Annotated in this window: 50 protein-coding genes and 2 pseudogenes (2 of these 52 cut by a window edge); 6 read left to right on the forward strand and 46 right to left on the reverse strand. The window is 36.4% G+C overall.

The features are described from left to right. The 3 genes from ACVRZD_RS03395 to ACVRZD_RS03405 form a co-directional block, all read left to right on the forward strand. Positions 1 to 1,681 carry the 3' portion of an ATP-dependent Clp protease ATP-binding subunit gene (locus ACVRZD_RS03395; protein ID WP_447450267.1) on the forward strand. Its footprint begins 599 nt before the window's first position, so only the last 1,681 of its 2,280 coding nucleotides appear in the window; the start codon falls outside the window, past its left edge; it ends in the stop codon at positions 1,679 to 1,681. Between the two features lie 139 nt (positions 1,682 to 1,820). After that, complete coding sequence (locus tag ACVRZD_RS03400) at positions 1,821 to 2,270, forward strand: NUDIX hydrolase (protein ID WP_037625937.1); 450 nt, start codon at positions 1,821 to 1,823, stop codon at positions 2,268 to 2,270. 49 nt (positions 2,271 to 2,319) lie between these two features. Further along, a complete protein-coding gene (locus ACVRZD_RS03405; RefSeq protein ID WP_037625939.1) occupies positions 2,320 to 2,625 on the forward strand; it encodes a DUF1827 family protein in 306 nt (101 codons plus the stop codon). 143 nt (positions 2,626 to 2,768) lie between these two features. Here ACVRZD_RS03405 and ileS read toward each other — a convergent pair whose 3' ends face one another. The 37 genes and pseudogenes from ileS to argF form a co-directional block, all read right to left on the reverse strand. Then, complete coding sequence (gene ileS / locus ACVRZD_RS03410; protein WP_447450268.1) at positions 2,769 to 5,564, reverse strand: isoleucine--tRNA ligase; 2,796 nt, start codon at positions 5,562 to 5,564, stop codon at positions 2,769 to 2,771. Between the two features lie 254 nt (positions 5,565 to 5,818). Further along, complete coding sequence (locus ACVRZD_RS03415; protein WP_037625941.1) at positions 5,819 to 6,583, reverse strand: DivIVA domain-containing protein; 765 nt, start codon at positions 6,581 to 6,583, stop codon at positions 5,819 to 5,821. A gap of 9 nt (positions 6,584 to 6,592) precedes the next feature. Next, the gene (locus tag ACVRZD_RS03420; protein WP_037626000.1) at positions 6,593 to 7,384 is read right to left on the reverse strand and encodes a YlmH family RNA-binding protein; all 792 of its coding nucleotides are present in this window, start codon (positions 7,382 to 7,384) and stop codon (positions 6,593 to 6,595) included. Beyond that, positions 7,384 to 7,638, reverse strand: coding sequence for a YggT family protein (locus tag ACVRZD_RS03425; protein ID WP_037625943.1), 255 nt, complete (start codon positions 7,636 to 7,638; stop codon positions 7,384 to 7,386). Before ACVRZD_RS03425 ends, ACVRZD_RS03420 begins: the two co-directional genes overlap by 1 nt. A 3-nt stretch (positions 7,639 to 7,641) precedes the next feature. Continuing rightward, a complete protein-coding gene (locus tag ACVRZD_RS03430) occupies positions 7,642 to 8,289 on the reverse strand; it encodes a cell division protein SepF (RefSeq protein WP_037625945.1) in 648 nt (215 codons plus the stop codon). Between the two features lie 12 nt (positions 8,290 to 8,301). Beyond that, positions 8,302 to 8,973, reverse strand: a complete 672-nt coding sequence (locus ACVRZD_RS03435; RefSeq protein WP_447450269.1) for a YggS family pyridoxal phosphate-dependent enzyme — start codon at positions 8,971 to 8,973, stop codon at positions 8,302 to 8,304. Between the two features lie 4 nt (positions 8,974 to 8,977). Beyond that, the gene (gene ftsZ / locus ACVRZD_RS03440; RefSeq protein ID WP_447450270.1) at positions 8,978 to 10,309 is read right to left on the reverse strand and encodes a cell division protein FtsZ; all 1,332 of its coding nucleotides are present in this window, start codon (positions 10,307 to 10,309) and stop codon (positions 8,978 to 8,980) included. A gap of 28 nt (positions 10,310 to 10,337) precedes the next feature. After that, positions 10,338 to 11,705, reverse strand: coding sequence for a cell division protein FtsA (gene ftsA, locus ACVRZD_RS03445; protein ID WP_037625948.1), 1,368 nt, complete (start codon positions 11,703 to 11,705; stop codon positions 10,338 to 10,340). Between the two features lie 190 nt (positions 11,706 to 11,895). Beyond that, a complete protein-coding gene (locus ACVRZD_RS03450) occupies positions 11,896 to 13,077 on the reverse strand; it encodes a cell division protein FtsQ/DivIB (RefSeq protein ID WP_447450271.1) in 1,182 nt (393 codons plus the stop codon). After that, the gene (locus ACVRZD_RS03455) at positions 13,078 to 14,154 is read right to left on the reverse strand and encodes a UDP-N-acetylglucosamine--N-acetylmuramyl-(pentapeptide) pyrophosphoryl-undecaprenol N-acetylglucosamine transferase (RefSeq protein WP_037625949.1); all 1,077 of its coding nucleotides are present in this window, start codon (positions 14,152 to 14,154) and stop codon (positions 13,078 to 13,080) included. Next, complete coding sequence (gene murD / locus ACVRZD_RS03460) at positions 14,154 to 15,512, reverse strand: UDP-N-acetylmuramoyl-L-alanine--D-glutamate ligase (RefSeq protein ID WP_037625950.1); 1,359 nt, start codon at positions 15,510 to 15,512, stop codon at positions 14,154 to 14,156. The genes ACVRZD_RS03455 and murD overlap by 1 nt, the downstream gene beginning before the upstream one ends. A 155-nt stretch (positions 15,513 to 15,667) precedes the next feature. After that, positions 15,668 to 15,907, reverse strand: coding sequence for a DUF3165 family protein (locus ACVRZD_RS03465; RefSeq protein ID WP_037625952.1), 240 nt, complete (start codon positions 15,905 to 15,907; stop codon positions 15,668 to 15,670). Between the two features lie 100 nt (positions 15,908 to 16,007). After that, entirely contained in the window at positions 16,008 to 17,849 is a 1,842-nt protein-coding gene (gene typA, locus ACVRZD_RS03470; protein WP_037625954.1) for a translational GTPase TypA, read from the reverse strand. 182 nt (positions 17,850 to 18,031) lie between these two features. Then, positions 18,032 to 18,421, reverse strand: a complete 390-nt coding sequence (locus ACVRZD_RS03475; protein ID WP_037625956.1) for a rhodanese-like domain-containing protein — start codon at positions 18,419 to 18,421, stop codon at positions 18,032 to 18,034. Positions 18,422 to 18,430: 9 nt separating this feature from the next. After that, positions 18,431 to 19,402, reverse strand: coding sequence for an ROK family glucokinase (locus ACVRZD_RS03480; RefSeq protein WP_447450272.1), 972 nt, complete (start codon positions 19,400 to 19,402; stop codon positions 18,431 to 18,433). After that, positions 19,377 to 19,610: a YqgQ family protein gene (locus ACVRZD_RS03485; RefSeq protein ID WP_037625958.1), complete on the reverse strand. Its 234-nt coding sequence runs from the start codon at positions 19,608 to 19,610 to the stop codon at positions 19,377 to 19,379. The genes ACVRZD_RS03480 and ACVRZD_RS03485 overlap by 26 nt, the downstream gene beginning before the upstream one ends. A 524-nt stretch (positions 19,611 to 20,134) precedes the next feature. Continuing rightward, on the reverse strand, positions 20,135 to 21,889 hold the full coding sequence (locus ACVRZD_RS03490) for an ABC transporter ATP-binding protein (RefSeq protein WP_037625960.1): 1,755 nt from the start codon (positions 21,887 to 21,889) through the stop codon (positions 20,135 to 20,137). Then, positions 21,882 to 23,624: an ABC transporter ATP-binding protein gene (locus ACVRZD_RS03495; RefSeq protein ID WP_037625962.1), complete on the reverse strand. Its 1,743-nt coding sequence runs from the start codon at positions 23,622 to 23,624 to the stop codon at positions 21,882 to 21,884. Before ACVRZD_RS03495 ends, ACVRZD_RS03490 begins: the two co-directional genes overlap by 8 nt. Positions 23,625 to 23,709: 85 nt before the next feature. After that, complete coding sequence (locus ACVRZD_RS03500; RefSeq protein WP_037625964.1) at positions 23,710 to 24,210, reverse strand: VanZ family protein; 501 nt, start codon at positions 24,208 to 24,210, stop codon at positions 23,710 to 23,712. A gap of 2 nt (positions 24,211 to 24,212) precedes the next feature. Then, positions 24,213 to 25,298, reverse strand: coding sequence for a dual-specificity RNA methyltransferase RlmN (gene rlmN / locus ACVRZD_RS03505; RefSeq protein WP_037625966.1), 1,086 nt, complete (start codon positions 25,296 to 25,298; stop codon positions 24,213 to 24,215). Continuing rightward, positions 25,295 to 26,074 (reverse strand): YutD family protein, encoded by a 780-nt coding sequence (locus tag ACVRZD_RS03510; protein ID WP_037625969.1) that lies wholly within the window; start codon positions 26,072 to 26,074, stop codon positions 25,295 to 25,297. Before ACVRZD_RS03510 ends, rlmN begins: the two co-directional genes overlap by 4 nt. Beyond that, positions 26,071 to 27,417 (reverse strand): bifunctional metallophosphatase/5'-nucleotidase, encoded by a 1,347-nt coding sequence (locus tag ACVRZD_RS03515; RefSeq protein ID WP_037625971.1) that lies wholly within the window; start codon positions 27,415 to 27,417, stop codon positions 26,071 to 26,073. The genes ACVRZD_RS03510 and ACVRZD_RS03515 overlap by 4 nt, the downstream gene beginning before the upstream one ends. A gap of 148 nt (positions 27,418 to 27,565) precedes the next feature. Then, positions 27,566 to 28,534, reverse strand: coding sequence for a substrate-binding domain-containing protein (locus tag ACVRZD_RS03520; RefSeq protein ID WP_037625973.1), 969 nt, complete (start codon positions 28,532 to 28,534; stop codon positions 27,566 to 27,568). 58 nt (positions 28,535 to 28,592) lie between these two features. After that, positions 28,593 to 29,540, reverse strand: coding sequence for an ABC transporter permease subunit (locus tag ACVRZD_RS03525; RefSeq protein WP_037625975.1), 948 nt, complete (start codon positions 29,538 to 29,540; stop codon positions 28,593 to 28,595). Position 29,541: 1 nt separating this feature from the next. After that, on the reverse strand, positions 29,542 to 31,020 hold the full coding sequence (locus ACVRZD_RS03530; RefSeq protein WP_037625977.1) for a sugar ABC transporter ATP-binding protein: 1,479 nt from the start codon (positions 31,018 to 31,020) through the stop codon (positions 29,542 to 29,544). An 11-nt stretch (positions 31,021 to 31,031) separates the two neighbouring features. Further along, entirely contained in the window at positions 31,032 to 31,430 is a 399-nt protein-coding gene (gene rbsD / locus ACVRZD_RS03535; RefSeq protein ID WP_037625979.1) for a D-ribose pyranase, read from the reverse strand. Further along, positions 31,405 to 32,316 carry a ribokinase gene (locus ACVRZD_RS03540; RefSeq protein WP_037625981.1) on the reverse strand — a complete coding sequence of 304 codons (912 nt, stop codon included), beginning with the start codon at positions 32,314 to 32,316 and terminating at the stop codon, positions 31,405 to 31,407. Before ACVRZD_RS03540 ends, rbsD begins: the two co-directional genes overlap by 26 nt. A 1-nt stretch (position 32,317) precedes the next feature. Continuing rightward, positions 32,318 to 33,292: a LacI family DNA-binding transcriptional regulator gene (locus tag ACVRZD_RS03545; protein WP_037625983.1), complete on the reverse strand. Its 975-nt coding sequence runs from the start codon at positions 33,290 to 33,292 to the stop codon at positions 32,318 to 32,320. A gap of 336 nt (positions 33,293 to 33,628) precedes the next feature. Next, a complete protein-coding gene (locus tag ACVRZD_RS03550; RefSeq protein WP_037625985.1) occupies positions 33,629 to 34,666 on the reverse strand; it encodes a SepM family pheromone-processing serine protease in 1,038 nt (345 codons plus the stop codon). Next, positions 34,653 to 35,144, reverse strand: a complete 492-nt coding sequence (coaD, locus tag ACVRZD_RS03555; RefSeq protein ID WP_037625987.1) for a pantetheine-phosphate adenylyltransferase — start codon at positions 35,142 to 35,144, stop codon at positions 34,653 to 34,655. The genes ACVRZD_RS03550 and coaD overlap by 14 nt, the downstream gene beginning before the upstream one ends. Continuing rightward, complete coding sequence (rsmD, locus tag ACVRZD_RS03560) at positions 35,134 to 35,673, reverse strand: 16S rRNA (guanine(966)-N(2))-methyltransferase RsmD (RefSeq protein WP_037625989.1); 540 nt, start codon at positions 35,671 to 35,673, stop codon at positions 35,134 to 35,136. Before rsmD ends, coaD begins: the two co-directional genes overlap by 11 nt. Positions 35,674 to 35,715: 42 nt before the next feature. Then, positions 35,716 to 37,185, reverse strand: a pseudogene (locus ACVRZD_RS03565) (IS1182 family transposase). 630 nt (positions 37,186 to 37,815) lie between these two features. Then, on the reverse strand, positions 37,816 to 38,808 hold the full coding sequence (gene asnA / locus ACVRZD_RS03570) for an aspartate--ammonia ligase (RefSeq protein WP_037626926.1): 993 nt from the start codon (positions 38,806 to 38,808) through the stop codon (positions 37,816 to 37,818). Positions 38,809 to 38,975: 167 nt separating this feature from the next. Beyond that, the gene (arcC, locus tag ACVRZD_RS03575) at positions 38,976 to 39,926 is read right to left on the reverse strand and encodes a carbamate kinase (protein ID WP_037626923.1); all 951 of its coding nucleotides are present in this window, start codon (positions 39,924 to 39,926) and stop codon (positions 38,976 to 38,978) included. A gap of 23 nt (positions 39,927 to 39,949) precedes the next feature. Next, complete coding sequence (locus tag ACVRZD_RS03580; protein ID WP_447450273.1) at positions 39,950 to 41,281, reverse strand: dipeptidase; 1,332 nt, start codon at positions 41,279 to 41,281, stop codon at positions 39,950 to 39,952. 28 nt (positions 41,282 to 41,309) lie between these two features. Beyond that, positions 41,310 to 42,812, reverse strand: coding sequence for a YfcC family protein (locus tag ACVRZD_RS03585; RefSeq protein ID WP_037626921.1), 1,503 nt, complete (start codon positions 42,810 to 42,812; stop codon positions 41,310 to 41,312). 101 nt (positions 42,813 to 42,913) lie between these two features. Continuing rightward, entirely contained in the window at positions 42,914 to 43,927 is a 1,014-nt protein-coding gene (gene argF, locus ACVRZD_RS03590) for an ornithine carbamoyltransferase (RefSeq protein WP_037626918.1), read from the reverse strand. A gap of 414 nt (positions 43,928 to 44,341) precedes the next feature. Here argF and ACVRZD_RS03595 point away from each other — a divergent pair, with 414 nt between their 5' ends. Continuing rightward, a complete protein-coding gene (locus ACVRZD_RS03595; RefSeq protein ID WP_447450274.1) occupies positions 44,342 to 44,473 on the forward strand; it encodes a hypothetical protein in 132 nt (43 codons plus the stop codon). A gap of 12 nt (positions 44,474 to 44,485) precedes the next feature. On the opposite strand, the gene arcA is transcribed toward ACVRZD_RS03595, so the two are convergent. Both arcA and ACVRZD_RS03605 read right to left on the reverse strand, forming a co-directional pair. Continuing rightward, a complete protein-coding gene (gene arcA / locus ACVRZD_RS03600) occupies positions 44,486 to 45,721 on the reverse strand; it encodes an arginine deiminase (protein ID WP_037626914.1) in 1,236 nt (411 codons plus the stop codon). A 276-nt stretch (positions 45,722 to 45,997) separates the two neighbouring features. Further along, the gene (locus ACVRZD_RS03605; RefSeq protein WP_037626911.1) at positions 45,998 to 46,678 is read right to left on the reverse strand and encodes a Crp/Fnr family transcriptional regulator; all 681 of its coding nucleotides are present in this window, start codon (positions 46,676 to 46,678) and stop codon (positions 45,998 to 46,000) included. Positions 46,679 to 46,820: 142 nt separating this feature from the next. Here ACVRZD_RS03605 and ACVRZD_RS03610 point away from each other — a divergent pair, with 142 nt between their 5' ends. After that, positions 46,821 to 47,294 (forward strand): arginine repressor, encoded by a 474-nt coding sequence (locus tag ACVRZD_RS03610; RefSeq protein ID WP_037626909.1) that lies wholly within the window; start codon positions 46,821 to 46,823, stop codon positions 47,292 to 47,294. A gap of 158 nt (positions 47,295 to 47,452) precedes the next feature. On the opposite strand, the gene ACVRZD_RS03615 is transcribed toward ACVRZD_RS03610, so the two are convergent. The 6 genes and pseudogenes from ACVRZD_RS03615 to hupY all read right to left on the reverse strand — a co-directional run bounded on the left by ACVRZD_RS03615 (position 47,453) and on the right by hupY (position 55,448). Continuing rightward, positions 47,453 to 48,157, reverse strand: coding sequence for a B3/B4 domain-containing protein (locus ACVRZD_RS03615; protein ID WP_447450275.1), 705 nt, complete (start codon positions 48,155 to 48,157; stop codon positions 47,453 to 47,455). 12 nt (positions 48,158 to 48,169) lie between these two features. Then, on the reverse strand, positions 48,170 to 49,249 hold the full coding sequence (locus ACVRZD_RS03620; RefSeq protein ID WP_037626906.1) for an MmcQ/YjbR family DNA-binding protein: 1,080 nt from the start codon (positions 49,247 to 49,249) through the stop codon (positions 48,170 to 48,172). Between the two features lie 18 nt (positions 49,250 to 49,267). Beyond that, positions 49,268 to 50,191 carry a magnesium transporter CorA family protein gene (locus ACVRZD_RS03625; RefSeq protein ID WP_037626904.1) on the reverse strand — a complete coding sequence of 308 codons (924 nt, stop codon included), beginning with the start codon at positions 50,189 to 50,191 and terminating at the stop codon, positions 49,268 to 49,270. 180 nt (positions 50,192 to 50,371) lie between these two features. Beyond that, positions 50,372 to 50,599: pseudogene (locus tag ACVRZD_RS03630) on the reverse strand (iron ABC transporter permease); the annotation flags it as partial. Between the two features lie 138 nt (positions 50,600 to 50,737). Then, a complete protein-coding gene (locus ACVRZD_RS03635; protein WP_037626902.1) occupies positions 50,738 to 51,700 on the reverse strand; it encodes a Gfo/Idh/MocA family protein in 963 nt (320 codons plus the stop codon). 409 nt (positions 51,701 to 52,109) lie between these two features. Beyond that, complete coding sequence (hupY, locus tag ACVRZD_RS03640; RefSeq protein ID WP_037626899.1) at positions 52,110 to 55,448, reverse strand: leucine-rich repeat adhesin HupY/LrrG; 3,339 nt, start codon at positions 55,446 to 55,448, stop codon at positions 52,110 to 52,112. Between the two features lie 569 nt (positions 55,449 to 56,017). On the opposite strand from hupY, the gene ACVRZD_RS03645 reads away from it, so the two are divergent. Further along, positions 56,018 to 56,410 carry a (deoxy)nucleoside triphosphate pyrophosphohydrolase gene (locus ACVRZD_RS03645; protein WP_037626897.1) on the forward strand — a complete coding sequence of 131 codons (393 nt, stop codon included), beginning with the start codon at positions 56,018 to 56,020 and terminating at the stop codon, positions 56,408 to 56,410. A 21-nt stretch (positions 56,411 to 56,431) separates the two neighbouring features. On the opposite strand, the gene ACVRZD_RS03650 is transcribed toward ACVRZD_RS03645, so the two are convergent. Then, a protein-coding gene (locus ACVRZD_RS03650) for a DUF3427 domain-containing protein (protein ID WP_037626895.1) crosses the window boundary here: on the reverse strand, positions 56,432 to 57,671 show its final stretch. 1,631 nt of this gene lie beyond the right edge of the window; the window shows 1,240 of its 2,871 coding nt (coding positions 1,632–2,871); its start codon lies off the right edge, out of view — the gene reads right to left on this strand; it ends in the stop codon at positions 56,432 to 56,434.

The raw sequence follows: 57,671 nt of genomic DNA on the forward strand, positions 1-57,671 counted from the left end.
CAGTCTTGTTCAAGGAACAGGCATCCGTGGCCAGTTTGAAGAACGCATGCAAAAATTGATGGAAGAAATCAGAAATCGACAAGATGTCATTTTATTTATTGATGAGATTCATGAAATTGTCGGTGCCGGGAATGCTGGTGACGGGAATATGGATGCTGGAAATATTTTAAAACCAGCCTTAGCTCGTGGCGAGTTACAACTTGTTGGGGCAACAACTCTAAATGAATACCGTATCATTGAAAAAGATGCCGCCCTTGAACGGAGAATGCAACCTGTCAAAGTTGAAGAGCCATCTGTTGAAGAAACAATAACTATTCTAAAAGGTATTCAAGGTAAATATGAAGATTACCATCATGTGAAATATACTGATGATGCCATTAGTGCAGCAGCAACATTATCTAATCGTTATATTCAAGATCGTTTTTTACCAGATAAAGCCATTGATCTATTGGACGAGGCTGGTTCAAAATTGAATTTGACTTTAACCTTCGTTGATCCAAAAGAGATTGATCAGCGTCTCGTCGAAGCTGAAAACTTAAAAGCGCAAGCTACTCGTGATGAAGACTATGAACGCGCAGCTTATTTCCGTGATCAAATCATTAAATATAAAGACTTACAAAAACAAAAAGTTGAACAAGAAGATACGCCGATCATCACCGAAAAAACAATTGAGAGTATCCTTGAAGAAAAAACGAGTATTCCTGTTGGCGAGTTAAAAGAAAAAGAACAATCGCAATTGATTCACCTAGCAGATGACCTTAAATCTCATGTCATTGGGCAAGACGATGCCGTTGATAAGATTGCAAAAGCTATTCGTCGTAATCGCGTTGGTCTCGGCTCACCAAATCGTCCTATTGGTTCTTTCCTATTTGTAGGGCCAACTGGGGTCGGCAAAACTGAATTATCGAAACAATTAGCTATCGAACTCTTTGGTAGTGCTGATAACATGATTCGTTTTGACATGTCAGAGTATATGGAAAAACATGCGGTTTCTAAATTAGTCGGTGCCCCTCCTGGTTATGTTGGCTATGATGAGGCTGGGCAATTGACTGAAAAAGTCCGTCGTAACCCTTATTCTCTGATTTTACTGGATGAAATTGAAAAAGCGCATCCTGATGTGATGCACATGTTCCTTCAAGTATTAGATGATGGTCGTTTGACGGATGGGCAGGGCCGAACAGTAAGCTTTAAAGATACTATTATTATTATGACCTCAAATGCTGGAACTAGTACAAATGAAGCATCGGTTGGTTTTGGGGCTGCCCGCGAAGGCCGAACTTCTTCTGTTCTGGGACAATTATCACATTTCTTCAATCCTGAATTTATGAACCGATTTGACGGTATTATTGAATTCCAAACATTAAACAAAGATAACCTCTTACATATTGTTGATTTAATGTTAGCTGATGTCAATGACAGACTCAATCAAAATGGCCTACATTTAGATGTGACTGGTAAGGTTAAAGAGAAGCTTGTCGACCTTGGTTATAATCCCAAAATGGGTGCTCGACCTTTACGTCGCACTATTCAAGATTACATTGAAGATGCCATTACTGACTTTTACCTAGAAAATCCAAGTGAAAAAGAACTAAAAGCAATGATGACAAGCAATGGTAATATTATTATAAAATCTGCTAAAAAAACAAGTCCTATTGTGAAAGAAGATTCAAAAGCTAATTAAAAAGAAAAGTTGATATTAGGGAGCCCCTTTTATCAACTTTTTTGCTAGTTATCTTATTATGTAAATGTTCAAACAAATAAAAAAAAATGAAGCGCTATCCTTTTTTTTTTAGTATAATATAAGCAAGGAGGGAACCCTTATGACAGTTCCAAAATTCGGTGAAAAGATTGATGGAAAAGAGTACATCTCTCGCTATGGCGTTTATGCAGTGATTCCAAATCATACTCAAACAGAAATTGTATTAGTTCAAGCCCCTAACGGCTCATGGTTTCTACCTGGTGGTGAAATTGAAAAAGGTGAAGATCATTCCTCTGCCCTCGAGAGAGAATTGATTGAAGAGCTAGGTTACTCTGCTCAAATTGGCTATTATTATGGACAAGCGGATGAATATTTTTATTCTCGACATAGAGATACCTACTACTATAATCCCGCTTATCTTTACGAAGTGACAGCTTATACAATTGAGGGTGATCCTCTAGAAGACTTCAATAATATTGCTTGGTTCCCAATCGAAACCGCAATAGCTAAACTAAAACGCGGAAGCCACAAATGGGCAATCAAAGAATGGCAAAAAAAACACCATTCCTAATGAAAATATAGATTCATAAACATGATGATCTATTAAAGAGGAGGAATTTATGAGACTCATAAATACAACAGGCAGTCACCCAGAACTTGTAAGAAACCAGCTGACCAATACTGATGCTAAATTAGTTGAAGTATATTCTGCCGGAAATACAGATGTCATCTTCACAATGGCACCTAAACATTATGAATTATTAATTACAAATAAATACCGTGCCATTAAAGAAGAAGAATTAGAAGTCATTCGTGAATTTTTCCTTAAACGTAAAATTGATCAAAATCGTGTCATAAAAGGTAAGACCAAAATGGTACACACCAATAATCTGATTGAAATATCATTTCCAATAAAAGAAGACTAACTGTTATAGTTAGTCTTCTTTTATTACTCTTTAAACAATAATCACATCTAAAACACCCCAATCATCAGATTTTTTGTCCAATAATTGGGGTGTCATATCTCTTATCTTAACTTTGAAACTGACTAAAACGTCAAGTTAATGACTTAGTTTGTTTCAAATCCTTGAGCTACTGCTTCAGGGAAGTTTTCTTCAATGATTTTTGCACTTGCATCACAGACAAATGCTCCATAAGGACGCATTCTTGTCGTCGGATCCACACGGCGAGAACGTTCACAAACTTCACCTTCTGCATGTTCAACAGTAAATGCAATACCATCAAATGCCACTGCATTTTCAGGAGCATCTTCAAGATCTGCAACTGTTAATTGAGAGACGATCATTAATAAGGCAATATCACTATCTAATGCTGTTAAAAGTGTTTTAACTTGTGGACTAGCATAAATTGTTAAGTGAGCTTCTAGGGATTTACCAATAATTTTTTCATTTCGAGCTTCTTCTAATGCTTTTTGAGCTTGTGTACGAAGTACCATGAATGATTCCCAGGCTGATAAGATATCCTCTTCACCTTCAAAGGTTTCAGCTACTGGTAATTCTGATAACTGAACAAATTCTTCATTTTCAAATTCTAAATATGACCAAATTTCTTCCGCTGTATGAGGTAAAATTGGAGTTAATAATTTAGTAATCTTAACCAAGACATCATAGAATACTGTTTGCATACGACGACGTTCTAGGCTATTAGCTCCTTCAATATAAACAACATCTTTTGCAAAATCAAGATAGAATGCAGATAAATCAATCGTCACAAAGTTAACAACTGCTTTGTAGATTGCCATGAAGTCATAGCTTGCATAAGAATTATTAATGACTTCTACTAATTTGTTAAATTTGATTGTCATATACTTATCAACAGCGGCAAGATTTTCATAAGAAACTGTATCAGTATTAGGATTGAAATCTGAAGTATTAGCAATCAAGAAACGTAGCGTATTTCTGATTTTACGATAAGTTTCTGAAACTTGACCAAGAATTTCCATTGATACACGAACATCATTATCAGTATCAACCGATGTTACCCAAAGACGTAGGATTTCTGCACCGTACTGTTTTGCGACATCATTTGGAGAAATGATATTCCCTTTTGATTTAGACATTTTCTCGCCTTTACCGTCTAATACAAAACCTTGCGACAAAATAGACTTATAAGGAGTGTGACCATTAACAGCAACCGATGTAATTAATGATGAATTAAACCAGCCACGGTACTGATCTGAGCCTTCTAGGTATAAATCAGCTGGATATTCCAAATGATCACGGGCATTCATAACACCGTTCCAAGATGAACCTGAATCAAACCAAACATCCATGATATCAGTTTCTTTTGTAAATTCACCATTTGGTGAACCTGGATGCGTAAAGCCTTCTGGTAAGAGTTCTTTAGCTTCTTTTTTCCACCAAATAATCGAACCTTCTACTTCAAAGAGATTAGCAACATGGTCAGTTACGTCTTTAGACATAATCGCTGTACCATCTTCAGCATAGAAGATAGGTAGTGGAACACCCCAAGCACGTTGACGAGAGATTACCCAGTCACCACGGTCACGAATCATGTTAAATAGACGTGTTTTACCCCATGATGGATGGAAATTAACTTTTTCGATTTCATCTAAGATATCTTGTCTAAAGTCGGAAACTGATGCAAACCATTGAGGAACAGCACGCCAGATAATTGGCTTTTTAGTACGCCAATCGAATGGATATGAGTGGTTGATGACTTCACTAGCTAATAATAAGTCACCTAATTTTTCTTTTACAATTGGGGTAACTTTATCATAAAACTGACCTTGAAAATCTGGACCAGCATTTTCCATCATCATTCCGCGTCCATCAACTGTTACGGCAACTTCTAATTTATATTTACTTCCGACATTATAGTCATCTTCACCAAAACCTGGTGCTGTATGGACAATACCTGTACCTGAGTCAAGTGTAACGTGGTCACCTAAGATAACTAATTCATCAACTTCTCTATCCCAAGGATGCTCAGTCACAATATACTCTAATTCACTTCCTTTGAAGCTATTAAGAACCTCAAATTCAGTCCAATCAAATTTACTTGCTAAGCTATCCAGCAATCCTTCTGCAACAACGTATTTACGGTCACTTCCAAGAGGTTGAACTTGAACATAGTCCATATCAGGACCAACTGTTAAACCACGTGACGCAGTTACTGTGAATGGTGTTGTTGTCCACACAACGATATAAGTATCTGTATCTAATTTACCTTTGCCATCTTTTACTTTGTTGGCGTAGTATAATGAGGTTGAATCAATATCATGGTACTCAATTTCAGCTTCAGCTAAGGCTGACTCTGAAGACCATGACCAATAAACTGGTTTTGCACCGCGATAAATATAGCCTTTATCAGCCATTGCACCAAAAACGCGAATTTGATCTGCTTCATATTGAGGCATCAAAGTTACATAAGGGTTATCCCAATCAGCTGATACGCCTAAACGTTTGAAATCTTCTCGCTGTTTATCAACCTGGCTAAGGGCGTATTCGCGACACATTTCCAAATACTCAGTCAAGCCCATTTCTTTACGTTTAACACCTTTTTTAGCTAATACCTGTTCAATAGGTAGGCCATGTGTATCCCATCCCGGAACATATGGTGCTTGGTAACCAGACATTGATTTAGAACGAACAATGATATCTTTTGAAATTTTATTAAGAGCATGCCCTACGTGAATATTTCCATTGGCATAAGGCGGTCCATCATGTAAATGAAAACTTGGTTTTCCTTCATTTAATTGTTGACGTTTTTGGTAAATATTAGCTTGAAACCATGCTTCTTGCCATTGAGGTTCTTTATTAGGAAGTCCTGCTCTCATTGGAAAAGCAGTTTTTCCAAGATTTAACGTTTCTTTTAATTTCATTTTTAACTCCTTAGTCATCTGTAATCTAATTGACAATATAAAAAGAGCCTTATCCTAGAAAGGACGAAAGCTCGCGGTACCACCTTAATTTAGAATAAATTCTTATTCCCTCTTTTGCTCGTAAGGTGAGCCAACCTTCTAACTTACTTGATTCAGTTAGAAAGATAGAAAATGATAATGATATTTACTAGGGAATGCAGAGCTCTCATCATTCTCTACTTGCTGTACTTATGGTAAATAACATTGTGTTTTTCTTATTCTTCAATATTTAATTTAAAAGTTTGTGTTTCATTAAGATTAATAGCTGGTTCACTTGGTTCGCTGTTGAAATGATCAAGATTTGCGTTTTCCAATTCTTTATTACTTTCATCTACACGACGCTGTAATTCTTCCATTTCTTCAGGAGTGAATTGGCGTGTTGCATCAAATGATGAGCTATCTTCTGATTCAGGAATTTCCTCATCCAAAACTTCTTTAACAACTTCTTTAAATGCTGCATCTGAATTTTGAAGATAAATTGCTGTTGGTTGTAATAACTCATCCCACTCAGGTGAACTAGCTAAGTTCAATTGTGCTTCAATAGAAGAAATGAGACGTTGGTGGAAGACACGTGTTTGACGTTTCAATTCTTCCGTTTCAACAGCTACACGTTTTGCTTCATCTGTCGCATCACGTAACATTTGATTTGATTTAGCTTTTGATTCATCCAATAAATGTTGAGCATCATAGTTAGCTTTACTAACAAGATTTGAAGCTTCAGAATTAGCCGAAGCTTTCACCTTCTCAGCTGTTTCTTGTGCTAAAATAACTGATTGGCTCAAAGATTCTTTCATTTCGTCAAAGTAAGAAAGCTTCTCTTCCAAGCTTTTAATTTTTGCTTCCTGTTCACGATTTTTTTTCACAAGTGCTTCGTAATCGTCAACAAGAATATCTAAAAATTCATTTACTTCTTCTTCGCTATATCCACGAAATTTTGTTTTAAACGTTTTATCTTTAATTTCAAGTGCTGTAAGTGCCATTATTTCTCCTTATTTACGTATCGTTTTACTGATTGTTAATTTAAACTTTCCATTTTTACTTAAACCATTTTCTGATGAAATTTTGAATCGTCCATACCCTCTAACGCTTACCATATCATCTACAGAAAGGTTATCTGATATTTTAATGACTTTTCGATAATTAACTTTCACTTTTTCAGACTCAATCAATCTGATGGCTTGACTTCGAGAAAGTTTTAAGACAGAAGCAATTAAGCGATCAACTCTTAAACTTGATACCATTAGCTCAATTTGTGACATATCAGCAGATGATATGATTAGCTGACTAATTGGTATTTCTTTAAGTATCACACTAGCTTTAGCTATTCTAGAAATATTTCCCAAAAAGTAATTGCGTAAATGATGACAGATCATTAGTTGGGCATAACCGCCTTCAACAAGAATATCACCAATTAGTTCTCTTTTAATCCCTAATTCATTAATTAGGGTGCCAAGAATCTGCGCATGCGTCAATTGATTGAATTTTGAATTGTAATTAATTTCAAGTAATGTTATTTCAAAATCTTCCTTTTTGAAGTGATAATAAGCGGGCGCTATTATCACTCTTCCGTATTCTGTTCCATAATAATCGTTGGAACTATATACTAATAACTCTGTTGAAGTTACTAAGGATTTTAAAATATCAATTTGTCGTGGATTTAAAAAATCAGTGACATGTATGACATAATTATTTTCAACTCGAACAATCAATTCGTTTACTTTATCAATAAAGGAATAATCATCTGGGTGAAAATGCTGGTATCTATCCTTAACATTAACCATCATATAAAAATTTGAATAAGAATTCTACTCAAAAAGTTTAAAGCTAGAATAACAACCAATATTGTAAAGTCCATCCCAGCAAATTGCAAAGGGAAACTTCTAAAAGGTTTAATAAGTGGTTCAACTAATTGACGAACCCATCTCCCAAATCTTGTATGATAGGCACCTGGAAACCATGATAGTAAGGCATAGGCAACTAACAAATAGGTATAGAGTCTTATGATGTTAAGTAAAATATATAATATAAATCCCATAAATTAACGTCTCTTCATATCAAAATCATATCCAAAATCTTGATTACTATTAGGGATATTCATATCTTCAATATTAACAGATACATTTGACGGGGTCAATAAATACATTGAAGAGCCAACTTTTTGTAAGGTTCCATAAAGAACTTTGCTAGCGCCATCAATGAAATCAAGACAACGTCTCGCCTGTGCATCCAACATAAATTGAAAATCAATCAATACACATTCATTTTCTATAAGAAGATCAACGATTTCTTGCGCATCTTCATATCTTTTGGGATATTTTAATGCAATCGTTGTTTGACCTTGACTTGAGTTTGCCTGAATTTGTTGTTGACTATTGTGTGTTGGTATGGCAGACTGGTATGAATTATGAGTTGCTTTTCTTTCAGTATTTTCTGTCATTTGACTTCTTGATTGGCTTGGAAAACCAGTAGTGTATTGATTACTAGATCGTGAACTACTTGGCTGTTGAACTGGTCTTGAAGTTGGTTGACTAGGTCTAGCTTGTTGTAACGGTTGACTAGGACGACTTGGCTGTTGTGGTTTTTCTTGATCTGCAACAGCTTGAACCTGTTCGTCACCTTCTACTTCACTGACTTCATCAGTATCAAAATAAGAAATCATCTTATTGAATGTATCTTTAAATGCCATATATTTCTCCATTTACTTAAAGAAAGAGGAGCCTATCCTTATAAATGTTGCACCTTCTTGAATCGCAATCCTATAATCACCACTCATTCCTATGCTTAATTCTGTGAAAGGCATATTCTTTCTATTTTCTGACTTAAGTGTCTTTCTTAATTGGTTAGCTTGATGAAAAATCTCTCTTATCGTTTCTTCACTTGCTCCAAGTGGCGCCATTGTCATTAGCCCTACTAATTGAACCTTGTCAAGTTGACTGATGTTTTCAATTATTTGTGGAATCTCAGAAATGGAAAAGCCGTGTTTACTTTCTTCTCCAGAAATATTTACTTGTAAGAAACATTTAATTGGATGATCTGCTCTTTTTTGTATTTCTTCAGCCAAGCTGACAGAATCTAAAGCATGAAAATAATCGACTAAATTAATAACAGACTTTACTTTACGACGTTGAAGACTTCCAATCAAATGCCATGTCAGTTTCTTTTCTTTTAGGGCTTCATACTTATCTAAAAATTTGTCTACTCTATTTTCAGCAATATGTGATAAGCCTGTATCCATTAAAGCACTTGCAACTTCTGAATCAACGTATTTGGTTACAGCAATCACATGCACATCTTCTGGATTACGATGAGCTTTGATTGAAGCTGTTCTAACATCCTCTAAAACTTGGTCTCTATTTTTTTGTAAGTCCATATGTTTAACGATTTTTAAAGAATGGTGGTGTTTCTAATTCATCATCTTCTGATTCATCATTTGCTGAGAATCTTGACATATTCAATTGATTATCAAGTTCACTTTCACTTGGTTTTGCGATATTGTCACGTCGCAAATCCCAATTTCCAAAAGCAGACCCTTGATTCATTTGTTTTTCTTTTGTGAAACTCCTTGGCATATCACGTGTTTCTGCCATGTCAAAATCAAAGCTTGATTGACGTTCGAAACTTGGTTGACTAGGCTGATGAGTTTGCTCTGAAGCATATTGTGCACCAGCTTGTTGTGCATTTGGTGCTGAATTTGAAGCTGCATGGTTAAAAGTACGAGGTTGACGGAAACCTGAAACTTTATCAGCCTTATCTTGACGAACACCTGTCGCAACAACTGTTACGCGGATTTCATCTTTCATGCTGTCATCAATTGATGTTCCTAACCAAATATTAACACCATTACCTGCAGCTTGTCCAACAATTTCTGAAGCTTCTTCTGCTTCAGTAAGTGTCATATCAAGTCCACCTGTAACGTTAACAATAACATCTTCTGCACCATCAATTGTTGTTTCAAGTAATGGTGAATAGATCGCTTTACGAGCAGCCTCAATAATACGTTCTTCACCTGAACCAACACCAATACCCATAAGGGCATTTCCTTTGTTTGCCATAACTGTTTTAACATCGGCAAAGTCAAGGTTAATTAAGCCTGGACTTGTAATTAAATCAGTGATCCCTTGGACACCTTGACGTAAAACATTGTCTGCTTCACTAAGTGCTTCAAGAAGTGGTGTCTTTTTATCAACAATTTCAAGTAAGTTATTATTTGAGATGATGAGTAGGGTATCTACTTGATCACGTAATTCTTGGATACCTTCAATTGCAAAGTTACCACGTTTGTTTCCTTCGAAACCAAATGGGCGAGTAACCACAGCAACAGTTAGGGCACCCAATCCTTTAGCAATACGAGCAATGACTGGTGCAGCACCTGTACCAGATCCACCACCCATACCTGCAGTAATGAAAACCATATCTGAACCTGATAATGCTTCAGAAAGTGTTTCTTCGCTTTCTTCTGCAGCTTTACGACCAACTTCTGGTTGACCTCCAGCACCTAAACCACGAGTGAGCTTAGGACCAAGTTGAATTACTGTTTCAGCTTTTGATGAACTTAAAGCTTGAATATCAGTATTAGCAGCAATGAATTCAACACCAGCAACACCTTCATCAATCATACGATTAATAGCGTTACCACCGCCTCCACCAACACCGATTACTTTAATTACTGCACCTTGCATAGATGCTGTATCGAATGAAAATGCCATTTTATTTCCTCACTTTTATTACTATCTTTTAATCAAACATACTTCCAAAAATACCACGAACACGGTCACCTAATTTTTGTTTAGGTTCAGTAGGCTCTTGCTGAGCATATTCTACTGGAGCGGCCGGTTGTTGATTGTAGTTTGGTGTTTGTGTTGTCGGTCTTGATTCATTGAAATTAGGAACGAAATTATCTCGTCCAGCAAAATCAACAGGTTTACGTCTAAGTAATTCTTCACCTGAGACCGCATTTTGTGCTAAAACGTCAACTTCCGACATTTTGCCAACATACTCAACAAGACTTATAACATTTGCAAACATTGGGTTTCTAATGCCTACTTGATTTGGAACATGTAATTTAACATTTGTTCCCAAGATTTCTTGAGCCACTTCCACGACACCTGGCATAATTGCACCGCCACCTACTAAGACAATACCACCTGGTAAATCAAGTAGTCGTCCACGTTCTAAATCTTGTTTGACGCGATCTAAAATGTGGCGAATTCTAGCAGAAACTATTTCTGATAAATAACGTTCTGTCACTTCTACAGGCTCATCACTACCAACAACATCAACTTTTACAGTTTCAGTGACACTAGCTTCTTCAACATTAGCTTGCCCAAAATTAAATTTCAAAGCTTCTGCAATTGACATTGACGTTTTTAGCACTTTTGAAATATCCTTAGTGATGTAATCTCCACCTTCAGTATAGATATTCGTATAATTCAATTCTTGTGCACGCATCGTTGCAACAGTTGTTTGACCGCCCCCCATATCAATTACAGTAGCACCAAACTCACGTTCACCCTCATTTAGCACTGACTTAGCCATTGCTAAAGGTGTAATGATGATATTTTCAACTGAAATACCCGCACGTTCAACTGTCTTACGAAGGTTATGCAAAATGGTACTTGGTCCAGTGTAAATGAGTCCACGCATTTCTAAACGTATCCCCATCATACCACGTGGATCACGGATTCCTTGAAAACCATCCACAATAAACTCTTCGGGTACTAATGAAATGACTTCACGTTCTGGAGTAATGCTTTTAGTGAGGGCTGATTTTACTACACTGTCAACATCTTCATCTTTTATTTCTTTCGATTCACTTGGAACCGGAATCATCCCTTGTGATGGCTCTATTTGAAGAAGATTTGCTGGCAAACCAACATTAATCTTTTCAATTGTCATACCAGCTTTTTCTTCAGCTTGCTCAACTGCTGCTTTAATCGCTTCTGCAGCTGCTTCAATATCAATAATTATTCCATCTTTTACGCCTGTACTAGGGACATTGCTAACTCCAATAACATTCATTTCGCCAGAAATAAATTCTGCGACAAGTACTTTAATTGAGCTAGTTCCTATATCCAAACCAGTAAAAAAGCCATTTCTAGCCATTCACTTGACCTCACTATCTTTCCAAACTTTTACTATTCTAAAATCTGCTAAAAACAGAATTATTCAGTAAATATTATAACATAAAAAAGCGTAGAATGTTATCATTTTACGCTTTTTGTTATATAAACTTAATCTTTTTTGTCAATTTAATTTCACAAGATAAATGCTGACAGTTTAAGTTAAATTTTCCTTATTGGCCAACTTGTGTGTCAGCAAGAGCTGGTGCACTTGAGGTTGCAGTCGTTTGAGACTGAGATGTCGCCTCGGTACTTGTATCTGAAGTTGAACTTGCTGTTGCATCTGTTGAACTATTTGCTGTAGCCGAATCCGTGTTTGATTGCGTTGATTCTTTCTTATCTGACTTATTGTCAGCTTCAACTTTTTGAACAGGTTGAGCTTCAATTTCAGTAGTGGTTGAATACAAGCCAACTTCCATATCAATAATTGATTTTTCTTTTAGATTTTTCTTAATTTTTAAGTAATATGGCATCTTGATTTCAAGTTGGGATTGAGGTACTCTGATGGTATTCCCATCATGCATTTCAAGCACAAGCAAATCTTGCGTTGTTTTTGAATTTGCTAACGAAACTGATTTGATATCTTTGACCAATTTACTAGGTAAGTGTGTTAATTGTTTTACTAAATCTTGAATTGCATTTTCATCTGTTAAATTGATGATCAAATATTCCTTCGGTAGTTGACTTTCTTTAATAACTTTAACACGTGCACCATTTTCTAAGATAGGTTGAAAACCATCAGCTTCCTGAGCATATGCAATAATCTGATGTTCTTTAACCTCAAAGGTAAAGTGATTAAATGGCTTATATGTAATAGCCACTTCCTTAACCCATGGATTTGATTGATAAATATTTGATTCAAATTTAGAAGCTGATTTAATGACTGTGAAAATATAATCTGAATCGCGAATATCACTTTGTTTAATCAGAGTCGCCAAACTAGTATGATTATTTCCTTTAGCTGAAAAATCTTTCATTTTACTGTAGGGGGTCAGTAAGAAAATAGAAATTGCCAGAATTATAAAACTAACGAATAGAACTGGGAGGGCTTTTGTCAAAGCAAGTTGCCGTTTTGTTTTTGGTTTTTTTTCTTTTGGTTCTTTCTTTTTCTTCTCTTCTCTAACGTGGCTCTCTTCAATAATCTCTTCTAATTCAGATATAGTCTCTTCCGAGTTACTTTCTAACTCTTTTTCAGCTTGAAGAAGTTGCTCTTTTTTTTCTATGCGTAATTTTTCTTTTAAAATTTCATCCTCTTTGGCTTGTTGCTTCTTCTTTTCAATAAATTCAAGATTCCGTTTCTGCCACTCAGTTAAGACAACTGGCTCATTTGGAGTAGTTTTTTTATTTTTAGCCATTTATTTTCCTTTAGTTTTTTGCTCCATATCTTTAACTAATAAATCGAAAAAGATCTCTGGAGATTTTATTTCTTTGGCGCCAGTCATAGCCTGAATATAAAGGTCAGAATCAGTTACTAATTGAGTAATCTCTGCTTCTAAATTACTGACAGTTAGCTGATTTTCTTGAAGCTGTCTAGAATAATGGTGGTTTTCAAAATATGCTGCATTCTCCAATTGATCTCCACGTGACACTTCTTTACCTAGCGGAACAATAAGATGTAACTTCTTCATTGCTAACAGTTCAAAAATCGTATTTGATCCGCCTCTAGTTACAACCACATCTGCTAATTGCATTAACGGTTGATAGAGGTCAGTAACATAATCTATGCGATAGCAATTCTTTCCCAAATAATTTAATTCAGAATGACCAGTAATATTGATAACATTGAATTTTTCCATAAACTCAGGATGTTGGGTGATGAAGTCATTGAAAACTTTTGCACCAGCTGACCCGCCAACAAAGAGAATCGTTTTTAGAGTCGGATCAAACTGTTCTTTGATGGCTTGGATTTCAGGCAAAGTTTGAATAGGTTCTGAACTAACTTTAGTGACAGCCCCGATATGTTTCATTTTGGCATGAGGATGGTTCTGGGCAAAAGTTGTATACATAATTGTTGCAAATTTCAAAGCAATTTTATTGGCAAGTCCCATTGATAAATCTGATTCATGAACGTAGACTGGAACACCCAATATTTTTGAAGCAATAACTGGTGGCACTGAAACAAAACCACCTTTTGAAAAGAGTGCTTGTGGACGAACTTTTGCAGTAATAATTAGGGATTGAACTAACCCGAAACCAACCTTAAAGACATCTAAAAGATTTTGCCACGAAAAATAACGACGTAATTTCCCCGTCATTATACCATGGAAAGTCACATCAAGTTGTGATTTTATAATTTCTTGGTACTCAATTCCATTTTTGTCACCAATATAATGAACTTCCCAACCATCCTTAAGAAATTTTGGAATCAAAATTAAATTTAAGGTTACATGCCCAACTGTTCCACCACCTGTGAAAAGTATACGTTTTGCCATCAGGCATCTCCTTTAATCTGATCAAAAGCACGAATAAATTCATCACCTCGTGTCTCGAAACTCTTATACATATCCCAACTTGCATTAGCTGGACTAAGTAAAATAACATCACCTTGGCTTGCTTCTTTGTAGGCAATGGCTGTCGCTTCTGCTACATCTTTTGCCTCAAGGTAAGTAACAGCTGCTTTATCAGCTGCTCTTTTCATCTTTTCAGCCGACTGACCAATCACAATTAGTTTTTTTAAACCAATGATATCCGAGACTAAGTCATCAAATTCATTGCCTCTATCTAATCCACCTGCTATCAGGATTACACTAGAATTGTCAAAACCTGATAAAGCTTTTTGACAAGCTAATATATTAGTAGATTTGCTATCATTATAGAATTTAACATGGTTAATTTGACCAAGGTATTGAAGACGATGCTTCACACCACCAAAGCTAGCTAAGGTTTCCTTAATACTGTTATTATCCACTCCAGATAGTTTAGCAACAGCAATGGTTGCTAAAGCATTTTCAACATTATGAAGTCCAGGGACACCGATTTGATCAGCATCCATAACATAGTCTCCTTTGAAGTAAAGCTTCTCACCTAGGCAATAAGCACCATCAACTTCTTTATGGCGAGAAAAAAAGATGACTGTTGACTTTGTTTTTGTCGCTAATTCAACTGATAACGCTTGATCAGCATTCAAAATTAAATAATCCGATGATGTCATATTCTTTTGAATATTCCATTTAGCTGCAACATAGTCTTCAAAACTACCATGATAATCAATATGAGTCGGTATGAGATTTGTGATTAAAGCAATATGTGGGTGAAACTGATCAATTCCCATTAATTGAAAAGAGGATAGTTCCATTGTTAAAGTATCTGTTGCTTTAGCAGTAACTGCAACTTCAGAAGCTGGGAAACCAATATTTCCAGAAAGAAGTCCTGACTGACCAGCATGATTCAAAACATCCGCAATCATGGTAGTAGTCGTAGTTTTACCATTTGAACCAGTAATAGCTACAATAGGAGCTTCAGAGATAAGATAAGCCAATTCGACTTCCGTCAAAACTGGAATTCCTTTTTCTTGCGCTCTCTTTACCATTGCATTCGAATAAGGAATACCTGGATTTTTAACCATCAAAGCAAAGTCTTCATCCAATAATTCAAGTGGGTGGCTGCCACAAATAACCTTGATCCCTTCCTCAAGTAATTCTTGAGCTGAAGGGTTCTCATCAAAGGCTTTTCCGTCATTGACTATTACAATGGCTCCAAGTTTAGACAATAGTTTAGCAGCAGCTTGACCAGACCGTGCTAATCCCAAAATTAATACTTTTTTATTTTGAAAATTTATAATTCTTTTCATTTTCTAACCCACTCTATCTTTTCGTTTCCTTACTATTTTACATTTATTTAATGGCTTTTTCAAGATTTTTAAGAATCGCAAAGTCCTGATCAGTATTTACGACTAGGCATTTGTCTTCTAAAAAAAGCCAAACCCCTGTGGGTCTGACCTTTAAATTACTTTTTAGGCATGTTTAAAATATCTTTCAATGAAAAATAAGCAAGCACTATCATCGCCAACGCTACAAATATCTCTGGTGGAGTTTGCATAATCCTAATAACACTCATACCAGCTAATACTAATAACAAGGCAATTAATGCAACTAAGCCGATCATTGAAATGGTGTTTCGAATACTATCAGGCGCCATAAAAAGATAATAAGAAATGATTAATATCGCAATAATTAAATAAAACAAAATTTCTCCTTTTACTCAGTATCTTTGTAAACGCAAAAAACTTTAAAACATTTCTGCTTTAAAAGCTTTTTACCGACAGCAGACAGCATCCTATTAATTATTATTCCGCTGATTTTCTCTTTTTGCTAGCTTTATCACGCGCAGCTTTATTTAAAATTTGTTTACGCAAACGGATTGATTCTGGTGTTACTTCCATGTATTCATCATCTGCCAAGAATTCAAGTGATTCTTCCAAGGTCAAAATACGTGGTGTTTTAATAACAGAAGTTTGATCTTTATTAGCAGAACGAACGTTTGTCATCTGTTTTGCAGTAGTGATATTAACACCAAGGTCATTTTCACGCGCATTTTCACCAACAATCATTCCTTCATAAACCTCTGTACCTGGATTAACAAAGATAGTACCACGTTCTTCAATACGCATGATTGAATAAGTTGTTGCTTTACCTTGATCAATAGATACAAGAGCACCTCGGTGACGACCACCAATTTCTCCACCTACAACAGGTAGGTATTGATCAAAAGTATGATTCATAATACCATAACCACGTGTCATAGATAAGAATTCCGTTGAGTAACCAATCAAGCCACGAGCTGGAATCAAGAAGATAAGACGTGTTTGACCATTTCCAACCATTTGCATATCTAACATATCACCTTTACGTTCAGAAAGTGATTGAATGATAGCACCTTGGTATTCTTCTGGTGTATCAATTTGTACACGTTCAAAAGGTTCACATTTAACACCGTCAACTTCTTTAATGATAACTTCTGGACGTGAAACTTGTAATTCATATCCTTCACGACGCATTGTTTCAATTAAGATTGATAAATGAAGCTCACCACGACCTGATACAGTCCATTTATCTGGTGAATCTGTTGGATCAATACGTAGTGACACGTCAGTTTGAAGTTCAGCTAATAGACGTTCTTCAATTTTACGAGATGTTACCCATTTTCCTTCACGACCAGCAAATGGTGAATTGTTGACTAAAAATGTCATTTGTAAGGTAGGTTCATCAATACGTAGAACAGGTAATGGTTCAACGGCATTAGTCGGAGTAATTGTCTCACCAACAAAAATGTCTTCCATACCAGAAACAGCAATCAAATCACCAGCTTTTGCTTCTTGGATTTCTCTTCTTTCAAGTCCAAAGAAACCAAATAACTTAGTAACGCGGAAATTTTTAGTTGTTCCATCTAATTTAGAAAGCGTAACACTGTCACCAACTTTAACAGTTCCACGAAAGACACGTCCGATACCAATTCGGCCTACGAAATCATTATAGTCTAAAAGTGAAACTTGGAATTGTAATGGCTCATCAGAGTTATCAATTGGCGCTGGAATGTGATCAATGATTGTATCAAAGATTGGTGCCATAGTGTGCTCTTGGTCTGCAGGATCATCTGACATTGATGATGTTCCATTAATTGCTGACGCATAAACAACAGGGAATTCTAATTGCTCATCATCTGCTCCTAATTCGATAAAGAGTTCTAAAACTTCATCAACGACTTCTGCTGGACGAGCTGATGGTTTATCAATTTTATTAATAACAACAATCGGAATTAAGTTTTGTTCCAAAGCTTTTTTCAAAACAAAACGTGTTTGAGGCATTGTTCCTTCATAAGAGTCAACAACAAGTACAACCCCATCAACCATTTTCATGATACGTTCAACTTCACCACCAAAGTCCGCGTGTCCTGGTGTGTCCATAATGTTAATACGTGTATCGTTATAGGCAACAGCTGTATTTTTGGCAAGGATTGTAATACCACGTTCTTTTTCAAGATCGTTAGAGTCCATTGCACGTTCTTGAAGTTCTTTACGTTCATCAAGTGTATGTGATTGTTTCAATAGTTCATCAACTAATGTTGTTTTTCCGTGGTCAACGTGGGCAATGATAGCAACGTTACGGATATCTTCTCTGAATTGTGTCATTTTTTCCTCTTGTAGCTCTTAATTATTTTTTAACTTATCAAGTATAGCACTTTGAATAAAAAAAGTCACGCATCTTTATATCCTGATTGTCAAGTAAATGTTTTCAAAACAGGATTTGATTCTTACATGAAAAGTTTATGGGATCACTCCACAAGAAAAAAGTTTGATAGGCTATCAAACTTTTATTTAGCTTCTTTTACTTTTCCATCCCAATAATCAATGCCATCTTTTAAAACATAGAGATCGCTAAACCCTGCTTTTCTTAACTTTCTTACCGCACTAGGAACAAGTGTTGAACGGACAGTTTCATATATTAGAATTGGTTTATCTTTACGCAAAGCTTTTGTGGCACCCTCAAATTGTTGTGCTGGAAAATTACGTGCCCCAATGATGTGCTTTTTTCTAAATGACACTGGGTCTCGTAAGTCAATGACTTGGCTATAATGCATCATTTCTTTGAATTCTTGATTGGTAATCTGCTTTGCCATTCTCTTAAAGGTAAAATAATTCCAAGCGAAATAGATAGCAATTGCTACAATAAGAATCCATAAAATAATTGTAAGTGTCGACATCTTTTTCTCCTATTTATTTTCAAATTTTCTAGCTAGGCTAGCAGCCCCAATAATTCCAGCATCATTCCCTAGTGCTGCAATCTTAATTTTTGTAGATTGCCGTACTTGTGGGAAGGTGAAGCTAATAAAATATTTTTCAATTCGCGAGCGTAAAAACTCACCTGCAGCAGATACCCCACCACCAATTACAACTGAATCAGGGTTTAAGATATTTGACATATTTGCGGAAGCTAAGCCTAAGTAGAATGAGACTTTTTCAACAACTGAATCTGCAAAAGAATCACCATTTTGCGCTGCTTCAAAAATATCTTTACTTGTAACTGATTCACCATTGTCAATCGTTTCCTTGATATGTGAGTTACCTTCATAACTTTCTGCAAGAAGTCGAGCAACCTTAACGACGCCCGTTGCTGATGCAACTGTTTCTAAACACCCCTGACTCCCACAAGTACAGGCAAAGCCATTTTCAGGTTCAACTATCATATGACCAATTTCACCACCGGCACCAGCAACACCATGGATAAGATTACCATCAGCAATAATCCCACCGCCAACACCTGTTCCAAGTGTCATAAAAATGACATCTGGATTGTTGTCACCAGCACCTACCCAACGTTCACCTAATGCTGCAACATTGGCATCATTGTCAATAGCAACTGGTATTCCCACTTCTGCTTCAATCACAGAACCAACTTCTTGGGTATTCTTCCAGTTCAGATTGAAGGCTCCAGTTACCGTATTTTTTTCACGATCAACAGCGCCAGGAGAACCCATACCAATGCCAAGAAAATCGTCTTTGGTTAACCCATACAAGTCTAGACGATGCTTAATTGATGCCACAATGTCTGGCACAATATGCTTTCCTTCATCTAAAACATTTGTTTCAATTGCCCACTTTTCTTGAATATGACCATCTAGTGTTAGAACACCAAATTTTACCGTTGTGCCGCCTAAATCAATCCCCAATAATTTTTGAGCCATTTTTCTTACCTTCTTTTTCCAATTCTAATCTATGCTCTTGTCTCAGTACCAATTCTGCCTTGATATAATCTTCCTTTTCGATTAACCCATTTTCATAGAGTTTTCCAAGTTCAATTTTCATCATTTCGATATCGTAAAGTCTTTTTCCAAGATAGATATAAATACCAAATTTTTTCAACAATTGTTGCACATCATATAATGTTTTCATACATCTAGATTTTAGCAAAATAAAGAAAGAATTTCAAGATAATTATGCAATCGCTTTCCACCTTTACATTATTTTCCAAAAAAATAGATTCTTTTACGAATAACTAAGTATGACAACTTTTCTTATTCATTTCTATTTCCTTATTTTTTCTTGTATCTTGAGTTATTTTGATTTAAAAAGCTATTCCTATCCACTCTGGATCTGGTTTGCTTTCACCATTTTATTTTTACCTCTAGGGTCAGTCAACTCACTTTTCTTCCTTCTTCTTTCTCTTGCCTTGCTTAGTAGTCTATTAAGTATTCCAATTGGTGCTGGTGATTTTATCTATCTAGCCAGTCTTTCACTTTTCTATTCTTTACAAGACATCCTCTGGATTATTCAAATTGGATCTTTTTTAGGCATTTTCTTAGCCATGACTTGTCGGACAAATCGTTTACCATTCATACCATTTCTAACTATAGGTCTTTTTGTAATTTCAAGCCTCTAAAAAAGACTGAGCACTGTGCCCAGACTTCTTATTCAGATTAAACTGTTGGTGTGGTTTCCATCATACCCGCTTGTAATTGATACATTTTATGGTAGCTACCTTTTTGGGCTAGTAAAGTTTCATGACTACCACTTTCAATAATTTTTCCTTTATTAAGGACATAGATACAATTGGCATCCTGAATTGTTGAAAGACGATGGGCAATAGCTATTGTTGTCCGCCCCTTACGCATTTTTTCTAAGGAATGCTGAACAATTTGCTCAGTTGCCGAATCAATATTGGCTGTTGCTTCATCTAAAATCAAAATTTTAGGTTTACTGGCAACCGTTCTAGCAAAGGCTAAGAGTTGGCGTTGACCAGTTGAAAAACTTGATCCACGCTCGGTAACTTTAGCATCATATCCATCAGGTAATTTTTGAATGAACTGGTCGGCATCAACAAATTCAGCTGCAGCTAAGACTTCTTCTTCACTAAGGTCTTGATACATCTTAATATTCGAAGCAATCGTTCCATGATATAAGAAAGGATCTTGTAAGACTAGCCCAATAGCCTGACGTAATGATTTTTGACTAAATTGACGAATATCCTTTCCATCTAACAAAACTTGGCCAGATTGGAACTCATAAAATCTCATAAAAACATTGATAATTGATGATTTACCAGACCCTGTTGAACCAACAAAGGCAATTGTTTCACCCTTATTAACTTTGAATGAGATATCATCGAGAATTTTATTCTTCCCATCGTATGAAAAGGAAACATTGCGAAATTCGATATTTCCGTCGGTGACTTCAAAGCCATTATCATCCTGAGTTGGTTCATATCCGTTCTCGTCGATCAACTTGAAGACACGGCCTGCCGATACCATAGAAGTCTGAAGGGTTGAAAAGTTTTGAGTTACTTCAATCAAAGGGTCAAAAAGGCGATTAATATACTGAATAAAGGCATACATTAAACCTGCCGTTAAACCACCTTTTAAGCCATTGAAACCAAAATAAGCCATTAGGACAGCGTATGCAAGCAACTTGAGCAAGGACATAGCTGGTCTTAAAAAGATACTATCTAAGGCTACTGATTTGTTAGCATAGAGAACATGTTCTTCATTGATTGCTTCAAATTCAGCTTTCAGGCGGTCCTCTTGACCAAAGGCCTGGATAATGCGAATCCCTTCGATACTTTCAGCAAGTTTGGCATTAATATCACTCAATAAACTTCTTGTTTTAGCTATAACTTGAACCGATCTTTTACGATAGATATTGACTAGAATAAAAATAAAAGGTAAGAAAATTAAGACGATACCTGTTAATTTGGCATCCAACATTAACATGGTATAGAGTGTTACGCTAAAGATAAAGATTGCTGAAATGAAACTTGAAAGGATTCCTGAGAACATATCACTGATTGCTTCTGTATCATTGGTGATGCGTGAAACGATTGAACCTGACGGCGTTTTATCAAAATAAGACATGCCAAGTTTTTCCATATTAGCAAAAACATCTCGTCGAATATCTCTGACAATTGAATAAGATACTTTAGCAAAAAATAGATTACCAAAATACTGAATCAAACTTTGCGTTACATATAAAGCATAGTAACCAATTAAAATGAAGAAAGCTTTATCATTGATATATGTTAAGAAATGATCAATAAAGTAGGACGCAACTAAGGGAATTAAACTTTTAATAACTGTCGTTAGTAAGAGTAAGCCCAAAGCTAGAGCAGTTAGGGATTTGTATGGTTTCAAATAGTTTAGGAGACGTTTGAAAACTTGCCATTGATTTGTCTTATACATTTTCTTCTGCCTCCATTTCCATTTGTTGTGATACATAAGTTTTAGCATACCAGCCATTTGCTTTAATTAAATCATCATGCTTACCACGCTCAATAATACGTCCATTTTTCATGACAAGGATAATATCTGCATGAACAATTGCACTGAGGCGGTGAGCAGTAATAATAGTTGTTTTATCTTGTCTGGTTTCTTTTAGGTTCTCAATGATAGCATGTTCCGTTTTGGCATCAACTGCTGACAAGGAATCATCTAGTATCAGGATTGGTGGGTTGAGAACCATAGCACGGCTCATTGCAATTCTTTGTTTTTGCCCACCAGAAAGTGAAACCCCTTTTTCACCAATGAGGGTCTCAAAGCCATTTGGCATATCAGTGATATCATCATAAACTTGAGATAATCGAGCCGCTTCTTCAATCTCGTCTCTTGGGATACTAGGGTCGCCAAAGCTAACATTCTCTAAGATAGTTGTTGCAAAGAGGAATTGGTCTTGTGGGACATAGCCGATTAAGCCTCTTAAATCTTTTAGACGATAGTCTTTTATGTTGTGGCCATTTAACATAATTTGACCATTTGTGACATCATATTCTCTGAGTAAGAGTTTAATTAAACTTGTTTTACCGGATCCAGTCTGACCAACCAGTCCTAGAGTTTGTCCTTTTTCTAAAGTAAAGTGAATATCATCTAAAGTTGGTTCATCTTCATATTGAAAATCATTGATGTCATAAACCAATGAACCATTAGCAATTGTTTCAAGTGGACTTGGACTATCCTGGACATCTGACTCTTCTGCCAACAATTTATCAATTCGGTCATAAGAGACTGAACCACGTTGAATCATATTAAATAAGAATCCAACTGCCATTAAAGGCCAGACTAACATATCTAGGTATGAGATAAAAGTTACTAGACTACCGATGGTTACTTGTCCTGCTTTAATCATGTAAGCTCCGACTAGTAATGTTAAGACATATGAAGCTCCTATAAATAACAAAACTAATGGATCAAACATAACATCGTAAGTCATTGTTTTAATGTTTTTACGGAAGGTTGCTTGGTTAATCTCTTGGAATGAGTGTAGCTCTTCAGTTTGATAGCCAAATGATTTTGTCACTTTAATGCCTGATACACTCTCTTGGACCTTGTTGTTAAGATCTGAGAAGGCTGCCTGTGACTCTCCAAAGGCTTTATGGGTCTTTCGACCAAGTCGACTGGTAGCGTAAGCCATTAATGGCAAAGGAAGAACTGCAATTAAGGTCATTTGCCACGAAATTGAGAAAAACATAGTAATTAAGGTGACAATGGCTGTGATTGAGGCATCAACTGCTGACATAACGCCTCCACCTGCTAAACGGGTTAAGGAATTGATATCATTGGTCGCATGGGCCATCAGGTCACCTGTCCTGTAACGTTGATAGAAGGAGGGGGACATCTTTGTGAAATGTTCAAAGAGGCGAAAACGCATGATTCTGCCGAGACGATAAGAAGTCCCAAAGATACAAATACGCCAGATATATCTTAAGACGTACATAGCTACTGCAGCCAGAACTAACCAGAGCAATTGCCACAGTAATTGACCTTTTGATAAATGACCATTTGTGATGCCATCGATAACATGGCCCATAATTTTAGGGGGAATTAAATTGAGTAAAGCCACTAAACTTAGGGTCAGTATTCCTATTAAATAGGGTTGCTTCTCTTGTCGGAAGAACCACCAGAGATTTTTGATTATGGACATAGGTCACCTTTCATGGGTAAAATTTTCAAATAGTTTAATTAATTGATTTTGCTTAAAAAGTTCTCCCTAGCTAGAGAGAACTTTATTATCTAACAAATTTCATTTTAACATAACGGTAGACAAAATAGGCAATCAAAGCACCTAAAGCATTTGTCCATATATCGTCAAGTTCAAATACACGATTGGCATCAATGGCTAAATCAAGCACTAACTGAGTAACTTCAATTGTTAAACTGATACAAAGCCCTAGCTTAAAACTATTTTTATAACCATGCCATCGATCAGTTAACAGATGAATCAATAGGACTAATGGAAAAAGCAGGGAAACATTCATCACATTTTGGATAGTAAACCAGAATGCTTCAAAGAGACTGACAGATTTGGTCAAACTGACAAGGGTATTAAATGGCACCAATAGTAATCGTAATCTACCCCACATAATAATATTAGGTGTATGAATACTATCAAATAGCTTGGGCTGTGGTGTAAAACACATGAGCGCTATGGCAATGGTATAACCTATTAAAGCAAGCCAAATCAGAGTTCGATGATGAAGTAGTTTTTTAAAACTTTTAGGCATAGACATTCCTATTCAGCTACGTCTGCTACAGCTTTTTGTCTGTCTTTCTTCATCGTATTTGAACGTAATTGACCACAGGCAGCATCAATATCTGTACCATGTTCTTGACGAACAACACAGTTAACACCATTTTTCTTCAAGACATCATAGAAAGCTTCTACACGATTTTTCGGACTTCTGCTATATTGGTCATGTTCAGAAACTGGATTATAGGGAATCAAGTTAACATATGATAATTTGCGAATATTTTTGGTTAGATCTGCTAGTTCTTGCGCCTGCTCAACACCATCATTAACTTCATTTAACATGATATACTCAAAAGTGACACGACGATTTGTTGTTTCGATGTAATATTCAATGGCAGCAAATAATTTCTCAAGTGGGAATGAGCGATTGATGCGCATAATTTTTGAACGCAAATCATTATTTGGTGCATGCAGTGAAACAGCCAGGTTAACTTGAACCCCTTCATTGGCAAATTCTCTGATTTTGTGAGCTAGACCTGAAGTTGAAACAGTGATGTGACGCGCTCCAATAGCTAAACCGTTATCATCATTAATGGTACGCAAGAATTTCATAACATTTGTATAATTATCAAATGGTTCTCCAATCCCCATGACAACGACATGACTAACACGTTCGTCCTTACCACGTTCGTCAAAGTATTTTTGAACTAACATAATTTGTGCCGTAATTTCACCACTATTTAAGTCGCGTTGTTTTTTGATTAAACCGCTGGCGCAGAATGTACAACCAATATTACAACCAACTTGTGTTGTCACACAAACAGAGTGACCGTAGTGCTGACGCATTAAAACCGTTTCAATCAGCATACCGTCTGGCAGCTCAAATAAATATTTGACAGTGCCGTCTGCCGACTCTTGAACAATACGTTGTTTCAATGGATTAACACAAAAATTATCATTAAGTAGAATAATGAAATCCTTTGAGATATTTGTCATTTCTTCGAAGCTGTCTACACGTTTTTTATAGAGCCAGTCCCAAATTTGAGTGGCTCTAAATTTTTTCTGGCCATTTTCAATTGCCCAAGCAATCAGTTCATCACGCGTTAGGCTGTAAATTGATGGTTTCATGGATTCTTATCCTTCTTTCTGATGATAAAATGACCTGTCTTGTCGTTAGAATCATTTGTTGGTCTAGGACGCTTAGAGGGGCGTTTCCTATTCGGACTACTTTCTTGTCGTTTTTTTCGTGAGAAGTCCTGTTTTTCATTATTGCGCTGTGCTTTTTTGTCAGTATTTGCCTTATTAGCTGACTTAGTATGACTTGTACTTGCTTTGCGCGTTTCATTGTCTCTGGTATCTGTTTTTTTCAGATCAGAGCGTCTTGAATTTACTTTTCGTGGTTCAGTCTTTTTTGAATCCGCGGTTCTAGGAACCGATTTTCTATGAGTAGCAGATTTGACATCTGACTGTCTATTTTCAGCTTGTTTTGGTCGTGAATGACTTGGGCGATTGGTTCGTTTACGACGAGGTGCTCTCTCCTCTTCAAATTTTATTTCCTGTGGCGCAAGATTTTCCAAAACAAAGTAAGCGCACCCAAAATTACAAAATTCTTTGATGTAATCATCTAATCGTGAGATGCGACTTGATTTTCTGACATCATTTTCATCTTTATAAAATCCTCTTAAACGCAGTTGCTCATTTCCCCAATCGCCAACGATATAGTCATACTTGAGTAATAGTTCCGTGTAGCGTTGCCCAAAACTGGTTGCATTGAAAGCATCTTTAACATTCTCTAAAATAATAAATTCAAGTGAATCACTTTTGACATGGTTATCAAAGTGAATAAATTCAGGCCCAGGGAATTTGTTGTAATTTAACATCTCTGGTAATATTTCTTTCCTCATTGGTCTCCTTTCTCATTCAATTTTTTAATATAATTAGCCATTACGTGACGTAGTAAATCTGGGAATAATAATTGGACAGCATGTTTCTTTATAGTCTGGAAATAGGACGCAAAATAGTATTGATCAACCAGAACTAATTGAACCTTATCCAATTTACCCATAACTTTATCATTATACACTATTTTTCCTGATTTGTATGTAAACCCTGCATAAGCAATTTGACCGAATTGATGTCCTCTAAATCCCATTCCCCTGATTTCCTGGTCCTTTAATAATTCTGCTTGCCTAAAAATATCCTGAAAGATAAGCAATAGGTCATCATCCCCAAGCTCAACTTTTGCAAGACGCATTTGATGAGGCAAACTGGCATGCAAATTACCCTCCGTTAAGTCTTTAGCAAAAGGTTCCACCATTAAACCAGAATTGATAATACAAATATCAACCTGAGCGTAATCAAGCATGGCCTTCATTAATAAATCAAGAGACTCATTTTGAGTCAATGCGTGTTCGAAATGTTTCAGTGGTCTACTATTTAAAATTGCTTTGCCTTGATCAATTAATTCTTGGGTGAAGGCAGCATCCTCAGGGTGAGAAGGCAAGTGACTGGTCTCATGCGCAATAATTTCAATCTCTTGTAACTGATGGTTTTCCAAACGTAAATTAATCTCACCCACATACTGACCATATTTGCCAGCGGCAGCTAAGTAAGTCCCATTTAAACAGGCACCATCTTCAAAAACATGATGGGTATGTGAACCGATAATCAGATCTATCTGATCAAACTCCTCAGTAATTTGCTCGTCAAGCCGTATTCCAAGATGACTGATAATAATCCTCATATCAGCGCTAGCAACTTCTTCAATCATTAAATCCTGTTTTAAACAGGTTAGAGGATCTTCTATTTGCCAGCCATTGGGGGTGTAGGTTTTATAGTAGGGAAAAGTATAGCCTAAAAAAGCTATTCGAGTCCCTTCTTTAGTAGTGTGAATTTGATAAGGACTAGCCCAAGTAGGTCTTTCTTGATTATCTTTTAAATTATTTAAAATGACGGCAAAGTCAGCCTGATGATAGACTTGGTTAAGTTCTGATTTGGTTAATCCTACCCCTTCATTATTGCCAATTGTCGCATAATCAATCCCAAGTCGATTCATCAGTTGGATATTAGCTGTTCCCTGACTTGCTTCTGTAAGAGGATGGCTTGAATCAATATTATCGCCGATATCAAGCTTGATAACTTCAAAAGGAGTATCCGATGCTGCTTCAAAAAACCTTTCAATTTTTGGAAAAGCTTCAAAATGTGAGTGCAAATCATTCAAATGAAGAATTCGTAACTGTTCGACCATTTTTCCCCCTTTTAAACTAGTCCGTTTCCTTTTTATTATAACACGATAGTGCCATTTAATCTGATCTTGAAAACGATAAATCAACATAAAAACGAAGACAAGTAACTTGTCTTCGCGAAATGTTTAGGCTCTTTTGAATAGAACTGGATTACCAGTTGTATTTATCAACGTTATCTTTTTTAACTAAGTAAATTGGAGAGACAGTTGATTTCTTAACTTTTTTACCTTGATAATGGTCAATTGCTGCTTGGATTGCAATTTCACCCATTTTAGCTGGTTGTTGTGCAATCGTTGCAGTGATATCACCATTTTTAATCGCATCATGCGCATCTGGTTGGCCATCAATACCAATAATCATAACATCTTTAAGGCCTGCTGATTTAGCTGCTTGTGCAGCACCAAGAGCCATTTCATCATTTTGTGCAAAGATAACTTGAACGCCTTTATTGCCTTGAATCATATTTTGGGCAGTATTTAAAGCTTTGGCACGGTCAAAGTTAGCAGATTGACTAGAAAGAACGTCAAGTTTTGATTTAGCCACATCATTAAATCCTTTCCCGCGGTCAACTGTTGCTGAAGCACCTGGTACGCCTGATAGTTCAAAAGTTTTTGCTTTTTTACCAAGTTCTTTTACTACAAATTCAGCAGCCATTTTACCAGCAGCAACGTTATCAGAAGCAACAGTTGTTAAAACGTCGCCACCTTCACTACCACGGTCAATTAGGATAACTGGAATGTTTGCTGAATTAGCTGCTTTAATTGAAGTAACAACAGCTTTTGAATCAACTGGGTTAATTAGAATAGCATCAACATTTTGACTGATAAAGTTTTGAATATCATCTGCTTGACGAGCTGCATCATCTTGCGCATCAGAAACTTTCATGCTCACTTTTTTATCTTTAGCATAGGAAGCAAGTCCATCTTTCATAGCTACAAAATAAGGGTTATTAGTTGTTGAAATTGAAACACCTAATTTAAGGTCTTTAGCCGCTTTTTTAGTCACTTCTTTTGATGAAGAACCTGACGAATTACTTAAACCAGTTTTACCACATGCCCCTAAAACTAAGACTACTGACATTAATAAAGCGAAGAAACCAAGTTTTTTTCCAAATTTCATTTTTTATTCCTCCAGAATAATTGTTGTTTTACAGAATTAATAGTGTTCTAAATGTCTTTTAGACATTATTTGCTACTTTAAAACGATCAAGTAGAACTGCAATTAAAATAACTACCCCTTTTACCACTTGTTGCCAGAATGCGGATACCCCAATGATATTTAAACCATTGTTCAGAACACCAATGATTAAGGCACCAATTAGAGTTCCAAGAATGCGACCTTTACCACCAGAAAGCGATGTTCCTCCAAGTACAACAGCTGCAATAGCATCCATTTCATAGCTAGCTCCAGCAGTTGGCTGAGCTGAACTTAAACGTGATGTAATGATTAAACCTGACATTGCAGCCATCATACCAGAAATAGTATAGATAATGATTTTAACTTTATTCAACTTAACACCTGAGATATATGCTGCTTTTTCGTTCCCTCCTAGCGCATACACAGATTTCCCAAAGGCAGTTTTATGTAGTAGAACATACAAAATAAGAAAAATAATAAACATGAGGATAACTGGGAATGGGATACCTAGTAGGTAACCTTGTCCTAAAAATTGGAAAAGGAAACTATCAGATAACCCCTTTGTGATTGGGTTCCCGTTAGAATAGACTAATGTTGCTCCTCTAAAAATTGTCATGGTAGCAAGCGTTACGATAAATGGTGCAAGTTTGCCATAAGCGATTAAGAGCCCATTTAACATACCCAAAATACCACCTAAAGAGATTGCTAACAAAATGGCAATCCCAACTGGAACACCATTACCAATTAAGCCAGCAGTTAGTGCACTGGATAAGGCAAGGATTGAACCAACTGATAAGTCAATTCCTCCAGTCAAAATAACAAAGGTCATCCCAAAAGCAATAAAACCATTTGCTGTAACTTGAAGCAATAGATTCATCAAGTTATTTGTTGTTAAAAAGTTGGGATTAAGTAATGTAATGACAATCATTAATCCAATTAAAGCAACCAAAGTTGTTAACTCTGACATATATTTCATGACTTGTTTCACTTTATTGTCCTCCTGTAGCTAGTTGCATAACACTTTCTTGATTAGCTGTCTCACGTGATAGTTGTCCTGTTATTTTTCCTTCATGCATGACGATAATGCGATCACTAACTCCAAGAATTTCCGGTAAGTCAGAGGAAACCATAATAATGGGAACACCTCTGTCAGTCAGTTCATTCATTAATTGATAAATTTCTCTCTTGGCACCAACATCGACACCACGAGTGGGTTCATCAAGAATCAAAACTTTTGGAGCAATCCCAATCCATTTTGCCAGTACAACTTTTTGCTGATTACCACCTGACAGATTGCCAACAACTGTCTTAGGCTGACCTGTTTTGATGCGCAAGCGATCAATCAGTTGCTGAACAAAAAGTGTACTTGTTTTTTCATCAAAAAAGCCATTTTTACTAAATTCAACGGTACTTGGCAAGGTCATGTTATCCTTAATTGAAAAATCAAGAATCAATCCTTCATCTTTACGGTTCTCCGTTAAGAAGCCAATTCCTTTTTTTATAGCCTGTACCGGATTTGTAATGGAAACTTCTTGTCCATTAATTTTAACGGTTCCAGAGACTTTTTTATCTAGTCCAAAGATAGCACGCATGACTTCTGTTCGACCAGCACCCATTAGACCAGAAAATCCAAGAATTTCACCTCTTCTAACAGAGAATGAGACATCTTTGAACATTTCCCCTGTAAAGTTAGAAACTTCAAAAACAACTTCTCCAATTTCAGTTTGGCGTTCCGGATAATAATCCTCTAGTTCACGACCAACCATTTTTTTAACCAGTTCATGTGATGTTGTTTCAGCAGTTTTGCTAGTATCAACTACTATACCATCACGCATGACCGTCACTAAATCCGTAATTTTGAAGATTTCTTCCATACGATGAGAGATGTAAACAATTCCGACCCCTTCTTTTTTCAAGTCACTAATGACACGGAAAAGATTCTCCGTTTCGCGGTCAGTTAAGGCAGCTGTCGGTTCATCCATGATTAACAAAGATAAGTTATTAAGCAAACATTTTGCTATTTCAATCATTTGCTGTTGGCCTACCGATAGTTCTCCAATTGGTCTATCGAGAGGAATTGAGACGCCTAGCCGTTTAAAAGCTTCCAGAGCTTTTTCTTTCATTGCTTTCTGATTTAATAGACCAAAATTTCCTTTTATTTCTCTACCTAAGAATAAATTTTCTAAAACAGTCATTTCTGACCATGTATTCATCTCTTGGTGGATAAAACTAATACCAAATTCCTCTGCTTCTTGAGGATTACTAAACGTTTTTTCTTGACCATCAATTAGTATAGTACCAGTTGTTGCTGGAAAAAGACCTGTCAGTATATTCATCAAAGTCGATTTCCCTGCACCATTTTCACCCATCAAAGCATGGACCTGACCAGATTCCAAAACCAAATCAATTTTTTCAAGCACTTTATTAGTACCGAAAGTTTTGGAAATATCTTTCATTTCAATTCTCATGAGAACCTCTTCTATAATGTGACTCCTGATTGCAAAATAATATTCGAATAAGGTGTATTTTCACCTGTTCTGACAACAGCTTTGACTGCTTTATTGTGTTCTTTTAATTCTTCGTGGCTGACATAAACAACCTCGACACCTGCATCAAGTTTTGATAAAAGCACCTCTAATTGCTTAGGATTAGCCCGCTTAATTTCCTCAGCAAGAATAACTTTTTCAACTAATATATTATCAAGATAAACATCCAGAACATCTTGAAAAGATGGTGTGCCATGTGTCAATGCCAAATCAATTTTTGTCACGCCACTTGGAACTGGTAATCCCAAATCACCAACGCAAACACGATCTGTATGGCCCAAATCATCAGCTAGTTTCGCTAAATCACTATTTAAAATTCCAGTTTTCTTCATAATCTTTATGACCTTTCATTTCTTCAAGAGTTGGCATGCCACCTTGTGCACCAAATTTTTGAACAGATAAATGCGAAGCCAGAGTTGCAAAACGAATGGCTTCTTTGATTTCAAGCCCTTTTGCCAGGGCATAGCCAAAGGCTCCGTTAAAGGTATCACCAGCACCAGTTGTATCAACAGCTTCCGCAAGTAGTGCAGGAATTTGCTCTAGCTGCTCACCATTATGATAAATAGCACCCTCTTTTCCTAAAGTCACAATTAACTTATTAGGATAATCCTGTAAAAGGTCCTCTAAGGAGCGACCTGGAAAAAGTTCCAGACACTCATGTTGATTTGGTGTAACATAATCAACATGAGGAATCATCTCTAAATCTGTTTCTCGGGCAGGAGCAGGATTATAGAGAACTTTAACCCCTTTATCACGACAAAATGCTGCAATTGCTAAGTTTGCCTCATGTGGGATTTCGTTTTGTAAGATAAGTAAATCAGCAGATTCTATAGCTTTCCATTCACCTTCCCACTTACTGGTATCTACAAGACCATTAGCACCTGGGCAATAAATAATTCGGTTATCTTGTTCAAATAATGTGATTTGAGCAATCCCACTCGATGATGGTACCGTTCCCACATGATCCACAAAAAGATGATTCTTAGAAAGATTTTCTTTGAGTATCGGGCCAAAAGTATCTTGACCGACATTACCAAATATTTCTATCTTATCTTGACTGTTACTTAAACGACCAACTGCAACTGCCTGATTAGCACCTTTGCCACCAGGGACCATGGAGAAGCGATCTCCAAAAACAGTTTGTCCTTCATCTGCTAGTCGACTCGTTTCCATGACTAAGTCCATGGAAATACTACCAATAATAACAATATGACTCATATTATCTCCTCAAAGTTTCGCGTTCTACAAAGTGAACGGGTAATTTTATTCGTTTTTCTTCAATTGGTATATGGTTTGAAATCTTATAGATTAACTCTGCTGCATAGCGCCCCATTCGATAAGAGGGTTGATGAATAGTTGATAAGGAAGGATAAATTAATTTACTCATTAAAATATCATCGTAACCAACTACCTGCACATCTTCAGGAATTTTTTTACCTTTTGAAAATAATTCATGAATATAAGCTATAGCGTGAATATCTGAAGGTGCAATAATAGAATCAACAGTTGGGTAATTGGTCAAATTGATTCTCGCTTCTTCAATAATATCATCAAAATCAAAGGTATGGCTTTCACTAATATGAACCATAACATTTTGGTGCGACAAATAATTAAGGCTTGCAACATACCGTTGATTTGCAATATTGGAATGGCCTAGTGGCCCTCTAATTAAGAGGACATTTTTGGCACCTGCATCAGAAACAGCTTGTGCTGCCAATTTACCACCTTCTTCGTTATCTGCAAAGACTGCATATTCAGTATCTTCTTCTACACGGTCAACAACGACAACTGGAATGGCTAAGTTAGGGTATTTTTTCGTAAAATCATGGGTAGTTATAATGCCAGCAGCATTACTCTGAAGCAAGGTATTGATATAGTCTTCTTCTATTTTTGCGCTACCGCCAATATTGCCAAATAGAATCCGATAATCATGTTCTTTTAAAAATATTTCAGCTCCTCTTGCCACTCTTGGGAAAAAAGGATTCGAAATGTCAGGTAACAGTAAACCAACTAACTGGTTCTTCTTTGTTTTCAATGACTGGGCAATCATATTTGGACTATAATTTAGTTTGTCAATAGCCTCTTTAATTCGGTCTCTTGCTTGATCTGAAACATATCCCTTTTGTGAGATATATCTGGAAACCGTTGATTTTGAGACACCAGCTTCAGCAGCAACCTCTTTTATTGTTGACATAAGACCTCCTTTCAGAATATGGAACCGTTCTCACAAATATAATTGTAACCGTTTACTTTGTTCTTGTCAATTATCTTTTGTAAAAAATATAAAAAATTTAATATTACTTAAGGCATTGATTGCTTTCACTAAGTAAAGTAAGTGACTAGAATCTAGTAATAATCCAATTAATAACAAAATCTTCAAAAAAGAAGAGGCTAGGATCTAAATTCCCAACTTCTTCTTTTTATAGACTTAGATATAAGATGTACGTATTAATCAAGCTCTGTTATAATGCTTAACCAACTGTTAGAACTATAGTCAACTTCGCAGAACTGAGACGACAAGCTCACATTTCTATTTTTTAAGGTATACAATAGCATCTTCAACCGTTCGAACAGGTACTATTTTCATTTTCGTTTTTAAGACTTTGGCTGCTTCTAAAGCTTCCTTATAGTTAGTTTTCGCTTTTGGATCAGCTTTTTTAACGCGTGGATCTACTGGGTTATTAGGGACAAAGAAAATTTCTGCTCCCTCTTTTGCTGCTGCAACCACTTTAAGTCCTGCACCGCCAATATCGCCAACATTTCCTTTTTGATCAATGGTTCCAGTGCCGGCAATCACACGTCCTTTTCTCAAATCTTCCTGATTAATTTGATCTAAAATATCTAAAGTAAACATGAGACCAGCACTTGGGCCACCAACCCCCTCTGTTTTAAAAGTAATCTGCTCATTCGTATGGACCTTCGTATGATCAGTCAAACCAATTCCAATACCATTTTTGCCATTTTTTAATTTAATAATCTTACCATTGGCAGATTTCTTCTCACCATTGCTAGTATACTGGACACTGACCTTGTCACCCAACTTCATTGAAGCAACAAATTTAATTAAGTCTGCCGAACTCTGAAAGTTTTGATTATTGACACTTGTCACTGTGTCAGCAATATTCAAAACACCTTTTAGAGTTGAATCTTTACTAACATCAAGAACATAGACACCTAAGTAATCAAGCGAAACAGGCTTGCCAGCTTGTTTTAATGCTTGATAAATAGCCCCATTTTGTGATGTCTCCATATAAAACTGATTAATTCGCATATAATCAGCATCACTATAGCCACCAGTTGTTGCTTCTGCAGAAGAAATCTCCGTAAAGGGCGTCACCAATGCATATAGAATCTGTGCAAAAGTGGCATGACTAACACTAACAGCTACAAAATTATAAGACCCTTTTGCTTTATCTTTTTGGTTATTCACCTGCAAGACACTACGAATATCATAAGCACCACCAGGCTTTTCAATGTAATATGGTAATGGATAAAAGAGCGACAACCCGATAGCAACAACCGCCAGAATAGACAATAACCAAATTTTTAACGTTTTATTTTTCTTCATTCAACTTCTCCAAATAGGTAATCACCGACTGAGGCACTAAGCCTTCAATAGACGAATTAAAATGTATTAATTCTTTAACACGACTGGAACTAATCGGTTGCATCTGATTTCTAGCAATTAGGTAAACCGTATCAATGCTAGAATCAAGTCGATGGTTAAAGTATTCTAAATTCGATTCATACTCAAAATCAGTCGGATTACGAAGTCCTCTAACCATGTGAGTAACTCCTAATTCCTTAGCTAAGTCAACAGCTAAACGATTCTCAGTCCAAACTACAGACACATTATCATAAGCAGTTAGAGCTTGCTTTAAAACTTTTATTCGACCATCTAAATCAAGAAAGCCAATTTTGTTTGGATTATAAAAGATTCCGACATACAGCTTGTCAAAAAGCTGACTGGCACGATCAATAATATCCATATGTCCGTTTGTAACTGGATCAAAAGAGCCAGAATAAAGTCCAATTTTATTTGACATAAACCGTTACCTTACTAATTCCATATATTTTTTCTTTCCAAATGCCAACCGAAGCTACCTCTTCTGGTAAGTCAACCGACTTATCCGTTTCACAGACAAGCATAACCTGATCCGTAAAAAGTCCGGCTTGGTCTAAGGCCTCAATGGTCTCAACAATCCCTTCCTTAGCATAAGGAGGATCAAGAAAAATCAAATCAAAAGGCTGAGCCAATTGCATTATTGCTTTCTTAGCATCCATTTTTAGGAGGGTAAATTGGTCTTCTGACTTAGTCATTTTGATGTTTTCTTGGATGATCGCTTGCGCGCCTCGGTCACGTTCCACTAAGGTAGCACTAGCCATTCCCCGAGAAACAGCTTCAATCGAGAGCCCTCCAGAACCTGCAAAGAGATCTAGCACACGGCCGCCATCAAAGTAGGGACCAATCATATTAAACATGGCACCTCGAACCTTGTCTGAAGTCGGTCGAGTCGTTTTTCCTGGGAGGGTCTTCAAGGGACGGCCTCCAAATTCACCTGATACAATTCTCATAGTCCCTATTATAACAAATTTATAGTCCCAGCAAAGGATTTTTCACTGAAAAAAGCTAGAGTACTCTAGCTCAGAGTGAAGACAAAGTAGTTTTCCTACTGGTTTGTCTTTTCTTATATTCATATATTACGTCCAAAATAGGGAGAAAAAGGCAATTTAAGGCAAAATTAAAAGGCCTTCTGCCCATCATTTTAACCAGTTTTTTGAGATTTAAGCACGCAAAAGTGAGTCCAACTTTATCTCGCATTTTGGACAGTCCAATTTCTCTAGTATATCGAAGGTTGTGGTATTCTTTAGCTGTTCCAAAAAGTCGCTCAACACTTTGCTTACGAAGTTTATAGCGTTCCTTCATTCCACTTTGATGTCTAATCTCTTCACACTTTGCTAGATAAGCTTTCCATATATGTCGGGTCACCACTTTTTGATGGTTTTTACTTTCTGTACAAATACCTAGTAAAGGACAATTGATACAAATTTGGGAATCACTTTTGTATTCACGGTAGCCAGATCGATTAGTTGTTGCATAGGACAATACATTGTTTTCAGGACAGATATAACAATCAAAATACTCATCATAAATAAATTCCTTTGGTCTTAATTTTCCCTTCTTTCCAAGTGGTCGCGTGTAGGGGAAAACTGGTGTAACATTCTTATCCAAGAGCAATTTGGCAATACTGGGTGTTTTGTAGCCTGAGTCAGCGATGATAAAGTCTGGATGAAATCCCTCTATCTTATTCCAAAGGGCAGAGAAAGCTTGACTATCGTGACAATTTCCTGCATCAACAGTATAAGCTAAAACCCAACCATTCTTATCACAGGCTACTTGACTAGTGTAGGCGAAGACATCTTTATGTTCTCCTTTATGAAACCAACCACTTTCAGGGTCTGTAGTTGAGACTTTCTTATTTACAGGCTCCTTTTCTTTGGCTAGCCCTAATGGCTTTTTTCGTGTTTCTCTCGGTCTCGATTAATCTCTATTTCGAGTTGTTCATTCATAAATTTAGCTTGTGTTGTCACCGCTTGATTGATGTACTTGTGACTATTAGCTGCAGCTTTGATATGTGTGCCATCTACAAAAATTTCAGAAGGGGCAATGAGATTGGCATCAAAGCATAATCCTAATACGTGCTTAAAAATACCTTCAATAAGATTGGCATCCTGAAAACGACGACTATAATTCTTACCATAGGTGGTAAAGTGAGGGATTTTATCATCAAGAGTTAGACCTAAGAACCAACGATAAGCGACATTAACTTCAATATCTTTAATGGTTTGACGCATAGATCGGATGCCACAAAAATATTGAATAATTGGAATCTTGACCAAGAGAACTGGGTCTAAACTAGGTCGACCTGTTTCATCACTGTATGTATCTTTAACAAGATCATAGATGAAAGTGAAATCAACAGTTTCTTCAATTTGACGCAGTAAATGATCTGACGGTACCAATTCATCGATACTATAAAAACCTACTTGATTACGGTTATAATCAAAATTTTCTTTATGTAACATAAGCTTTCCTCACAGTAAACTCTTACTACTTTAATTATACTCCCAAAAGCCTACTAATACTTAAATTACAATACATAGACTCTCTTTTTTTTTGATACTTTTTAAATGGCATAAGAGGGCATTTTTTAGACTTGGGCTAAAAAATGAGTCATGGAATTCCTAAAGGAAGTCGCTGACGTCCCCGCCAAATAAAAAGCAACAAAAAAAGTGAAGACTATACTTTGTCTTCACTCTGAGAGCAGGTTCTCACCTGCTCTACAATCTACATTGACGTTTTTTATTTTGTTCTATCTGAGTGTCTGGGGCTGGTGTTTCCTACTCTCAAGTGCAAATATTACGTACTTTATTGACCGTTTCACAAGATGATGTGTTTGACAACACTGATTATTAAGTAATCAACTTATAAAATTTGAGCTTCTAACTCAATCAATAATGTGGCTTTTAGCCACGCTTCGGCATTCGACCCGCCTGTCCGTAGGCATTAATAAAGGTCTATATTTGCTAGAAAACATTTCTCGAAGATTCCTAGACTTTGTTATTTTAACAAAAGTAAGCATTTCTGTCAACGAGAATTATCAGATAACTTCAGAATAAAAGGAACCCCCAATAGCCTTACTATTGGGGAAATCATTATAAAATATTGTCAAAACTTTCTCGAACTTGCTGTGGCCAAACAGAAGTCTGAACTTCTCCGATGTGTTTTTTACGAAGTAAAAACATAGCCATCCGTGATTGTCCAATCCCACCACCAATAGTTAGAGGGAATAATCCATTTAGAAGAGATTTATGCCAATCAAATTCTAACCGTTCAAAATCACCTGTGATTGCTACTTGACGCTTAAGAGCATCCTCATCAACCCTGATACCCATGGAAGATAATTCAAATGCAGAACCAAGCTGCTCATTCCAAACTAGGATATCGCCATTTAAGCCTTTGTAATCACCTTCACTGATACTTGTCCAGTCATCATAGTCTGGCGCACGGCCATCATGAGGCTGACCATCAGAAAGCACACCACCAATACCAATTAAAAAGACTGCGCCATGTTTTTTCGTTATTGCATTTTCACGTTCTTTAGATGTCAAATCTGGGTACATACGAACGAGGTCCTCACTATGGATAAAAGTAATCTTTTTCGGTAAGACAGCTTCAATATCATAGCGTGCTTCTACTGCCAATTCTGTCAAACGGATAACTTTATATATCGTTTCAACGGTTTCTTTCAAATAAGCTAAGTTACGTTTACCATCTGGAATAACTTTTTCCCAATCCCATTGATCTACATAAACTGAATGTGTTTGATCTAACGAATCTTCATCTGGACGAAGAGCTTTCATATTCACAACGAGCCCTTCACCTTCATTGAAACCAAAGCGTGCTAAGGTATGACGTTTCCATTTTGCCAATGAATGCACAACTTCAAATCTAGCTTCAGGGATTTTCAAGACATTTACAGATACAGGATGTTCAATACCAGATAAATTATCTTGCATACCATCCCCGACCCGACTTAAAATCGGACCTTGCACTTCGACAACGTCAAGTTTTGCAATTAAATACTGTGTAAATGTATTTTTAACAAAGGAAATCTCCTCTTGTTGATGAATAAAACTTTTTTTCATAGCTCCTCCTTAAATATTTTTTCACTCTCGATTAGAGAGTATGGAACTTATTATACACTGATTTTTAGAAAAGTAAAAGACTAAATTTTCTATATTTTTTAAATAATTAAGAAACTCTTGGAAGCATAAAAGCCTTAGAAAATCTAAGGCTTTTACAGAGTATATTTTTAATCACACACAATTTGAGTACCAGCGCCCTCAGAAAGAACTCTGTCAATATTTTCAAGTGACGTAATAATTGCTTTTGAAGATGGTTTATTTTCTACAAAGGCTATCGCCGCTTCAACTTTTGGTAACATAGAACCTGGGGCAAATTGATCTTCTGTGATATACTGCTTCATTTGTGAAACAGTAACCCTTTCTAATTTTTCCTGATCAGGTTTATTGTAGTTAACATAAACATTATCAACACCAGTTAAAACGATGAACATATCAGCATCAACTAACTCTGAAAGAGTTTGACTGGCAAAGTCTTTATCAATAACTGCTTCAACACCAGTAATGTGTTTAGTTTCAGGATCTTCCACAACTGGAACACCGCCACCACCAGCGCTGACAACAACAACTCCAGAATCAACTAAACTACGGATGACATTAACTTCTTTAATGCCGACTGGTTTTGGTGAAGGAACAACTTTTCTCCAACCACGTCCAGCGTCTTCTTTAAAGTTAGCGCCAGTTTCAGCCATTTGTTTCTTAGCTTCTTCTTCGGAAAGGAAAGGACCAATCGGTTTTGTTGGATTGCTAAAAGCAGCATCATTTTTATCAACAATAACTTGAGTAACGACTGCTGCAACATCCTTTTCAATGCCTTGAGCTTTCAATTCATTGTCAATAGCATTGACTAACCAGAAACCAATACTTCCTTCAGTCATGGCAACACAGGTATCTAAAGGCATTGCAGGATTTTTTTCAGAATCAGCTGCCGCTTGTTGTAATAATAAGTTACCAACTTGTGGTCCATTACCATGTGTTACAATCACTTCATTACCATCTTTAATTAATTTCACAAGTGATTTGGACGTTGAAATCAGTGCTTCTTGTTGAGCTTTTGCTGATGCATCTTTAGAAAGAATAGCATTTCCACCTAAAGCTACAACAATTTTTTGTTTTGACATATGTTTATTCTCCTCATAATATATTATCGCGTTAGGCGGTAAATTGTTTCCGCATAGATATCCATTGCTTTAAAGGCATCTTCTAAAACGATATTTTCATTTTCTTGATGTTCTGTTTGGATTGATTCTGGGAACAGTGCCCCAAATGCCACACAATTTGGCATTGTTCTTGCAAAAGTTGCTCCACCAGAAGAAATTGCGGGACTTTGGTCTCCTGTTTTCTCTCTATAAACAGCAAGAAGCGTCGTTACTAATTCACTGTCAATTGGAACATATAATGGTGCTAAATAATCAAACTCTTGATAGGTTAGACCATATTCTTTTGCCTTTTCAGATAATTGCTCTACAATTTTTTCTTTATCAGCAAGAACTGGAATACGAATATCCAAACGAACTTCAGTTTGATCTTTGGTTAAGGTCAGTCCAGCAGCATTAAAACTTAAGTTGCCAGAAGGCTCATCTTGAACATCTCCAAAGATATTAAGCCCCTTGCCATCCTCATCGACGACAGTCGCCAAGAAATCAATAACAGGTTCATTGATACAGTTAGCAATTGCTTTAGACAGACGAACTAGCGCATTGATACCATGCGGTGCGTCCTTGGCATGTTGAGCTAGACCGTAGACAGTGATGGTCTCATCTTTTTCAACATATTCAAAGCCAAGTCGGTCTAATTCTTCTTTGACTTGTTTCAAGAACTCCCCATGATATGAAGCGCGAGCTGGCACAACATTGTAGGCTTTTCCAACTTCAATTTCTAGACTATCAGAACCTGTTCCAATTAGATTTGCTTGCAATAACCCTTTTTCAGCGTAAATAAGAGGGAAACTAGAGTCGGGTGCAAAGCCAAAAGTAGCCTGTTCTTCCTTTTCATTATAACGGTTCATACACCGCCATAATGTTTCTTCATCAGTCCCAAAAATGAATCTGATGCGTTTATTGAAGATGACACCTGCATCTATTAAGGATTTAACTGCAAATAAAGCTAACATGGATGGCCCTTTGTCATCTTGAGTACCACGTCCATACAAATGGCCATCTATTTCGACACAATCAAAGGGTTCTGTCTTCCAAAGGCTACGATCACCTTCAGGGACAACATCCAAATGACAAAGAATTGCCAACATTTCTTTTTCTTGACCAAATTCGGCATAGCCATAATAGCCGTCTGGATCTTTATAGGTTTTAAACCCCAACTCTTCACAGAGTAATAAGGTTCTATCTAAGACATCAGAGATTGCTTGCCCAAATGGGGTACCATTTTCTCCCTCATTACAAACTGAAGGATAAGACACAATTGTTTTAATGGCATCGACACATGCATCTTGATGAGCTTTGGTAATATAGGACTTCATCGTCTTTCACCTCCATTTTTCTCATTTATTAAATGAAGAACGTTGCAATCAACATAATAGCAAGGCTGACAACCATTACTAAAATGATAAATTTAGTAACAAATTTCCACCAAGTTGCAATATCAACTTTACCAAGTGCTAAGGCTCCCATTACGATGGCAGAAGTTGGTGATACAATATTTAAGACACCAGAAGCTGACTGGAAGGCAGTGATTACAAGATGTGCTGGAACGTTTGAGAATTGTCCTAATGGAGCCATAATTCCCATAGTTGCACCTGCAAGTCCTGATGTTGAAGGAATTAAAAATGACATTGGTAAATAGAATAAGTAAGTTAAGATAATGAAAACTTGTGATGATAAGCCTGATAGTCCTTTTTCACCCCATGACAGTATCGTTGAGGTAATCATACCATCATTCATAATAACTTGGATACCACGTGCAACGGCACAGATAATCGCAACACCAAGTAAATCAGCAGCACCTGCGATGAATGAAGAAATAAAGTCTTCTTCTTTCATTTTATAAACCATAGCTACTAAAACACCCATCATAATGAAAAGCATTGAAATTTCTGGGAAATACCAAGAACCAAGTTGCATCATATCTTTGCCCAAGAATGTGCCTATACCAGGTAAGCTAACTAACCATTTATTTAAATCACCAAAGATTGTGATTTTGAAACTTTCACTATCCCAAGGAATTAAACTTAAAATCATAATGAGGAAAGTAATAACAAAAATCCATAGAACTCTAGATTGACGTTTAGTCAAATCAGTACCTTGATTTTCAAGTTTAAAGATTTCTTTATGTTCCTTCATTTTATCAGCAATTAATGATTTGCTTGGATCTTTTTCAATTTTACTTGCATAGCTATATACAAACCATATTGAAATTGCTACTAAAACCACCCATTGAATAACACGCCAAATCATACCATCAGCAATAGATACACCAGCTGCATCAGCTGCAACTCCAGTAGCAAATGGATTGATCGTAGAGGCTAAACAGCCAATTTGCGACCCAATCAAAATGATAGAAACCGCAACCAAAGTATCAAATCCAACAGCAATCATTACAGGAATTAATAAAGGATAAAAGGCCATTGTTTCTTCACCCATACCATAGGTTGTCCCACCTAGAGCAAAAATAGGAAGCAAAATGGCAATAAGCATTTTTTCTCTACCTTTATTTTTTCTAACAATTGAAGCAATCCCTTGGTCAAGAGCACCTGTTTTATTAACAACTCCAAGGAAGCCACCTACCATTAAAATGAAGAAAGATACTTGGATTGCTCCATCTGTTTTTGGAGTTCCCAACATCCCACGAACAGGAGCCATAAAGACATCATATAAACCTTGCGGATTAGATTTTACTGCATGATAAGTGCCAGAAATAACAGCACCGGATTTAGTTTTATCATAAGCGCCAGCAGGAATAAACCAAGTCAAAACTGCCATGATAGCAATGATGATAAAAAGAACTGTATAAGAAGAAGGAATTCTAAACCCCCGTTTTTGTTGTTCTTCCATTTTTATTTACCTCTTATTTTAGAAAATAAAAGATCGTTCTGATTCTGGTAAGTGTTGCCAGATCCAGAACGACCAAGAAATAGTTACAATTTGTGTGATGATTATACTTTTGGAATAAATAAGTTTCCTAAAGTAGCTGCCATAACAGCTTTGATCGTATGCATACGGTTTTCAGCTTGGTCAAAGTGATGAGCATATTTGCTACGGAAGACTTCATCTGTAACTTCCATTTCACTAACACCGTATTTTTCTTCAACATCTTTACCATAAACTGTTTTAGTATCATGGAAAGCTGGGAGACAGTGTAAGAAGATTAGGTTATCATTGTTTGCTTTTTTAATAAGATCCATATTAACTTGGTATGGTTGAAGCATTTCAACACGTTCTTTGAATTTGTCTTCTTCACCCATTGATACCCAAACATCAGTGTAGAAAACATCTGCCCCTTTAACTGCTTCATCAGCATCATCAGTAACAAGGATATGAGCTCCAGATTCTTTGGCAAATCCTTCAGCAAGTTTTACAATTTCTTCATCTGGGAACAATTCTTTTGGTGAGAAGATATGAACATTAACACCCATTAATGTACCAGCAACCAATAGTGAGTTAGCAACATTATTACGTCCATCACCACAGTAAACGAGAGTAATGCCTTCTAATTTTCCAAAGTTTTCCTTAACAGTCAAGTAGTCAGCAAGCATTTGTGTTGGATGCCATTCATCAGTTAAACCATTCCATACTGGAACACCTGCAAATTCACCAAGTTCTTCAACCATTCGTTGACTGAATCCACGGAATTCAATCCCATCAAACATGCGTCCTAGAACTTTAGCTGTGTCTTCTGTTGATTCTTTTTTACCAAGTTGAATATCATTTGCACCAAGGTATTCAGGGTGTGCTCCTAAATCAATGGCTGCAGTTGTAAATGCGGCACGCGTACGTGTTGATGTTTTCTCAAATAAAAGAGCAATATTTTTGCCTTCTAAGTAGTGATGTGGAATACCACGTTTTTTAAGATCTTTTAAGTGTGCTGCGAAATCAATTAAATATTCAAATTCTTCGCGTGTAAAATCTTTTTCTGCTAGGAAATTACGGCCTTGGAATACTTGAGTCATCTTCTTTCTCCTTTGAGTTCTTTTATTTCTTTTTACTGTTTTGATATAAATAGATAGCAATGAAGCCACCCATTAGAGCAGATAAGGATATAAATATGTCCATATTTCTTCTCCAATTATCTTAATTGTTTTTTGAATGATCGATCTACTTGACAGGTAACACCACAACTATCATCAAAAGCTTGGTAGCCAATGCTCTTATAAAATGATTTAGTAGTCATTGGCATGAACTAATTCATCTTACAAAGCTCCTTATTATCGCATGTTTATATTAAGGAGAGAATCACATAGCACCCCAGTCATTTCCTCGGTAGTTAGGAAGATACACTTCTATTGAAAGGTGATCCAGTTTCCAATTCAGCATGGAAGCGCCCTATAAAACTGTTAGCATCTCACTATAGAATTGTGACTGGAATGCCTAAGTCATCATTATTATTAACTGCCTTCACCATCTTAGTCTATTTCGTTACAGATAAGATGAACGAGGGAGCAGTTAACCTGTTGCTCTTTGATAAGGTTGGCTACCTACTCTTAATTTTTTTGTAAGGTTAATTGTGCTTAGATATCTTCACGTTCAAATGGCATCGACATACAGCGAGGTCCACCACGTCCGCGAACTAATTCACTTCCGTTAATTTTAATTAATTTCAATCCTTTGGATTCAAGGATAGCATTTGTAATCGTGTTACGGTTATAAACAACAACAACACCTGGTGCGATAGTCAATGTATTTGAACCATCGTTCCATTGTTCGCGGCCAGCAGCAACGATATTATCACCACCACAACGAATCAATTCAACTTTTTCAACACCTAGATTAGCAGCAAGCAATTCTGCAAGATCACCTTTTTCTTCTTCAATCTTAAGCGCTTCATTTTCGTAAGTTACAGAGTAAACGCGGAGATCTCCTTCAATTTCTGGGTGAATAGTGAATTTATCATAGTCAACCATTGTAAATACTGTATCCAAATGCATAAATTTACGGTTGTTCGCAAATTCAAATGCCAATACTTTTTTGAAGCCTAGATTTTGTTTGAAGATATTAACCAATAATTTTTCAATTGATGCAGCATCCGTACGTTGTGAAATCCCTACAGCAAGGACATCTTTGGAAAGGACAAGTTCATCCCCTCCTTCAATACGAGTCGTTTCGCTACGATCGTAAACCATCGGAACTTTGTCACCACCATAAATAGGATGATACATAAAGATATATTTACCATATAATGTTTCGCGGTTACGCGTTTCTGAAAACATATGGTTAAGTGATACACCTTCACCAATTGTTGCAAAAGGATCGCGAGTAAAGTAAAGATTTGGCATTGGGTCAATTGCGAACGGGTAATCTGACTCTACTAAATCAGTTAGCCCTTTAGCTTCAGATGTAATTTCTGGAAGTTCAGATTTTTGAATACCAGCCATTGTTTTGTCAATTAATTCCTGATTATCTTTAATTGACATCAAGAATTCACGGATAGCTACCTTGGTTGCACGACCTCTGATATTTGCTTCTGAAATGTACTCATCAATGAATTCCTCACGGACTTGATCGTTAACGAGTGATTCAGCAGCCAATTTTTCTAAGTAAAGTACTTCTACTCCTTCATTTCTCAACGCTTCTGCAAACGCATCATGTTCTTTCTGAGCATCTTCTAAGTAAGGAATATCATCAAACAACAGTCTTTCTAAATAGTCAGGCATTAGGTTTTCAATTTCTTTACCTGGTCTGTGCAGTAAAACTTTTTTTAATTTTCCAATTTCAGAATAAACATGAATCGGTGATTTAGCAGTCATAAGAATTACCTCTTTTCCAAATGTGATAAGTTGTGAATTCACGTTTCAAGGTCTCTAACCTTGCTTACAATCATAGTTTACAATTTATCTTTGGAAAAAATGGGAATTCCTTCACGTTATTTTTGCGTAATCGCTTACATTTTTAAGCTCCGAAATGTATCTTTATAAATTTGAATGCGTTTACTTGTATGTTTCTTTCATTTTATCGTAAATATTTATCTTTATAAATTAAAAAATAATACAAAAAAATCAAAAAAAACAAAGTTTTTTTGATTTTCAACTTGTATAATTTAAAAAATACTTTTTATCAGTAAAGGTAATAAATTTTCCTTTTGACGTGATACGGTTATCCTTCTTTAGTTGCCTTAATACATGACTAACCGTTTCCCTTGTAGTACCACTCATACTTGCTATATCGCTACTTGTTAATTGAAAAGGTACTCTACCATCTTCTTTCCCCATTTCAATCAGTAATATCGCTAATGATTGAATAACGCGAGAACTTGCACTTGAAGTAATAAGATTTCTTACCCTTAGTTCATGCAATTCAAGTAAACGGGAAATTTTACTATATAAGTGTACCATTTGGTGCTGATTAGTGATTGAAAATGTTTCATATAGTTCTGTTGGAATATAATAGTAAGAGACATCTGTCATTGCCACCACAGAAAAATGATAGTTAGGATCATTAAATAGGCCACCGTAAGGAAAAATTGTGCCATGTCTGATAAAATCAGTATAGATAAATTCACCAGTTGAATCAGTTTGCTCGATCTTAAAATACCCTTCTGTGACTAAAAATAATTTATCGCGACGATCGCCTTCAAAAAATAGAATATGTCCCTTTGGGGCTTTACGATGTTCCATTTGCCCGACAATTTTGTCGAATTCTTCAATTGAAAAATACTTAAAATCATCTAATTTTCTAAGGTACTGATAATCTTCTCTTTTAATCAAATCTGACCTCCTATTTTTATCCGTATAGCTCCATTTTACCATAATACGAACATTTATGAAAGCGTTCAGAAAAAACTTTACAGGCTAGGTTCTTTTTGATATACTTTGCTTAATATTTGCAAAAGATTAGAGGAACATGAAAATGAATAAAAAAGAGACGAGACATCAATTGATTCGGTCTTTGATTTCAGAGACTACTATTCATACACAACAAGAATTACAAGATCGCCTCAAAAAAAATGGCATTCACATCACGCAAGCTACCTTATCACGTGATATGAAGGAACTCAATTTGGTCAAAGTATCCAATGGTTCAGAAACACATTATGAAGCCCTATCCATCTCTCAAACCCGTTGGGAACATCGCTTGCGCTTTTATATGGAAGATGCACTTGTGATGTTGCGCGTCGTTCAAAATCAAATCGTCCTAAAAACCTTACCTGGACTTGCCCAATCATTTGGGTCAATTCTTGACGCCATGCAGATTCCAGAAATCGTAGCCACCGTCTGTGGCGATGACACCTGCCTCATTATCTGCGAAGACCACGACGCAGCCCAAAGATGTTATGACACGCTCAGTCATTACACCCCACCATTCTTCTTTAGTAATAAATAAAAAGACCCAGTGGGTCTTTTTATCTGTCCTCCATGAAACAAGAAAGAGGGCATTTAAGACCCAGTGGACCTCAGGTATGAATTTGAATGATAAATTTAATCAAAAGCTTTTTGTATTGATTTATAACTTCATGGGTGTCTGTCCCACTCTATTTTGGCTTACAACATAATACTTGAAAAATGCTTGTCTAAGATATGTATTTCTGTTTCAGCTCTTAGTTGAAGCTTAGCTTGGCCTTCCATGAAAGTCAGTGCTTCTTGCATGCGGTCTGCGTCAGCTGGATTAAGCATTTCAATCACTACAAAAGCGTTTTTTGTATGGGGTTGAATCATCGTCCGCTCACCATCTCGCCAATTAAGACAACGACAAACCGCACCAGAACCATCTTTGTAGCAAAGCTCATTAGGCAGAGTGGGACTGTTTTTGTCATCGCCAATCAGAAAGAATTCATCATCGCCATCCGTTATTGTCAACTGCAAATCACCTACAAAGCGATCACTATCTTCAGCACCGACAGGCAAACCAAAACGCAAACTTGCTGCATTGTAAATGTCTACCAAAGGATCAATAGACGGAATTTTTTGACCATTGGCAACACGTTTCAACAGAGCCTCGATACTTGAGCGCACTCCCTTTTTAGTTTTAAACTTTTGGTAAGCCTTACGATAAGTTTGAACCACATCACTGTCACTAAAGTTACGATCATCAATGTGCTCTTCAGCTAATTTGTGGCTTTCTTCTAAGAGAGCCTTAATTTCGGGACTTGATTCCCCTAAACCATTATAATTCTTCAAGAGCAAGACACCAAGTTTAGCTTCTGGAAATAGTTCCCAAAAACTGTGATCAACAATAAATCGTTTCATCTTATTCTCCTTTTAGACCATTTCCCATAACTTATTTTCTTTTAAATAAGCAATTAAATCTGGATGCATGCGCCGTGGTCCACGAACAGCAGCTACACCCTTTGATGTCATGATATCAAAAGTCACCTGGTCATCTTGGTAATGTGTGATCAAGCGCAGTCGCATCAGCTGATCAATACCTGTTTTCTTGCGGTAGCCCTGATTAGAGATATTTGCTTCTAGCACTTGACAGCCATAGCGAATAGCCTTGGTAGGAGCTGTGATATAGATAAAGACATAGTCGCCAGCTTTGATACTGGCTTTTTGTGTCCAAAGAATCTCTGGATTAGCAGCAAACTCACTATCTATATCATAGTACTTGAGATTAGCAGGGATAACCCAATAATCAGGGCCACCGTCAGGATTTGCTAATGCTGAAGGAGCGACTAATTGTCGACTCTTACTAAGCAAGGTCCACAAGACTTGGTCTGAGAGACCGTCATCCAGAAGAACCGACACCCATGATTTCTTGGACATGTGATAGGCGGGGTAGACGCCTTCAAGCGCTAGCAATTCCGCCATATCTTTGGGGTTAACCTTGAGATTGACCGCCTCAAAATCCTTATCCTTCTTGTCATCTGCAATGCCTTCAAACTGGCGACCCTTGGCCGGATAAACCAGCGCGTACCACTTACCAGCCACCCGATAGGAGCTATAGTCTTGAGCTTTTTCAAAGGGCTTGTCCCATGAATCAGCAAAGCTATCAGCAATTTTGACAGCCATCCTGTTCATTTGAGCTGATAAAAAGGGATGTTCCTGACAGCAGCGCCCAGTAAAATCCTCAAGCACTTCTGTGTAAGCCTGTCTTACTTCTGAAACATAGCCACTACGACTTTTGGCATAGATTGCATGATAGGGTTCATTCAAGTCAAGATCAATAATAGCTGTCTCAATACCTTTATCTGCATCGACTGTTATGGTGATTTGAAAAGCCTCATCCATAATGCGTGTTTCATAGGTATAGGAATTATCTGGCTTCTTATGAAAGCCAAAATCAGCAAGTAAGTTGATATCTACTACTTGATTCGCAAACATTTTATTTGGGTCAAACATAATTTCCTTTCATTTAAACTAATCATCGTCATGGTCTTTGTTAACGTACTGACGCATCCAAACCATACAAATAAAGGCAACAAGTGATGATATGACCGTGATTAAAAGCCAGACAATGTCAACTTTTGCAAATGGCAGTTTGATATTCATCCCATAAAAACTGCTAACAGCTGTAACAATGGCCAAGCCAATAGAAAGAATGGTCAAATTAGTAATGTTGTCATTCAAACGATTGCTTAGTACATTATTATATGACGATGCAATCTCATTTAAGAGACGCTCATGTAAAGAGGTCATCTGATAGAGTTGTCGACTTTCAATTATTGCATCAGTAAACACTTCCTTTTCCTCATCACTAGATGCTTCGTAGCTTGATAAGTTGTTAAAGTCTTTCAGCATATCTGCATTTTGTTGCGCCGCCATCAACAAATAAACTGACCCACTTTGCAATTTTGCTAACTTAGCAATATTTTCTTTACGAGGCCGTTTTTGTAAATCCTTGATGACATCATCACGGAGCGTAATAATTTTTTCCATCAATTTGAAATACGCTTTTGTCAACAGCATAATGGCTTCAAATAGGAGAACTTTATTACTCTTATGTTGTGATAAGTCAGACCTGATTCTTGCAAATTGAGCTGAAGTTTTGTGATTGGTTAAGACCAGAATAGCAGAATCACTTACAACAAATAATAAAGGAAGAGATTTTGGCATGTCACCTATTTTATAATTATCATAAGTTTCATCCAAAATGTGAATGACCGCTGTTAAACGCTCCCCATTTTCTTCAATAAAAGAGGCTTCATAAGCATCTCTAGCATAAGTAACAATTTCGTGATCCAATAAACCTGAATCAAAATACAGCATAAGCTCAGAATCAGATACCAAATCCATATTGATTTCAATAATGGATTGCTCAGTTTTACTTTTTTCTTCTGTCATCTGTCACTCCTTTGGTTACTGTCATCTACTACTTCTATTATTCATCAATTTTAATCTTTATACAAGCAGAAAGTCGTCAAATAAACAATTAAAGCAACCATACTTCAAAACAAACAAAAACCCACTTCTTAAGGTGGGGTTTGCTTAAAAATATTAAAGGAACAACATTAATAAAAAAATTTACATGGTTATACTATCACTCTTGGATACTTTCATAAAGAGTAACAAGGAAATAACAGTAAAGCCTGTCAGGAGAGTAGATAAGGCTGCTGCAATACCAAAATTACCTCTTAATACTTCTGTATAGATAGCAACAGTCATTGTTTTTGTTTTGATATGATACAAAAGAATTGACGTTGATAATTCTGAAATCATGGTAATCCAAGACAGAATGGCACCTGAGATGATTCTTGTTTTTAGTGTAAGATACAGTGGCTAAATTGACTCTAATAGGTTGATAAATCAACTGTAACAACCCTACTCAACTTTGCAGAACTGAGGCGACCAAATCAAACTCCTCCAAAATTACGGATTGCTGTCTTACTCTTAAAATTTGCCCCATGATTTGTAGAGGTCTTCGATGATTTTGATGCCCATCAGGGTCATCTCTGGACGCATGATGGGACTGATAATTTCACCTTCTTGAATCATCTGACTGACGTGGAAAGCTTCAGAAGCAAAATCACTAACCATGGGCGCCTCAAGCAACCTGCGGCTGCCATCCTCGTGAATTATCGTAGCTGCCGTTGACTTCCAAAAGCTAGGAATCTCTAGCGACCCTTTGGTTCCATAGATGGTCATTTTATGTTTTCGTTTAATTTCTGTCGTCAGGTAAATGTCTGCAATGACACCATTCTTCAACTGTAAGATAAGCTTGGCCTGGCTGTCGCTCTGGTTCTTAGGAAAGTTGGCGATGCCACCTGCCTTTTCAATGGACGAATCAAAGATGTACTGCAGATAGGCTAGCGCGTAAGGCGCCATAAAGTGGGTTGCACCTCCTCCAGCAGACAGATCGCGGAACCAGGAAATATGATCAATGTTAGGGTAAGAGGTAACGGATGAAACCGAAACGACATCCCCAATTTCCCCAGATTCAATGGTCTCTTTAATGACATCAGTTAAAGGAATGAAGACCGACTTTTGCGCCTCCATCAAGAAAAGGTCACGACGATAAGCCATATCAAAGAGCTCACGCGCCTCATCAAAAGTAAGCGTAAAGGGCTTTTCAACCAGCACATGTTTGTTAGCCTTCAGGGCCTTCTTAGCCACATTAAAGTGGTCCTTGTTGATAGTTGGTACATAGACGACGTCGACATTCTTGTCAGCCAAAAGACCAGTCAAAGAACCATAAGCCTTAGGAATATCATGTTGTTCAGCAAACTCTTGAGCCACTTCAAAAGAGCGGCTCGAGACAGCCACCACTTCTCCATTCCCAGCCAAACGCACTCCCTCAATAAAACGGGGAGCCACCTGAGCAGTCGACACAATACCATACCTAACCTTCGCCATACAAATCTCCTCTACCACATACTGAACATAAGATCATTATAACATGATAAACCAAAAAAATCAGAGATGGGCTAGGGAGAGGATGAAGAAAAAGATTCGGCAAGAAGTCAAGCATATCCTCGAATACAAAAACACTCCAAATCCTAATAAAGAGAATCAAGAGTGCTTTCTATAGTCAAAAGCTTAATTATGAGATACAATCTTAGACAATCTTGAATGGTCTCACTCCATTCGAATAATAAATAGAACAAAGAATGAGACAGTAAGCATTATCACAATTAAGGTGAGATCGATAAGCAAATGAGAAGTGGAAATCTCTCAAAAACTATCTTAATTGGGCATAGCAGAAAGTTACCCACTGTCCCATTTTGGAAATACCATGTCAGGCTATACTTTTTGTACTCTTGCCTTACTTAATACCAAAAATACCTGCTTTAATCCTTTTCAAAGGAAGTAAGACTAGACTCAAGAAGAAGAGACCAAAAGTCATCAAGGCATTTCTCTCTTGATCAGCAGTCTGAGGAAGGCTATCTTTAGTATCTACTGACATCTCTTGACTTGCTTGCTTTTCTTGGCTATTATGGTTAGCTAAACCTCTTGGACTAGTACTTGTATCATGAAGGAAGCTGTTTGCTAGGCTGTCTTGATTTTGTGTAGCACTTGTTTCTATCTTCTCTGATGGTGCTTGTTCTTTCTGTGACTCTGCAGTAGCATTGTCAGCTAGAACTTTAAGTGCATCTTGGCAAGCATCTTTGATGGCGAGGAATATCCCTTCCCTATGGTAGGCTGCTTTTTCAACAAGCCTGATTTGAGGTAATTGAGAAAGATCTTTATGGAGTATTTCTTGAATACTTAGCCCTTCATAATCTGCCAAAGTAGCAATAGCTAAGCTGTGATAACCTTCGTTGTCCTCGTCAATATTCATAATTGGATTACCATAATCATCAAATTGGTTTTGTCCTACTTGCTCACTTCTATCTAAGATAAAGATAATCTTACCATCTTTGTCGAAATAGAGATTAAGGGCAATGAAATAATCTGGGATAGGTAGTGGAGATTCCAAATGATAAACGCCTTCTACCATATAGGGTGAACCTAACTTACCATCATTTTTAACCAGCTGACTTAAGAAGTTTAGTACTTTAATCAGACGGTTAATTCTTTGATCTGAGAGTGCACTATTGGTGTAGGCTACCTTAGCTTCTCCTATTTTACCTTCCAAAAGACTTGAATCTTTATAATGGGGATGACTCTTATGGACTAAGATAGCTTCTTTTAAGCTCTTATCCAAATCAATCCGAGACATAAAGAATTTGGCTTCCTTGACAAATTGGTTCTGTGCTCCTTGTGACAACTTATTATTTAAGAGTTCTTCAGCTCTTTTTGCTAAATCGAGATAGTAGAACTTTGTCGTTTCTTGAAGCTGATCTAAGTCAAGTTCTTTAATCAGTTTGAGCAAATCTGCTATAGGAGTCATATCCCTACTTAAGACATCTGGATTGACAACAAAAAAGTCTCCATCTGCTAGTGGTGAAACCAGCTTATCCTTTGTTTCAATAAGAACCTTTTTGTATTTGGGATGACCAGTATTTTGGTCAAAAGCATTAAATACTATATTTTGTAGGCTATTTGGAACCACCATGTCACTTAAGCGATTGGTTCTGAAAGCTTGAGCTGAGATACTTTCCAAGTGTGGTGGTAAAGCTACTGTTTCCAAAAGGTTATCAGCAAATGCTTGTACCGGTATCAGCTTCAGATTATCTAAACCACTGAGATTAATGTCTGTCAAGGCATTTGATAAAAAGGCCATTTCCCCTAGATCACTTAGCTTATTCCCTAGAAAGAGCAGGTGTTGGGCTCCATTTTGACGAAAGGCTGAAATACCAATCTTTTCTACATTTTCAGGAATGACAATTGCATGGATTCGGTTGATATGAAAAGCTGCGTCTCCAATTGTTTTTAGCTTATCATTTAAGTCCAGAACATCAATCTGATTATTCATAAAGGCACCTTGTCCAATAACTTCTAACTCTTCACTGGCTTCAAAGCTGGTTAAATTATTAGATTGGAAGGCAAAGTCTCCAATAGTTTTGATAGTTGATGGGAGGATAAGCTCTTCAATGTCATATTTTCTTAGTGTCTTATTTTCAAAATCAACATTTCTAAAAGCATTTGCTGCAATGGCTGTGACAGATTCTCCTTGAGCATTGAGCTTAGGAATTTCTAAATGTTTATTGTGACGAATTTTTAAAAGTCCATTATTTGAAAAACCTGTGACACTTGTACCATCATAAGTGAAATCTGCAACCAACCATTTGGACATATCAAGATTAGGTAAAGCTGTTTCTTTGTCCTTACCAGGATTAACATAAACATGCTTATCAAAGACCTTAATCTCTTTTGCTGCTTTTGATGAATTAATAACCACAACGTTTCCATAGTGAGCATCACCTGGATTTGCAGCGAAGGCATTTTCTTCTATCTTCTCAATTGGACTCTCAATCACAATGTTGGATAGCGAATTATCTTCAAAGACAGCTTCCTTAAATACTTTTAGAGAAGGACTCTTTGAGACAAGTTTACTGATTCGATTGGACTTAAAGGCGCGTTCTCCTAAGTCTTTTAAGCTTTCAGGTAGAACTAGCCCCTTACTAATACGGTTATCAAAGAAAGCATTATCACCAATCTTTTCAAGAGATGAAGGTAAAATAATCTGACTCAAATTATTGTGGGCAAAAGCATAGTCTGAAATCGACTTTAATGATTGTGGCAAATTGATGCTTGTTAAATTCTTATTCTCAGTAAAGGCATCTGAACCAATTGAGAGATAGCCTTCTGGTATGGTAAGTGATTTTAGGGCATAGGAACTAAATTCTTCTCCCTCATTAATAATTGGTTGTTGGTCAACATCAAGATTATCAACCTTACCATTTTCACCTGGTCGACTAGTATAATCCGGAATAGCTGTCTTTTTATTTGGAGTAAAGGCAAAACTGGCAACCCTCACAATTGGTTGCCCAGCTTCATCTTTATCAGGCAAGACAAGATGACCTGTCTGCCTTAACTTGTTGATACCTTCTTTGGTAAAACCAATGATTTGCTGATTTTTAATAATAAAATCAGAGAGCTTCCAGATTGGCTCAACCGGTTCAACTGCTGAGGCTAAGTTATGCTCTACTTGCGGTCTATCTTCTAAAAAGTTCTTTTCCAAACCACTGATTGGCTGACTAGTTAGAGTATCTTTTACTTCCTCATTTATCATCGGAGTCTTTTCAGGTTCTTTTTGAGAAACCGTTTCTTCTTGAGGCTCTAACTCTGAACTTTCTAAAGTGGGTTGCTTTTTTCCCCGAACGGATTCTATTTCTTCTGTCAATCCTTCCTGACCAACTTTTGAAGACTTGTCGTCTATAGGACTAGCTTGATCCTGAGTACTTGTCTCTTCCTCTAAGGCTTCAGGATCTTCCTGATCACTAGAAACGACTTTTTCAGTATTTGGCACTTCTTCACTTGGCAGAGTTGGTGCATCGCCAAACAAGTCTGAAACCTCTTTATTGATTGGCCTATCATCCGCAACACTTGGTTTGTCGACAATATCATCTTCCTCAACAAACCAATCATCATTTTCTAAAGACTGATTATTATGGACGACAGGTTTGGATTCTAGCTCATTGGCATAGACCTCCTGACCACAAAGAAGACTTGTCGCAGTTAAGAGCGACAAAGTAATTAGTATTGGTTTAGTTTTCATAACCACCGTGTTCCTTTCTGTTACTAACTAATTTATAATAAAGGCAATCAAATTTAGAGCCTTAATACTTATTGACTTAATTTTAGGTTATTCATAATACTCTCTCTCGTAGCTAAAACCTAATATCACTTGTTGAATAATAGCATAATAAAAACAAAATTACAATACCTTAATTATTTTTTTAAGCAATCTTAATTTTTGTGGATAAAAAAATAAAATAGCATTAATAAGCGCTCTAGGCTAAACAAAAAGCAAAAAACTCCCGTCTGAACTTAATCAAAGTTCAGACGGGAATATTTTGAATATTCTGTGAAGAGTGACTCTAAAAAATCGCTATTAATAATTTTTCTATTTGCACAAGAACTTAATAAAACAAGGTTACATTCTAATTATATATATGATTTAAAATGATACAAAAAGTAATTTTCTTCAAAAAGAAGCTCCTCAAAGCTCCTTTATTTTTGCTACCCAACCTATGGCATCCTCTGGTGGATTTTCAATATCAATCCAAGTGAATTCTATACCAATTGCATTTATGATAAAATATAATTAATAGAAAAGAGAATAGCATTATGAAAAAAGTAATACATATAGTTGCAGCAGCAATTATTAAAGATGGAAAAATATTTTGTGCCCAAAGACCCAAAGGTAAATCTCTAGGTGGTTTTTGGGAATTTCCAGGTGGTAAGTTGGAAATTGGAGAATCACCAGAAGAAGCATTAATAAGAGAAATTAAAGAAGAATTTAATGCTGAAATTAAAATAATTGATTATGTTAATGAAGCTTCCTATGACTATGATTTTGGTACAGTCATTATGAAAACATTCAAAGCAAAACTCCTATCTGAGAAGTTAGAATTACTTGAACATCAAGATTCAAAGTGGTTAACAGTCGAAGAATTAAACTGCCTAGAATGGGCACCAGTTGATATTCCAGCAGTGAATTTATTGAGAAAAAAATGAGATCCCGGAAGAATCTCATTTTTATTTTGTTGTTAAATAATTATATAAGTTTGTTTTCATTGAATTTTTTAGTTGCAATAACATATTTACAGATGTTCCTTCTGGTTTTTCCACCAATTTTGCACTTCCGTCAGAATATTTCACAGGTCCCAGATAATAAAAGTCTCCACCTTCCCCATCATCTTTTTTAACAAATAATTCCATCTTTAATCCATTTTGATTAGATTTTATTATTGTTTTAACATCAGGAGAATTAAAGTTTCTTTTATTTTTCGAAAACCAAGAAATCATTGATTCATTAAGGAACTTGTCTTCATATTTGATACTCTCATTAATATCATCACTTTTGTGGTATGTTACAAATATTGGACAAGTATTCGTGCTCCTATCGATTTTATATCCTCCAACATTCTGTGGGTTTTCATCTTTTGAAAAATTCAATAATTTGATTACTTCTCGTCTAGAATACTTTTGACCAATTGTAAATATATCTGGATATAACTCCGATTTAGTCAAACCTGTTTTGATAACATCACAAAATAGAGAACAAAAATCAGGGTTTTCTTTTAAGCTTTCTAAAACAACTTTATTTAAAATATAGTTATTATTTTCAACGTATACTAAAGGAACACTTCCAAAACGCTTCTGTTCTTGTCCCTTTAAAAATTCTAAAGATAGAGTTCCTTCTACAGATCGAATGATGTGCTCATCTGTCGATTGATTCTGCTCAGAAAGTAGCTTTTTAAAAAATGATTTATCTATTTGACCATCATATTTTACAAGTTGTTCCAACAATAATAACTCATGTTTTCTTTTCCCATTTAAATATTCAAAAGTTATGAATTCAAGATATTTTTTCTCTGTATCATTTAATGATATTGTTTCATCTGAAAACTTGTTAAGAACATCTCCGTATTGTTTAAATTGACTATTTTCAAAAAATACTAACGGGTCTATACTATTATTCTTTAGAAAATCAATTAGGTAAGGTTCTTGACCAATTTTATTTTTGACCTCAATATATGAATCTCTAAGAATTTTCATACTTGATAAAGTGGTACTTGAAATGGATTTAAAAATTTGTTCTTTTGCTATTTCTTCAAAATTGATGGTTGTCAGACCCTTAATCAAATTTGCTTCACGAACTTCACGCCTATAGTTATCTTTATTCATAGACTGATCACCAAACAAAGCTATGGGAATTAAATAATTGTTTTTATAATTACCAATGAAATCAATAATTGTAACAAATTCCTTAGAA

Source organism: Streptococcus hongkongensis (assembly GCF_053206145.1).

Excerpts from the sequence above, each read along its gene's own strand:
- typA (WP_037625954.1), bottom strand. The coding sequence starts at position 17,849 with ATGACACAATTCAGAGAAGATATCCGTAACGTTGCTATCATTGCCCAC.
- ACVRZD_RS03515 (WP_037625971.1), bottom strand. The coding sequence starts at position 27,417 with ATGGTCGAACAGTTACGAATTCTTCATTTGAATGATTTGCACTCACAT.
- coaD (WP_037625987.1), bottom strand. The coding sequence starts at position 35,144 with ATGTCAAATAAAATTGGACTTTATTCTGGCTCTTTTGATCCAGTTACA.
- ACVRZD_RS03480 (WP_447450272.1), bottom strand. The coding sequence starts at position 19,402 with ATGGCTCAAAAATTATTGGGGATTGATTTAGGCGGCACAACGGTAAAA.
- ACVRZD_RS03510 (WP_037625969.1), bottom strand. The coding sequence starts at position 26,074 with ATGAGGAAAGAAATATTACCAGAGATGTTAAATTACAACAAATTCCCT.
- ACVRZD_RS03620 (WP_037626906.1), bottom strand. The coding sequence starts at position 49,249 with ATGTTTGACCCAAATAAAATGTTTGCGAATCAAGTAGTAGATATCAAC.
- hupY (WP_037626899.1), bottom strand. The coding sequence starts at position 55,448 with ATGAAAACTAAACCAATACTAATTACTTTGTCGCTCTTAACTGCGACA.
- ACVRZD_RS03435 (WP_447450269.1), bottom strand. The coding sequence starts at position 8,973 with ATGGACTTACAAAAAAATAGAGACCAAGTTTTAGAGGATGTTAGAACA.
- ftsA (WP_037625948.1), bottom strand. The coding sequence starts at position 11,705 with ATGGCTAGAAATGGCTTTTTTACTGGTTTGGATATAGGAACTAGCTCA.
- ACVRZD_RS03585 (WP_037626921.1), bottom strand. The coding sequence starts at position 42,812 with ATGGAAGAACAACAAAAACGGGGGTTTAGAATTCCTTCTTCTTATACA.
- ACVRZD_RS03425 (WP_037625943.1), bottom strand. The coding sequence starts at position 7,638 with ATGGGATTTATATTATATATTTTACTTAACATCATAAGACTCTATACC.
- ACVRZD_RS03430 (WP_037625945.1), bottom strand. The coding sequence starts at position 8,289 with ATGGCATTTAAAGATACATTCAATAAGATGATTTCTTATTTTGATACT.
- ACVRZD_RS03495 (WP_037625962.1), bottom strand. The coding sequence starts at position 23,624 with ATGTCCATAATCAAAAATCTCTGGTGGTTCTTCCGACAAGAGAAGCAA.
- ftsZ (WP_447450270.1), bottom strand. The coding sequence starts at position 10,309 with ATGGCATTTTCATTCGATACAGCATCTATGCAAGGTGCAGTAATTAAA.
- asnA (WP_037626926.1), bottom strand. The coding sequence starts at position 38,808 with ATGAAAAAAAGTTTTATTCATCAACAAGAGGAGATTTCCTTTGTTAAA.
- rbsD (WP_037625979.1), bottom strand. The coding sequence starts at position 31,430 with ATGAAGAAAACTGGAATTTTAAATAGTGATTTAGCGAAACTAGCTGAT.
- ACVRZD_RS03615 (WP_447450275.1), bottom strand. The coding sequence starts at position 48,157 with ATGAAACGATTTATTGTTGATCACAGTTTTTGGGAACTATTTCCAGAA.
- ACVRZD_RS03400 (WP_037625937.1), top strand. The coding sequence starts at position 1,821 with ATGACAGTTCCAAAATTCGGTGAAAAGATTGATGGAAAAGAGTACATC.
- ACVRZD_RS03485 (WP_037625958.1), bottom strand. The coding sequence starts at position 19,610 with ATGAAAACATTATATGATGTGCAACAATTGTTGAAAAAATTTGGTATT.
- ACVRZD_RS03405 (WP_037625939.1), top strand. The coding sequence starts at position 2,320 with ATGAGACTCATAAATACAACAGGCAGTCACCCAGAACTTGTAAGAAAC.
- ileS (WP_447450268.1), bottom strand. The coding sequence starts at position 5,564 with ATGAAATTAAAAGAAACGTTAAATCTTGGAAAAACTGCTTTTCCAATG.
- arcC (WP_037626923.1), bottom strand. The coding sequence starts at position 39,926 with ATGTCAAAACAAAAAATTGTTGTAGCTTTAGGTGGAAATGCTATTCTT.
- ACVRZD_RS03580 (WP_447450273.1), bottom strand. The coding sequence starts at position 41,281 with ATGAAGTCCTATATTACCAAAGCTCATCAAGATGCATGTGTCGATGCC.
- ACVRZD_RS03625 (WP_037626904.1), bottom strand. The coding sequence starts at position 50,191 with ATGACAGAAGAAAAAAGTAAAACTGAGCAATCCATTATTGAAATCAAT.
- ACVRZD_RS03415 (WP_037625941.1), bottom strand. The coding sequence starts at position 6,583 with ATGGCACTTACAGCACTTGAAATTAAAGATAAAACGTTTAAAACAAAA.
- ACVRZD_RS03610 (WP_037626909.1), top strand. The coding sequence starts at position 46,821 with ATGAATAAAAAAGAGACGAGACATCAATTGATTCGGTCTTTGATTTCA.
- murD (WP_037625950.1), bottom strand. The coding sequence starts at position 15,512 with ATGAAAAGAATTATAAATTTTCAAAATAAAAAAGTATTAATTTTGGGA.
- argF (WP_037626918.1), bottom strand. The coding sequence starts at position 43,927 with ATGACTCAAGTATTCCAAGGCCGTAATTTCCTAGCAGAAAAAGATTTT.
- ACVRZD_RS03595 (WP_447450274.1), top strand. The coding sequence starts at position 44,342 with ATGCCTAAGTCATCATTATTATTAACTGCCTTCACCATCTTAGTCTAT.
- rlmN (WP_037625966.1), bottom strand. The coding sequence starts at position 25,298 with ATGAAACCATCAATTTACAGCCTAACGCGTGATGAACTGATTGCTTGG.
- ACVRZD_RS03420 (WP_037626000.1), bottom strand. The coding sequence starts at position 7,384 with ATGGTTAATGTTAAGGATAGATACCAGCATTTTCACCCAGATGATTAT.
- ACVRZD_RS03540 (WP_037625981.1), bottom strand. The coding sequence starts at position 32,316 with ATGAGTCATATTGTTATTATTGGTAGTATTTCCATGGACTTAGTCATG.
- arcA (WP_037626914.1), bottom strand. The coding sequence starts at position 45,721 with ATGACTGCTAAATCACCGATTCATGTTTATTCTGAAATTGGAAAATTA.
- ACVRZD_RS03550 (WP_037625985.1), bottom strand. The coding sequence starts at position 34,666 with ATGAAGAAAAATAAAACGTTAAAAATTTGGTTATTGTCTATTCTGGCG.
- ACVRZD_RS03500 (WP_037625964.1), bottom strand. The coding sequence starts at position 24,210 with ATGTCTATGCCTAAAAGTTTTAAAAAACTACTTCATCATCGAACTCTG.
- ACVRZD_RS03455 (WP_037625949.1), bottom strand. The coding sequence starts at position 14,154 with ATGGCAAAACGTATACTTTTCACAGGTGGTGGAACAGTTGGGCATGTA.
- ACVRZD_RS03520 (WP_037625973.1), bottom strand. The coding sequence starts at position 28,534 with ATGAAATTTGGAAAAAAACTTGGTTTCTTCGCTTTATTAATGTCAGTA.
- ACVRZD_RS03450 (WP_447450271.1), bottom strand. The coding sequence starts at position 13,077 with ATGGCTAAAAATAAAAAAACTACTCCAAATGAGCCAGTTGTCTTAACT.
- ACVRZD_RS03475 (WP_037625956.1), bottom strand. The coding sequence starts at position 18,421 with ATGTCGACACTTACAATTATTTTATGGATTCTTATTGTAGCAATTGCT.
- ACVRZD_RS03490 (WP_037625960.1), bottom strand. The coding sequence starts at position 21,889 with ATGTATAAGACAAATCAATGGCAAGTTTTCAAACGTCTCCTAAACTAT.
- ACVRZD_RS03530 (WP_037625977.1), bottom strand. The coding sequence starts at position 31,020 with ATGAGAATTGAAATGAAAGATATTTCCAAAACTTTCGGTACTAATAAA.
- rsmD (WP_037625989.1), bottom strand. The coding sequence starts at position 35,673 with ATGAGAATTGTATCAGGTGAATTTGGAGGCCGTCCCTTGAAGACCCTC.
- ACVRZD_RS03635 (WP_037626902.1), bottom strand. The coding sequence starts at position 51,700 with ATGGCGAAGGTTAGGTATGGTATTGTGTCGACTGCTCAGGTGGCTCCC.
- ACVRZD_RS03545 (WP_037625983.1), bottom strand. The coding sequence starts at position 33,292 with ATGTCAACAATAAAAGAGGTTGCTGCTGAAGCTGGTGTCTCAAAATCA.